This is a genomic window from Bacillus sp. EA-CB0995, from assembly GCF_055814245.1.
Map to the genome: position 1 here is coordinate 2,093,680 of NZ_CP169269.1, position 57,671 is coordinate 2,151,350.

Consider the following 57,671-nt stretch of genomic DNA (forward strand, 5'->3'; position numbering starts at 1 on the left):
TGGCACTTTCTTCTATTATTTTTCAAGCGAATCAAAATATGCAGCATGGTGGTCAATCATTTGCGCTGTTTGATATAGATTTAGCACCGTATGTGAGAAGAACGTTTGAAAGAAATAAAAAACGTTTAGCTACATATCCATTAACAGTTAAGCAAGTAGAAGAGTTTGCGTGGAAAGAAACAGAAAATGATACGTATCAAGCATGTGAAGCATTTATTCATAATTCGAATAGCATGCATAGCAGGGGCGGTGGACAAGTTCCATTTATTTCAATTAATTACGGAACGGATACATCAAAAGAAGGAAGATTATTAATTAAGCAATTGTTACGAGCGACGCAAGCTGGATTAGGAAAAGGAGAAACACCCATTTTTCCTATCCAAATATTTAAATTAAAAAAAGGTGTGAATTTTGAAGAAAAAGATCCGAACTATGATTTATTTGAACTAGCATTAGAAACGACAGCAAAACGACTGTTTCCCAACTTTTCATTTTTAGATGCCCCATTTAATGCTATGCATTATGATGGTCGTCCCGAAAGTGAAGTGTGTTATATGGGATGCCGTACTCGTGTTATGTCCAATATTCATGGGGAAGAAACAGCGATTGGAAGAGGGAATTTATCGTTTACATCTATTAACTTAGTGAAATTAGCGTGTATGAGTGGATCAAAAGAAGCATTTTTTGAAGCTTTAAATTACTATGTTGACCTTGGCATTCGTCAATTATTGGAAAGATTCTCTTATCAATCGACGAAAAAGGCAAGAAATTTCCAATTCTTATATTCACAAGGAGTATGGCGTGGTGGTGAAAAACTTCAGCCTGAGGATTCTGTTGCTGAAATTTTAAAGCAAGGTACATTAAGTATTGGTTTTATTGGCCTTGCAGAATGTTTAGTTGCTTTAACGGGAAAACATCATGGGGAAGACGAAAAATCATGGAAGCTCGGATATGAAATTATTGAATGTATGAGAAAGAAGATGGATCAAGCAACGGAAGAACATCAGTTGAATTTTTCATTAATTGCAACTCCTGCAGAAGGATTATCAGGGAAATTTATTAAGAAAGATCGAGCTGAATTTGGAACAATTACAGGTGTAACAGATCATAACTATTATACAAATTCATTTCATATTCCTGTTTATTATCCTATTCAAGCCATTGATAAAATTCGTTTAGAAGGACCGTTTCACGCGCTTTGTAATGGTGGTCATATTACGTATATTGAATTGGACGGAGCGGTTGTTCATAATCAAAAAGCATTACAGCAAATTGTGAAGGCGATGGCGCAGTATGGCGTAGGATATGGATCTATTAATCACCCAGTCGATCGCTGTAAATGTTGCGGTTATCACGGGATAATTGGGAATGAATGTCCAAGCTGTGGGAATGAAAATGAACGTGATTTGGAAAGGATTCGCCGTATTACAGGATACCTTGTAGGGGATATGTCAAAGTGGAACAGTGCGAAGCGTAGTGAAGAAGCGGATCGGGTGAAACATAAATGAGAGTAATGAATATCATTCATGATAGTGTTGTAGATGGGGAAGGATTGCGGACAGTCGTATTTTTTGCGGGCTGTCCGCATCGTTGTTTTGGCTGCCATAATCCACAGTCTTGGAATATTAATAATGGAACTGAGGTTACAAAAGAGGAAATAATAAAAGAGATTGAAAAAAATCCTCTTACGGATGTAACATTTTCAGGTGGAGATCCATTTTTTCAAGCTGCTGAAGTAAAAGTAATAGCAAAAGCGGTGAAAAAAATGAAAAAAAATTTATGGATTTATACAGGTTATACATTAGAGGAGATACAAAATTCACGAAATAATGATATGATAGAATTGCTGCAGTATGCAGATGTATTAGTAGATGGAAGGTTTGAGCTAGAGAAACGAGATCTTACACTACCGTTTCGCGGAAGTTCAAATCAACGTATTATTCGATTGAAGGAGTAAAAGGACGGGATAGAATTGAATAAAACAGTTTTACTTGTTGAAGATGAAAGAAGATTGCGAGAAATTGTTAGTGATTATTTTCGTAATGAGGGCTTTGAAGTGATTGAAGCTGAAGATGGAAAGCAAGCATTAGAACGTTTTGCTGAGCATACAGTGGATTTAATTATATTAGATATTATGCTACCAGAAATTGACGGCTGGTCTGTATGTAGACGTGTAAGAAAAGAATCAGCAGTACCGATCATTATGTTAACAGCTCGTTCTGATGAGGATGATACTTTACTTGGATTTGAATTAGGAGCAGACGAATATGTAACAAAACCGTTTAGTCCAAAAATTTTAGTTGCACGTGCCAAAACATTATTAAAACGTGCGGACGGTGCGTTAGGTCAAGCTGAAGAGAATATACTTTCCCTTGCTGGTATCGATGTGAATCGTTTGTCGCGTACTGTAATGGTAGACGATGAAGAGATTACGTTAACGCATAAAGAATTTGAGCTGCTTGTTTATTTAATGGAGAATAAAGGGATTGTATTATCTCGTCAACATTTATTAGATCAACTTTGGGGATATGATTACTTCGGAGATGATCGTACAGTAGACACTCATATTAAAAAACTTCGTAATAAATTAGGGGATAAAGCAACACATATTGGTACAGTTATTCGTGTAGGATACAAGTTTGAAGAGTAAATGTTTGTGCCTATTTATACATCTTTATAATTATATGTACAATTTTTCTGTACTTGACAATTATGAAATAAAATAGTATTTTTTTGTTTGGATTTCACGATAAGTTCACAGAAAGAACACAAACCGTGATTATACTAAAAATACGATTTAAGCAGAGAGGGGATAAGTAAATATGGGATACTATGATCAAAAAGAGATGAATGAAGCCTATACAGAAACAGTAAAATCACGCAGCAAAAAAGGATACTTTTTTACAGGAGTTGTCGGTGCTGTTATTGGTGCAGTTACGATTAGTTTTGCAGTACCGTATATGCCTTGGATAAATAACAGCGTGGTTTCACAATCAAAAGTAGAGGGAACAGCAGTTCCTGTTTCTAATAAAGCAAAGGGTGAAACAGACCTTGCAGGTATGGTTGAAGGAGCAAAAGATGTAGTTGTAGGTGTAATTAATTTCCAAAAAAATGTAGATCCATTTTCGCCTCAAGCAGGCGGACAAGAAGCTGAAGCAGGTTCAGGATCAGGTGTTATTTATAAAAAAGTTGGAGATAAAGCACTTATTGTAACGAATAACCACGTTGTAGAGGGTGCAAATAAATTAGAAGTGAAGTTAAGTGATGGAACGAAGGTTGACGCAAGGCTAGTAGGAAAAGATCCATGGTTAGATTTAGCTGTCGTTGAGATTGATGGAAAGAATATTAATAAAGTTGCAACTCTTGGAGATTCAGATAAACTTCGTGCGGGAGAACCTGCGATTGCAATTGGTAATCCGCTTGGCTTCGATGGAAGTGTAACAGAAGGTATTATCAGTAGCAAAAATCGTGAAATCCCAGTTGATATTAACGGGGACAACCGTGCTGATTGGCAAGCACAAGTTATTCAAACGGATGCTGCGATTAACCCAGGGAATAGCGGTGGTGCCCTATTCAATCAAAACGGTGAAGTAATCGGTATTAACTCTAGTAAAATTGCACAGCAAGAAGTAGAAGGAATTGGCTTTGCGATTCCAATTAATGTAGCAAAACCAGTACTTGACTCTCTTGAAAAATATGGTGAGGTAAAACGACCTGTTATGGGTGTTCAAGTAATGAGTCTTGATGAAATCCCAAGTTATGCATTATTACAATTTAAATTACCAAAAGATGTAACAAATGGAGTTCTGTTAAGACAAGTTGATCCAGCATCACCGGCAGAAAAAGCAGGATTGCAGCAATATGATGTTGTTGTTGGCTTGGATGACCAAAAAATAGATAATGCAGTTGAATTCCGTAAATATTTATACGAGAAGAAAAAGTTGGCGATAAAATAGAAGTGACAGCATATCGAAATGGTGAGAAAATCAAGAAAACAGTAACATTAGCTGATAAAAGTGGAACGAATTAATAAAGAAAGTCTCTTTCATGTTGAAAGAGACTTTCTTTATCGGCTATACTAAATTAACAGGAGGGATTACATATGACAATTGAAAATCCAACTCGTGCGGAAATTGGAGAGATTTTAAAGAATAGTAAGACTATTGCAGTTGTCGGATTATCTGATAATCCAGATCGTACTTCTTACATGGTGTCAAAAGCGATGCAAGATGCAGGGTACCGTATTATTCCTGTTAATCCAAAGGTTAGTGAAGTATTAGGAGAAAAAGCGGTAAAATCATTGGCTGAAATAAAAGAGCATGTTGATATCGTCAATGTATTCCGTCGTTCTGAGTTTTTAATGGATGTTGCCAAAGAGTTTGCTGAGATTGAAGCGGATATATTTTGGGCACAATTAGGTATACAAGACGAAGAAACGTATCATTTTTTGAAAGAAAAAGGCTATACTGTCATTATGGATCGTTGCATTAAAGTTGAACATGCAATGACAAGGTAAAGTGAAACTTCCATCATTGGGGGCGGTTCGCTTCCCAATGATGGAAAGCTCTCACCAATCGGGCTTTTACGGGGAGTTATTCCCCGCCTATCTTCCTCGCTTCGGGGGATACTGCTCAAGAATAGCGGGATAGATCGTATTTGTGAAGTTTATTGGGCTCCTATTCATTAGGGAGGAGCAGATGGACGAGGTGTTCATCGTGAAGTTTTTTAAAGGTTGTTTTTGGGGATTGTTGCTTGTCACTCCATTTTGGATTATTATCATTTTGTTGATTATAAAATGGTGGAGTATGTAGTTGTTTTTGGAATACATATCCATGTTTCGTTGACAAACGATTACTTTTCTGAAATAGTAGCGTAGAGGAATCCTTGTGACAAGCAAGGATTTTTCTTATGAAAATAGTATATAAAAGAAATAACGTAACTTGCCAAAAGTGAGTAAAAGGCGTTATTCTATAATAGAAAACATATGTTCTGATTTTTTGGTAGGAAAGGGGCAAGGAGTTTGGCTAAGCGTCAGTTTCAATATGATGAAAATGCAATTCAAGTGCTAGAGGGTCTTGAAGCCGTTCGGAAACGCCCGGGTATGTATATCGGGAGTACGGATAGCCGCGGATTGCATCATTTAGTATATGAGATCGTAGATAACTCCGTTGATGAAGCGTTAGCGGGATTTGGCGATGAAATTAAAGTCGTAATACATAAAGATAACAGTATAAGTGTAGTAGATAAAGGGCGCGGTATGCCGACAGGAATGCATAAGCTTGGAAAACCGACACCAGAAGTCATTTTAACTGTACTTCATGCTGGCGGTAAATTTGGACAAGGCGGTTATAAAACGAGCGGTGGTTTGCACGGTGTTGGTGCCTCAGTTGTAAACGCACTGTCTGAATGGCTTATTGTTACAATTAAACGAGATGGTTACGTATATGAACAACGCTTTGAAAATGGCGGTGTTCCAGTTACAACGCTTGAGAAAATTGGAAAAGCGAAAGATACAGGGACAACAATTCATTTTAAACCAGATCGAACAATTTTTAGTACAACGAACTATAATTATGAAACGTTATGCGAGAGATTACGTGAATCAGCATTTTTATTAAAAGGTATGAAAATTGTACTTCAGGATAAACGTAACGATTTGGAAGATGTTTTTCATTATGAAACGGGGATTGAAGCGTTTGTTTCATATTTAAATGAAGAGAAAGACTCTTTACACCCAGTTGTATATTTTACTGGAGAGCAAAACGGAATTGAAGCAGAATTAGCTTTTCAATTTAATGATGGGTATTCTGAGAACATTCTTTCCTTTGTGAATAATGTACGTACGAAAGATGGCGGTACGCACGAAGCTGGATTTAAAACAGCGATGACACGCGTATTTAACGAATATGCACGTAAAGTTTCTTTGTTAAAAGAGAAAGATAAAAATTTAGAAGGAACGGATATTCGTGAAGGATTAGCTGCAATTGTTTCCATTCGTGTTCCAGAAGAGTTGCTTCAATTTGAAGGGCAAACGAAAGGAAAGCTTGGAACAAGTGAAGGGCGTTCAGCTGTTGATGCTGTTGTGTCAGAGCATTTAGCGTATTTTTTAGAGGAAAATCCGGATGTGGCAACGCTTCTTGTGAAAAAAGCAATTAAAGCAGCGCAAGCTCGCGAGGCAGCGCGAAAGGCGCGTGAAGAAGCGCGCAGCGGCAAAAAGAAAAAACGTTCAGAAGGAACATTGAGCGGAAAGCTGACACCAGCACAATCACGTAATCCACAAAAGAACGAGCTATATTTAGTAGAGGGTGATTCTGCAGGCGGTTCTGCAAAGCAAGGCCGTGATCGTCGCTTCCAGGCTGTTCTTCCACTGCGTGGTAAAGTTATTAATACAGAAAAGGCAAAGCTTGCTGACATTTTTAAAAATGAAGAAATTAACACGATTATTTATGCGATTGGCGGCGGTGTTGGAGCGGAATTCTCGGTTGAAGATATCAATTATGACAAAATTGTTATTATGACGGATGCCGATACAGATGGTGCGCATATTCAAGTACTGCTATTGACATTCTTCTATCGTTATATGAAGCCGCTAATTGAGGCAGGTAAAGTATTTATTGCACTTCCTCCTTTATATAAAGTGAGTAAAGGAAAGGGGAAAAGTGAAGTCATTGAATACGCTTGGTCTGATGAAGAGCTTGATGGTGTCACGAAAAAGGTCGGAAAAGGTTATATTCTACAGCGTTATAAAGGTCTTGGTGAAATGAATGCGGATCAATTATGGGAAACAACGATGAATCCAGAGACGCGCACGTTAATTCGCGTTAAAATTGATGATGCTTCACGAGCAGATCGTCGGGTTGCTACATTGATGGGGGATAAAGTAGAACCGCGCCGTAAATGGATTGAGCGCAATGTTCAATTTGGTATGCAAGAAGAAGGAAATATTTTAGAAAATGAAATGATTATAGCAACGGAGGTGGAATAACATGCAAGCAGAGAAGTTTCATGACCTCCCGCTTGAAGATGTGCTTGGTGACCGCTTTGCACGTTATAGTAAATATATTATTCAAGACCGTGCGCTTCCAGATGCACGCGACGGTTTAAAACCAGTACAACGTCGTATTTTATATTCTATGTATGTAGAAGGAAATATAAATGATAAGCCGTTTCGTAAGTCTGCCAAAACAGTTGGTAACGTAATTGGTAACTATCATCCGCATGGTGATTCGTCCGTGTATGAAGCGATGGTACGTTTAAGTCAAGATTGGAAAGTACGAAATGTATTAGTTGAAATGCATGGGAATAATGGTAGTGTCGATGGTGATCCGGCAGCGGCGATGCGTTATACAGAGGCTCGTTTATCACCAATTGCTTCTGAGTTATTACGTGATATTGATAAAGAAACAGTGGAATTTGTTTCAAACTTTGATGATACAAGTGAAGAGCCAGTTGTATTACCAGCTATGTTTCCAAATCTTTTAGTGAACGGATCTACGGGAATTTCAGCTGGTTATGCAACAGAAATTCCACCACATCATCTTGGAGAAGTTATCGATGCAACAATGCTGCGAATTGATAAACCAAACAGTACTGTAGACGATTTATTAACGCTGATTAAAGGGCCAGACTTCCCGACAGGGGGATTATCCAAGGGCTTGATGGGATTAAGAAGGCGTATGAAACAGGAAAAGGAAAAATTATCATCCGCGGAAAAGCGGAAGTTGAGACGATTCGTGGTGGGAAGCAGCAAATCGTAATTACAGAAATTCCTTACGAAGTAAACAAAGCAAATCTTGTAAAGAAAATGGATGAGCTACGTTTAGATAAGAAGCTAGATGGAATTGCTGAAGTTCGTGATGAAACGGATCGTACAGGTCTTCGTATTGTTGTCGAATTGAAAAAAGATGCAAATGGAGAAGGTATTTTAAATTATTTATATAAAAATACAGATTTGCAAATACCATATAACTTCAATATGGTAGCAATTCATAATCGCCGCCCTACATTAATGACATTACCAAAGATTTTAGATGCATATATTGGGCATCAAAAAGAAGTTGTAACACGTCGTTCGCAATATGAATTACGAAAAGCGGAAAATCGTCAGCATATCGTGGAAGGTTTGATGAAAGCTTTATCAATCTTAGATAAAGTCATTGAAACAATTCGTGCTTCTAAAGATAAACGTGATGCGAAAAATAATTTAAGTGCAAGATTCTCTTTTACAGAAGCACAATCAGAAGCAATTGTATCACTGCAATTGTACCGTTTAACAAATACAGATATTACAGCATTAGAAAAAGAGGCCGAAGAGCTACAAACGAAAATTACAGAATTACAAGCGATTTTACAAAGTGAAAAAAGACTTCTTCAAGTGATTAAATCGGACTTAAAGAGAGTAAAGAAAACGTATAGTGATAATCGTCGTGCTGTAATTGAAGAAGAGATTGAAGAAATTAAAATTGATGTGGAAGTGATGATTCCACATGAAGATGTCATCGTTACTGTAACGAAAGAAGGATATGTAAAGCGAACTGGTTGGCGCTCGCATAATGCATCGAACGGAAAAGACTTCGGTATGAAAGAGGGCGACATCTTACTCGAACGCTTCGATACAAATACAACCGCGACAATTCTTTTATTTACAAGTAAAGGAAACTATATTTATCTTCCGGTATACGAAATGCCAGATATTCGTTGGAAAGATCTAGGTCAGCACGTTGCAAATATTGTTTCGCTTGACCGAGATGAAACGCTCGTCTTTGCAACTGTTGTTCCGAATTTTGACGAAGAGAAGCGATTTATTACGTTTATTACGAAAAATGGAATGATTAAGAAGACAGAACTGAATCAATATAAGGTGCAACGCTATTCACGTGCATTTGTCGCGGTTAATTTAAAGAAAGATGATGAAGTCGTTGATATTTTTGTTACAGATGGAACGCAAGATATTCTTCTTGCAACACACGGTGCATATGCACTTGTTTTCAATGAAGAAGAAGTGAGTCCAGTCGGCGTGCGGGCAGCTGGTGTAAAAGGAATGAATGTGAAGGAAGATGACTATGTTGTATGCGGTCTTCCTATAAACTCTGAGAAAGATCAGCTTGTTCTCATTACGCAACGAGGCGCAGTAAAACGATTAAAAGCAACAGAAATTGAAAAATCGACGAGAGCAAAACGAGGACTCGTTATCTTTAAAGAATTGAAAAAGAATCCATACCGTATCGTCGGTGTAGAAGTTGTTCGAGCAGATGAAGTTGTTTGTATGCGAACAGAAAAGCAGATAATAGAAGAAATTGATCCGAATACACTTCGTAATAAGGATCGTTACAGTAACGGAAGTTTATTAATAGACGTAAGTGATGTCGGTCTTGTTGTAGAAACGTGGCCGCAGAAAAAAGAAAAGTAAGAAAACGCCCGACTCATTATATGAGTCGGGCGTTTTTGTCTAAATTTGTCTGAAGAATAGTAGTTGTACAAATAAAACACTTCCATTATTATTTAACTAAATATTTAAAATATTTAGAAAAAATCAGAATGGGGGTACATGGGTGATAAAAAAGAAAAATTTTGCTTTTGTTCTTTCTGCAGTGTGTGTGTTTGGCTTATTAGCAGGATGCAGTGATAAAACAAATGGTAATGCTGATACAGCAAGTACGGGAGGTGGAGGTGGAAAGGTCATAAAAATTGCGACTCAATCACCGCTCTCTGGTGGTTCTGCAACGCAAGGGAAGCAATTAAACTTGGTGCACAACTGAAAATAGAAGAACAAAAAGAAGAGTTTAAAAAATTAGGATATGAACTAAAATTTGTGCCATATGATGATCAAGCTGATCCGAAAAAGGTGTTGCGAACGCACAGATTATTGGTGCGGATAAAGAAATACTTGGTGTCGTTGGACATATGAATTCAGGAGTTGCAATTCCATCTTCTGAAGTGTATGAGAAAAACAATGTTGTTATGGTATCACCTACAAATACTGCTATTGAAGTAACGGATCGTAATTTGAAAGTAGTAAATCGTATATGTACAAGAGATGATTTTCAAGGCCCTGCCGGGGCAGAGTTTGCGTTGAAAACACTGAAGGCAAAAAACGTTTTTATTATTGATGATAAAACAGCTTATGGAACAGGTTTAGCTAAAGCATTTAAAACAGAAGTTGAAAAATTAGGTGGAACAATTGCAGGTTATGAATCTATTACGGTCGGAGAAAAAGATTTTAACGGTGTGTTAAATAAAGTACTCGCGAAAAAACCTGATTTAATTTACTTTGGTGGTCTATATGCAGAAGGTGGACTGTTAGTGAAGCAAGCACGTGAAAAAGGCCTTACAATCCCGTTTATGGGCGGTGATGGTATGGATTCAGCAACGATGGTAGAAATTGCAGGTAACTCTATTGAGAACACGTATTACACTTCTATCGCTGCTGACCCGAAAACAACGGAAAAAGGAAAGAAATTTGCGGATGATTATAAGAGCAAATTTAATAAAGAGGTAGAAGGATATTCGGCTTATGGGTATGATGTTGCGGGTGTACTCCTGCAAGGAGTGAAAGATGCGATTAAAGCAAATAACAACAAAATGCCAACTCGAGAACAAGTACGCGATACTGTTCGGAAAACAAATAATTTTGAAGGAGCGGTAACAAACATAGGGTTTGATAGCAAGGGTGATAATAAATTTGCAAAAGTATATATTTACAAATTTGCAGAGCAAAAATATCCAGGAAGACAAGAAGGAGAAGTAGAGAAAAAGTAAGGTGATATGGGTACGGGTGCTTATGTTCCGTACCTTTTTTAGAGAAAAATAAAAGGGGAGGAATTTCTATGTTTGGAGAAATAATGCATACACTTCCTCAAGTGCTAATTGACGGATTAACACTTGGTGCAGTGTACGCAGTTATTGCGTTAGGATATACGATGGTATATGGGATATTAGAACTTATCAATTTTGCTCATGGAGAAATTTTTATGACAGGTGCTTTTATTGGCACAACAATTTTTCTTGTTTTTATGGGATTTGGTTGGATGACGGTTATGCCAGCTCTGCTAGCATTGTTACTTGTTTTAGTTGCAACATCTCTTATAACAGGTTTTCTTGGGATGGGGATTGAGAGGGTTGCGTATCGACCACTTCGAAAAGCACCGAAACTTATTACGTTAATCACAGCAATTGGTGTTTCTTTTCTGCTGCAAGATATCGTTCGTTTTATTGCTGAATTAAAAAAGGAAATTACATCATAACAGGTCCTACCTTATTCAATGATCAAATTACAGTACAGACTTCGGCAATTATGTCTTCTTTTAATAACGCTCAACTTAAAACATCTTCACTTATTTTACTCGTTCTTGCGGTTATTATGATGCTCTCTTTAGACTTTTTCGTCAATAAAACAAAGTGGGGAATGGCGATGCGTGCTGTTGCGCAAGATCGTGATACTGCTTCATTAATGTCAGTAAATGTGAATAAAGTGATTTCCTTACGTTTTTTATTGGTTCCGCACTTGGCGGAGCAACAGGTGTACTGTTTGCTGTGCAATATGGAACAATAGATCCGTACATTGGCTTTATTTTAGGGTTAAAAGCTTTTACAGCAGCTGTTTTAGGTGGAATTGGTAATATTCGAGGTGCAATGGTTGGCGGTATATTGCTTGGACTTCTAGAAATGTTCGCGGCTACAAATTTATCCATTTTATCTTCTGGAATATTGGGAGCTGAATATAAGGATGTATTTGCCTTTGGAATTTTAATTCTCGTTTTAATTTTTAAACCAGAAGGCATTTTCGGCAAAGCAGTTGCCGAGAAAGTGTAGGTGATCATAATGACAAAATGGTTAGAAATGATAAGGAAAAATACGAAGCTGCAACTTATATTATTAGTCCTTTATATTGGTATAACGGCTGCAAGTTTATATTTTGCACAAAAGTCAGTAACGGCATTTTTACTATTATTATTGTCTCTTTTATTATTGTATTACACAAATTTGAACGGTAAATGGAAATGGTTGATAGGGTTATTTGTATTAGTCATATTGCTTCCATTCACAGCAAGCGGCGGGCCAGCCTATCAGTCTTATATGGAAGTGGCGACATTAGTTGGGATTTATATAGCAATGGCGCTAGGATTAAATATTGTTGTCGGCTTTGCGGGATTGCTAGATTTAGGATTTGTCGCTTTTTTTGCAATAGGAGCTTACACATACGGTATTTTTGCAACAGCTCAAGCAAATAACTTTATGCCATTTGGTCAATATCCATTGTCAGGAGAAAGCTTTTGGATTTTTATTTTACTAGGCGGTTTTATTGCAGCAGTATTTGGAGTTTTACTTGGTATCCCGGTTTTACGTGTGAAAGGCGATTATTTAGCGATCGTGACACTTGGATTTGGAGAGATTATTCGTATTATTTTTAATAATTTAGATAAACCAATCAATATTACAAACGGTGCAATGGGTTTATCTTCTGTAAAGCCACCTTCTTTATTTGGGTTTACATTTTTGCAATCGAGTCAAGTGTATTATATTGTGCTCGGTATTTTACTACTCGTGATTTTTATTGTAAAACGACTAGAGTTTTCGAAAATAGGCCGTTCTTGGAAGGCAGTTCGTGAAAATGAAATTGCCGCTCAAGCGATGGGAATTCCGCTTGTGAAAACAAAGCTGCTAGCGTTTGCAATTGGTGCGTCATTTTCTGGAATGATGGGTGTTGTCTTTGCAGCAAAACAAACTTTCGTCGATCCAACAAGTTTTACGTTACTAGAGTCGATTACGATTCTTGTTATGGTATTACTTGGTGGTATGGGGAGTGTACCAGGAGTTATTTTAGGCGCAGCAGTTATGACGATTTTAAATTTACAAGTACTTACTGAAGTAACAAACTGGCTAAATCAATTGAACTTAAGTGGAACGATTGCGATCCCAGATGCACTTTCTCCAGCAAAGATGCAGCGCTTCATCTTTGGGGGATTTTAATCTTATTTGCTTTGTATCGCCCGCAAGGACTCATACCTGCAAAAAATCGAAAATTTAATGAAGAGCAGCTGAAAAAAGGTAGGATAGAACAAATCGAATCGCAAACACAAAAAGAGAACGTATTTGGAGCCTAGGGGTGAGAATATGACGATTTTAACAGTTCGAAATATTACAAAACGGTTTGACGGGCTTGTTGCAGTGAAAAGTGTTGATATGAAAGTAAAAAAGGATCGATTACAGCTGTAATTGGACCGAATGGAGCAGGGAAAACGACGTTCTTTAATATGGTAACAGGCGTGTATAAGCCCGATGAAGGGGACATTCTACTTGGTGAAAAAAGATAACTGGTTTGAAGCCGCATGATATTTCAAAGCATGGTATTGCTCGTACGTTTCAAAATATTCGTCTTTTTAACAATATGACGGTACTTGAAAATGTGATGGTAGGACTTCACAATCATTTGAAAAGTAATCTTTTGGGAATTTTGTTGCATTTTCCAGGAGTAAAGAGAGAAGAAGAACAAGCGCAGCAAAAAGCGTATGAGCTTTTAGAATATGTTGGGTTAGCTCATTTGTTAAATGAAGAAGCGCAAAATTTATCGTACGGGGCACAGAGGCGCCTTGAAATTGCTAGGGCGCTCGCGGCAAAACCGCAAGTCTTATTATTGGATGAGCCAGCAGCTGGGATGAATCCAAAGGAAACGAAGGAGTTAACAGCACTTATTTATCGTATGCGTGAAGAGCTGGACGTAACAATTGTATTAATTGAACACGATATGAAACTTGTCATGGAGATATCTGAGCATATCATTGTGCTAGATCATGGTGAAAAAATTGCAGAAGGAAGACCGGAAGATATTCGTAACAATCCAAAAGTTATTGAAGCGTATTTAGGGAAAAGCGCAGTGTTAGAGAAGTAATGCGGGATAAAGTGAAACTTTCATCAGTGGGGGCCTTACTGCCCGTTAATGCGGGACAAAGCCAAAATCGCTTGAAAAAATAAAAAGGAGGGAAGTATTTTGCTAGAGCTTACAAATATTAATGCGTATTATGGTGGCATTCACGCGTTAAAAGGAATTAATATTTCTGTAGGAAAAGGCGAAATTGTAACGCTTATTGGATGCAACGGAGCTGGAAAATCAACGACATTAAAGACGATTAGTGGTCTTGTTATACCGAAGTCAGGAGAAATTTCATTTGAGGGGAAACAAATTACGAAACAATCCCCGCACGTAACAGCTTTATCTGGAATCGCTCATGTACCAGAGGGGAGACGTATTTTTTCACGTCTAACAGTAAAAGAGAACCTAGAGATGGGAGCATTTTCAGTAAAGGATAAAAGAATAGTGAAGGAACGGATGGAGCGTACCTTTCACTATTTTCCAAAGTTAAAAGAACGGCTAGAACAAAAGGGCGGTACGATGAGTGGTGGTGAACAGCAAATGCTTGCAATTGGACGTGCGCTCATGAGCCAGCCTCACATACTTATGTTAGATGAACCTTCAATGGGACTAGCGCCAATTATTGTTGAGCAAATCTTTGAAATTATTTCAGAGCTTAATAAAGAAGGAATGACGATTCTACTTGTTGAACAAAATGCGTATCAAGCGTTGCAAATTGCACATCGTGGATATGTGATTCAGACAGGGGAAATTAAAATGGTAGGAGAAGGAAAATCATTGATGCATAATGAATTTGTGAAAGAAGCGTATTTAGCATAATATGAGGGCTACCCTAAGTAGGGTGGCTCTTTGTCATGTTAATCTATGTTACCGTTATTACTAAAGCGTAATTTATAAAAAAGCAAAATATTATGTAGAAAAAAGATAAGTTGATATAATAAAAGTTCATCATATTCCATACATAATTGGGAGGGGTTTTATGAACAAAATAGGTGTTGGTATTGTAGGTTACGGCTTTTCTAGTACAACCTTCCATATTCCATTGCTACAAACAATTGAAGACTACGAAATTCGTGCGGTTGTTTCTTCACAAGAAGAGAAAGTAAAAGCATCATTTCCACATGTAGAAGTTGTGACAACAATCGATGAGCTTGTTATGCAAGAGAGCATAGATCTTATCATTATTACATCTCCTAATACAACGCACTTTGAATATGTAAAAAAGGCAATTCTTCACGGTAAACATGTTGTTGTTGAAAAGCCTTTTGTTGTTACTGTTGAAGAAGGGGAAGAGTTAATAGCGCTAGCGAAGCAGTATGGTGTTGTGTTAAGTGTATATCATAACCGCCGCTTGGATAACGATTTCAGAACGATTCAAAAACTATTACAAGATGATAAAATTGGTAAAGTTTATACGTATGAAGCTCATTTTGATAGATTTCGTCCGCATGTTCGTGATCGTTGGCGTGAACATAAATTACCAGGATCAGGGATGTTATTTGATTTAGGCTCACATCTTATTGATCAAGCGTTACATTTATTTGGTATGCCGGAAGCAGTTTATGCAGATGTTATCAATCAGCGCCCAGGGTCGCAAATAGATGATTATTTTCATATTATTCTTCATTATGAAGAAATGCGTGTTATTCTTCATAGCAGTAGTCACGTTAAATATGCAGGTCCTCATTTTAGCATTCACGGTAAAAAAGGCTCGATTGTTAAATATGGAATGGATTCCCAAGAGGAGCAATTAAAGACTGGTAAGAAACCTGGTGATGTAGGCTATGGAGAAGATGCTATGCATATGTATGCTATTCTTTCCACAGAGGAACAAGAAATTCGTGTTCCAACAGAAATAGGGTGTTATGAGAACTATTATAAAGGTGTCCGAGATGCGATAATGAAACAAGGAATGCCACCTGTTACTGCTGAGGAAGCCCTAAATGTGATTCGTGTTATTACAGCTTGTTTACAAAGTAGTCAGCAAGGAATGATAGTGAAATGGTAGAGTCAGTGCATGCGCTGACTCTTTTTGTATGTTAGCAAATCATGTCGGAATTTTACGAGAAAACGCTAACGATTTTTATTGTACAACCTTTATGTATAGATTAATATTTTAAATATTAGAAATATTATAAATTTAGGGGGAGTACTGTGAAGAAAAAGATATCGCTTTTGTTATCAGGTGTTTTATTAGCGGGAATGATGGCGGGATGTAATGCGAATTCAGCTTCTACTAAAACTGAAACAAAGGAAAGTAAAGTAATTAAAATTGCTTCTGAATCCCCTCTTTCTGGTGGATCAGCTGCTTTTGGAGAAGCCATTAAGCTTGGAACGCAGCTTGCAGTAGATAAACAAAAAGAAGAGTTTAAAAAACTAGGTTTTGAATTGCAATTTGTTCCGCAAGATGATCAAGGTGACCCGAAAAAGGGGTTGCTAATGCTCAGTCTGTCGCAGCTGATAAAGAAGTATTGGGCGTTGTAGGACATTTAATGTCAGGTGTATCTATTGCCGCTTCTGAAACATATGAGAAAGCAAATCTTGTTATGGTATCGCCATCGAGTACGGCAGTTGAATTAACAGAACGTGGATTAAAGACTGTTGCACGCCTTGTTGCAAGAGATGATTTCCAAGGTCCGGCGGCAGCGAAATATGCTCTTGAAACAGTAAAGGCAAAAAATATTTTTGTAATTCAAGATAAAACAGCTTACGGTACAGGGTTAGCTGATGCATTTAAAAAGAAGCAGAAAAGCTAGGAGCAAAAATTGTCGGTTATGAAGGGATTACAGTTGGTGAGAAAGATTTTAGTGGTGTGTTAAACCAAGTTGTCGCGAAAAAGCCAGATCTTGTTTATTTTGGTGGTATGTATTCAGAAGGCTCCGTTTTAGTAAAACAAGCACGTGAAAAAGGGGTTACAGCACCAATTATGGGTGGTGACGGTATCGACTCTCCAACAATGGCAGAGGTTGCAAAAGATGGATTAAAAGATACGTATTATACAACAGTAGCGACAGCACCAACAGTAACAGAGAAAGGGAAAGCATTTGTGACAGAATATAAAGAGAAGTTCAAAAAAGATGTGGAGGCATACTCTGCATATGGATATGATTCAGCTGGTGTTATTTTACAAGGAATTAAAGATGCCATTAAGAAAAATGACGGTAAGTATCCAACGCGTGAACAAGTACGCGATGCAGTTCGTGCTATAAAAGAATATGATGGCGTTGTTACGAAAGTAGCTTTCGATGATAAAGGTGATAACAAATTTGCTAAAGTTTATATTTATAAGTATGAGGGTGCGAAATATCCAGGAAGACAAGACGGAGAAGTAAGTAAATAATGAAAAAACCCGGCAGAGGCCGGGTTTTTTTAGTTTGGATTAGAAAGTCCATAGAAAAACATTGTGAGGATTTCTTTTGTTTGTTGTTCACGATGTTCACCAACTAAGTGTGCAACGAATTGATCACTCATTTTAGAAAACGTATTGATATATAACAAAATCATATCTTTTGAAAGATTGGGGTTAATTTCTTTTTTCTGTTGTGCTTCTTCTATAAAGTGAAGAAAAAGGGGAAGCGCTTTATCTTTTTGATATGTAAATAGAAAATTACGCAATTCTTCATCTGTTTGCATTGCTTGTTCAATCATTTCAGGATGTAAACGGTTCACACTTTGTAATTTTCGAGTCATAATACGATGTATTTTTTCTTGAAAAGATAAGTCGCTCGTTAACAGTTCTTCATAATAATGAACCTCTTGAATGGTAAACTCTTGAATGAGTTCGCGAAATAAAGCATCTTTACTTCCGAAATGATTATATATTGTAACTTGTGAAACGCTTGCTTGTTTTGCAATATCTTCTATTTTTACATCTTTAAATCCGAATTTAGAAAACAGTTCTAGTGCAGCGGCTTTAATAGCCTGCTTTTTCTTCTCTTTCACCTTTTCAAAACCGTTCATATGAATCACCTCCACTTAAATATACAAGATGATAAGAAAGGAAACAATATTTTTGAAATATAGGCTTTATAAAATTTCAAAAAATGTTGATTCTCTTATAACAGAGGAGTATAATAATTTTGAAATATGGTATATAAAATATTTCAAAAAGAGGTGATCTTATGTTAATTGTTCAAAACGTCACGAAACAATTTTCAAACGGAAAAGGCTTATTCGATGTTTCATTTCAAGTAAAAGAAGGGGAAGTATTTGGTTATTTAGGACCAAACGGAGCAGGAAAATCAACAACAATTCGTAATTTAATGGGATTTATACAACCTACTTCTGGAACAGCGACGATGTTTGGATTGGATTGCTGGAAGGATGCGGCTGATATTCAAAAAAGGGTTGGATATTTACCAGGAGAGATTTCTTTTATAGAAGGAATGAATGGATTGGGATTTTTGCAACTTATGCAAGGAATGCGTGGTATGAAAAGTAATGGCCGACGTGATGAATTAATTGAGCGCTTTCAGTTTGATGTGAAAACACCCATTCGAAAAATGTCTAAAGGAATGAAGCAAAAAGTAGGGATTGTAGCAGCCTTTATGCACGATCCAGAAGTGCTCATTTTAGATGAACCAACTTCAGGTTTAGATCCGCTTATGCAGCAGTTATTTGTTGATCTTATATTAGAAGAAAAACAAAGAGGAAAAACAATTTTTATGTCGTCTCATATTTTTACGGAAATTGAACGGACATGCGATCGTGTAGGGATTATTAAAGACGGAAAGTTACTTACAGTAGAAAATATTCATGACTTGAGAGCAAAACAACGGCAAGTTCTTGATGTGACAGTATCTTCACAAGAACAATTGCAAGCATTAAAGAAAACAGCACTACAAATTGATAGTGTGCAAGGGAATACAGCTTCGATTATTGTACAGGGAAACTATAATGAACTTCTTCAAACTTTAGCACAACATGATGTAATTGGTTTTCAGATGAGAACAATGGATTTAGAAAATATCTTTATGCATTACTATGATGAGGAAGGAGAAAATCGGTTATGAGTAAAGCGTTATTTGTTGCTAGTTTAAAAGCAAATGCCAAAATGATTTTGAACTATGCTATTGGCTCCGTTCTTTATTTATGGCTACTAATTTGGATCTTTCCATCGATCTCATCTGCAAAGGGATTAGATGAAATACTGAAAGCTATGCCTCAAGGGGTATTAAAAGCAGTAGGATTTGAAAAAGGGATTGAACAATTGAATGATTTTTTAGCTGGAGAATATTATGGTTTGATCTTTGTTTTATTATTGATGGTATATAGTATTTTAGCATCGACACAACTAGTTGCCCATCTAGTTGATAGAGGATCAATGGCCTATTTATTATCTACATCTGTTTCGCGTACTAAGGTAATTTTGACACAAGCATCTGTCTTAATCATAGGGTTATTTACGATCGTTATAGCTACTTATCTTGGCGGTTTAGTCGGGGCAGAATGGTTAATTGAAAAAGTATCTCTTGATAAAGTATTATTTTTTAAACTCAATTTTCTCGGTGGGCTTGTATTTCTTGTTATTTGTGCATATTCATTTTTCTTTTCTTGTTTGTTTGATGATGAAAAGAAAGCGTTAAGTGTTTCTACAAGTATAACGGTCATTTTTTATGGATTAGATATGGTAGGGAAATTGAGCGAGAAATTGGAGTGGATGAGAAATCTATCTATATTTAGCTTGTATCGCCCGCAGGAAATTGTTGATGGAACCTATAATATATGGCCGACAAGTATTGGTTTACTTATAGCAGCTATTATTATTTTTATAATTTCTGTTATTGTTTTTAAGAGAAGAGATTTGCCTTTATGAAAACCCCCGCCACTTATCTCCTTCGGATTTTGAAGTGGGGGTTTCTCGTGTATCACCTTCAAGAGATGCTTAACACGAGTGGAGTTGACACAGCTGCCTGATGGCACAACCCCTCTATTCCATCGGCAAACTAGAAAGTTATAGGATAGAAATGATTTCTCTTTTGTCGGTAATGTAAACAAGTTACATTTCATTTCTTTTTGTTCTTTAACAGGTTTTTCTTTCTGCTTTTGCACACGTTTTTGGTATGCATGAAGTTGATTTTCATTCATGATTTCAATATGTGCTTGTAATGTATGGAGGCCTTCTTGTTGAAGAGGATGTAACGATTGATCAGTACGTAAGGCCGTATACACTTGGCGAATATAGAAGTTTGTTGTATTGTAGAGATTTTTGGCGTTTTGACACATTTCCATGAAGTAGGCGTGCAATTTGTGACCTTTCTTGATCCAAATTTGATAGGTTGCATATTCTTTTTCTTTCGTCATGATTTTCACCTCCTTCTTTCTTTTATGATACTACAAAACAGTCGAAAAGAACATACATTCGCCATGCTACGAAAATATCTTTACAAATGCGATGGCAATTCATCTCCACCTTAAACTGGGCTATGCCCCGCGCGTTTTGAAGATGGGGTTTTCTTGCCAATTTTCCGATAAAGATCTAATAAAGTGAAACCCCCACTGATGGAAGCTTCACTTTATTATTAATTTGGTATAAAAAGAAGTAGACGGATTCATCGGTTTTTTCATATATGAAAAACAAAAAATACTGCATCGTCTAGTTCCGCAAAATATCTTTTGGATACGCTGGGCGTGATGAATCCGAGGGAAATTTACTCTCTATTTTATCAAAAATAAAAAAGGCTGCTTAAAACAACCTCACATATGTTGGTGCCATGCTTTTTACTTTCTGTTTTCAATAAATGAAGCAACACACGTATTCTCTCTAATCACTAGTTCCTAACACATCTGTGTTTGGAGGTTCATACCCCATCTGGCGTATCATAGCTGAAATCTGTCCCTTGTGATGGAATTCGTGAGTGATTGCATGCGTTATCAATTTACCAGGTGTAATTGATAACGTTTCTCCTTCTTCTCTCCAAGGGATTTCCCTCTGAATCGGCTCATCCATGTGATGGGCAAGTACTTCAAATACTTCATTTACAAGAGAATCTATATGTTCAAAGCGTACTTTTATTTCGTTCAAACTGAGTTGTTGCAGGTCTTCCTTTGAAGTGAGCGGTTTCTTCGTTTTTAATAAAACAAATGAGCCAAGCCAAGCGTTATAACAGTCTGCTATGTGTACCATTGTATCTCGCACGCTTTGCCAACCGAACCCCATTTGGCGAGTAAAGTCATTTGGTTCTAGTTCTTTACAAAAGTCAAGAAGTACGGATCGAGTCTGTTTGACCCATTCATATTCGTTTGTATGCATTACATACGCTCCTTTATTTGGTGTTTAAAAAACTTATTCCATACTTAATGTCCTAATCCTTCTTCTAACTATCCTGCTTCGTTTGTTCAATAAGAAAAATCAATAATGTTCTTTAACAAAGCCAAAATTTTAATAAAGAAAATGAAAGGATGCAGTAACAGTTAATGGCGATGGATTTTCCACACTGGAAGTTATTTTGTAAAAAGGATTAGCGTTTTTGTTTAGTATCGATCGCTTTATCCCATAAAAGCCCGATTGGTTCAACTAACCATCAGTGGGGGATGAAGAAAACCTCCACTGATGGAAGTTTCACTTTATGTTAGAAGTCCGTAATTATATAGTGTGAGAAATAAAAAGAGTGTTGTTATTGTTACGAAGAGTAAAAATAAAATTGTCAGACAAAACATGAGAAAGTTTTGCTGGAAATACAAGAGAATAAAATGAAAGAATCATAAAGAGGATATGTATAAGAATGCAATATATTGTAAATGATTGTTTTATATGTTTTTTAAAAAAATAGTAATAAATAGTAATAAATAAAAGGGTTTAAGCATCCACATAGTAAGAGGATGCCTTTTTTCTTGAGTTATTTTACAGAATGATTATAAATATTACTGTAATAAAATAATTTTTTTAATTTTTTTAATAATACCACTTTACAAAATCGAAAAAATTAGTAGAATATTAATTAATAGAAATTTTCTGATAACTATATAGAAACATAAAGTTATCAAAAAAGTTTCTCACAAGTAGTATCGTACATAAAATTAGGGAGGGTACAAAATGAAAAAGATTAAAAAAATCTCAGCTGTAGTAGCGCCAGTGTTAGCAATGAGCGTGGCTTTAACAGCATGTTCAGGGTCAGGGGACAAAAAAGCAAGCACAGAGCCAAAAAATGAAGAGAAAAAACAGAAGGTAAGTTAGCATCAAAACAAGTGTTAAACTTACTAGAAACGCAAGAAATTCCGTCTATGGACTCTTCTAAAGCAACAGATGCAGTGTCTTTCCTTGCTTTAAATAACGTAATGGAAGGATTATATCGCCTGGATAAAGACCAAAAACCAACTCCAGGTATGGCGGAATCGTATAAAAAGAGCGATGATGGAAAAACATATACGTTTAAGCTTCGCAAAGATGCGAAATGGTCAAATGGTGATCCTGTAACAGCGAAAGATTTCGTATTTGCATGGCAACGTTTATTAGATCCAAAAACAGCTGCTGAATACGCATTTATTATGTATGATGTGAAAAATGCACAGGCAATCAACGAAGGCAAAGCACCAGTTGATTCTTTAGGTGTAAAAGCTGTTGATGACAATACATTAGAAGTGCAATTAGACAACCCAGTTCCATATTTTATTGAATTAACAACATTCGGTTCTTTCTATCCGTTAAATGAAAAGGTTGTAAAAGAAAAAGGCGATAAATACGGTTTAGAAGCAGAGAACTTAGTATACAACGGTCCATTTGCTATGACAGAGTGGAAACACGAGCAAGGTTGGAAGCTGAAGAAAAATGATCAATATTGGGACAAGAACACAGTTAAGTTAGACGAAATCAACTTTAACGTTGTAAAAGAATTATCTACTCGTGTTAACTTATATGAAAGCGGCCAAGCTGATCGCGTTGCTTTAAGTGCTGAATATGTTGATAAATATAAATCGAAGAAAGATGAATTTGGAAGCTATTTAGAGCCATCTACATTCTTCTTACGATTAAACGAAAAACGCCTGAAACAACAAGACACACCGCTTAAAAATGAGAAACTTCGTCAAGCAATCGCAAAATCATACGATAAGAAAGCGTTGGCGAACGTAATCTTAAATGATGGTTCTAAACCAGCTGACTATCTTGTACCAGCTGACTTCGTAAAAGGTCCAGATGATAAAGATTTCCGTACAATTAATGGAAATGTAAAATCTGTATCATATGATCCGAAAGAAGCGAAAAAACTTTGGGATGAAGCGAAGAAAGAGTTAGGTAAAGACGAAGTAACACTTGAATTATTAAACTACGATACTGATAATGCGAAGAAAATTGGTGAGTACTTAAAAGAGCAATTAGAGAAAAACTTACCAGGCTTAAAAATTAACTTGAAAAACCAACCATTTAAGCAAAAACTAAAACTAGAAACAGATCAAGACTTTGATATCTCTTACGCTGGTTGGGGTCCTGACTATGCAGATCCAATGACATACATCGATATGTTTGAAACAACAAACTCTCATAACCAAATGAGTTACTCAAATAAAGAGTACGATGACATTGTTAAAAAAGGTAAAACAGATTTATTAACACAAGAGAAAACTCGTTGGGAACAACTTGCGAAAGCTGAGAAGATGTTACTTGATGATGCTGCAATTGCACCGCTGTACCAACGTGGAACTTCTTACTTACAACGTCCAACTGTACACAACATTGTTAAGCATAATGTTGGTGGTGATTTCAGCTACAAGTGGACATATATCACTGAAAAAGAAGATAAATAATTATTTAAAAAGAGGATGCGGTAACGTATCCTCTTTCTCTATGTGCACATTTTGAAGTGTGATGAATACACATGCAGTACTACAATAAATGGGAACATTCATTAATTGATATTTTTGTTTATTGTATTAAATCCCATTCATATGGTCTTTACGGGCAGGAATCTTCTATCTGTATCTCTTTTTTCAATATGCCCGTTAAATATGAGATAGAGGAGATGTATATGAAACAATATTCTTATTTAGATTTCCTTGCAGCGTTTGGTATTGGCAGTGCACATCCAGGAGGTTTTACGCTAACAAAGCAATTATTAACACAGCTTTCATTAGACCAGCATACAAAATTATTAGAGATTGGTTGTGGAACGGGCAAGACAGCTTCCTATATTGTAAAACAATATGGCTCAAGTGTAAGTGCAGTTGAAATGAACGAAACGATGATTGAAAAAGCAAAGAAAAGATGGTACAAGGATGGAGTGAATATTGAACTCATTGCAGGAAACGCAGAAGAACTGCCATTTCGTGATGAAGTGTTTCATATTGTATTAGGAGAATCCGTTCTTGCGTTTACAAATAAAAGAAAAGCGATAGATGAATGTTATCGTGTATTACAATATGGCGGGACGCTGCTTGTTATTGAATTGGTAATCGAGCAACACTTACCAATGCATGAGGAAAAAATATATTAACTTTATATGGAATGGAGCAGCTGTTAACAGCGCAAGAATGGATTGTACTCTTTGAACAAGCAAATTTTACAACAGTACGTGTATTTGGAGGCGGAACCATTGCAACAACGATTTCTGCACATGTAGAAGAACCAGAGTGGGATATATCGGATTTTATTTCGCAAGATTTGTATCATGCATGGATTGCGCATGAACATATTTTACATCAATACAAGCATATATTAGGGCACCGAATTTTTATTTGTCAAAAATAAAGTGGAATTTTGATTAATGGTGAACTTCATTCTCCGTAAAAGTCCGATTGGGCGAGCTTTCCATCAGCGGTGGATGAAGAACCCCACTGATGGAGGTTTCACTTTATTAAAAAAGCCAACAATATGTTGGCTTTTCTTTAAATGAAAAATAAAGCAGCTAATGAAATACCGAAAATAAATCCAAGACCAAGTTCAACGGCTCCAAATCCTCCACCAAATCCTCCACCAAATCCTCCACCAAATCCTCCACCAAATCCACATCTACATTCATCAAATCCACATCTATCACATCTACGAGATCTACGAGATCTACCAGATCTACATTCATCAAATCCAAATCCACAATGGTTACATTCACCTAAACCACCGCAGAAATCACAGCCGAAGCTACCACCAAATCCAAACCCGTGGTCAAATCGCTTGCGATGAACGGGTTCAATCCATACTGATTCATCCGTTACATCAACAATTCTTCCAATATGGATATTGCCTTTATAATCTTCAATACGTACGACTCGCCCATAATAACGCCGACATGTCTGAAAATGTTTATGAGAACTCATATAATTTCGCCCCTTTCTCTTTCCAATATTACGATATGATAAAGGGACAAGAGCGGCTTGTACGTTTGTCTATTCCATCATAATTGCAGTGAAAAACGGGAATGATAAGGAAGGACTGTTTTCTAGTAATGAAAAATGTTACTCCCTGTTAGAGTGAGATAAAAAGGAGAGAAAAAATGAATCATTCAGATACATTTCAAACGTATGAAGTGTCATGGAATGCATTAACGGATGCACTTCGAAAAGAGATGACACGTCAAGTAGGAGCTGATATTATTGATACCATTGTCTGTGATTTACAAGATGGATTTGAAGTGTATACATATATACAAGGAGATCTTGCGTTTGAATATAAGGAAGCACTTGAACGAAAATATGGCACAGATAGCAAATTTCCTAACATATTAACAGTATTACTATTGGCGGATATCTACAATGTAAAAGAAAGTAACATTCGTCTTCATGCTGATCACAAAGAAAATCCAGTTGTAGAAGTATACGTAAAACAATGAGAGTGCTTGTAGATTGCACTCTCATTTTTGTTATAATAAAAGATAGAAAATTAAGAAAAAGGTGAAAGTATGAAGCGAGTGCGGTTACGTGAACTAGGAGTCAAAATTGGAAAATATGATGTGGGAAAATGGAATGCCATTACTGATGTAGAAGGTGTCTTAGTGGGTCATGTTACTTTGAAGGAAGAAATGCATATTCGTACTGGTGTCACGGCGATTTTACCGCATGATGGAAATATATTTCGTGAAAAAGTATTCGCTAGTTCTTATGTTATTAATGGCTTTGGAAAAACGATTGGAACGATTCAAATACAAGAACTAGGTGTACTTGAAAGTCCGATTATGCTGTCCAATACATTTGCAGTTGCTCCGGTATTAGAAGGGACATTACGATATATGCTAGAGCAGAATGAAGAAATTGGTGATACAACTGGAACTGTAAATATTGTTGTTGGAGAGTGTAATGATGGACATTTACATGACATTCGAACGCTTTATGTAAGACCCAAGCACGCAATTGAGGCCATTACAAACGCAAAGAATGGCCCAGTGGAAGAAGGGTGTGTGGGAGCTGGTACAGGAATGGCTTGTTTTGGATATAAAGGCGGAATTGGTACAAGTTCACGCATAATAACTTTTACAAAAGATACGTATACGGTGGGTGTTTTAGTTGTTACGAATTTTGGGAGAAAAGAAGATTTATATATTCAAAAAGAGAACGAAGAAACTTTGCCAGATGGCTCTATCATGATTGTTATCGCAACCGATGCGCCGTTAAGTGATAGACAATTACATCGCATAGCAAAGCGAGCAACTTTTGGACTTGCAAAGGCGGGTTCTTACGGAGCGCATGGGAGCGGGGATATTGTTATTGCCTTTTCAACAGCACATCGTATTTCTCATACGCCGACTACAGAATCATTGCAGTATCAATTTTTGCGTGAAGATGGGAAAGAAATTTCTCATTTATTTGCAATGACAATTGAAGCTGTAGAAGAGGCAATTTGGAATGCTTTATGTATGGCAGAAACGATAGAAGGTAGAGGAAATAGAAAATTAGAGGCGATATCTTATGAAAATCTAAAAAATATACTAAGGTTAAAATAATTTAATTATGTAAACTAATATAAATTATAGAGCGGAGCTTTGGTTATTACTATTACATACAAACTCTAAAGTATAAATGTCAGTTTTTCATTACTCTATAGAAACCGATATAATTAAAACCGGATATATATGGCATAGGAAGTTGAAATGTACTTTAATGAGAAGTGGCAAAAATATTGGGTGAGAAAGCAAATTATGATGAAAATTAGAAGAAAATAAAAAACTGCAATGAGCAATTTTTTATTAAATAATAGTTTACATAATAATATTATATTCTCGTTCGTTTTTCGAAATACAAGTCATATCTTGTATTTCTTCTCATAAGTTTAAACATAGGAATTTGTCTACAAAGGTGGCGAAGCTTCAACATGCATATTCGAATCATAGCCACATCTATTTTGTTTTTACTACTTATATGTATTTGTCCTTTTTCTAGTTTAGCGAAAGGAGAAGAAGCGAGGCAGCGTGTTGTTTCACTTGTGTATGATGATTCTGGTAGTATGCGTAATAATGATCGCTGGAAGTATGCAAATTATGCATTGCAAAGTTTGATTGCATTGTTAGATGAAAAAGATACGTTTTCTTATGTACCAATGAGTCATCCATCGCAAGAAATAACCGTTTCTCTAGCGAATAACAAACGGCAAGAGGAAATTGAAAAGATTCAAACATGGAATGAACATGTTAACACACCTTTTCAATCAGTGGAAACAGCTATGCAATCTATTAAGAGGCAAGCTCAGGAAAATGCCAATCGTGAATTTTGGCTTATTATTCTAACAGATGGAGCGTTTAATGAGCTAGAAAAACAAGATGATAGTGGAAAAAAAGGATTTCAGAAACGCTCAGTACTTTTAAAAAAGAAATGGAAGCCAAAAACATTTCTTTACATGCAGTATTAATTACAATGGAAGAAAATTTAGGGGCGCAAGAACAAGCACAAATGAACGTCTTTAAAGATATTTGGAAACACCAGATAAATGGAATCGTATTCCCCACAAGTGGAGAAGATGGTGTTATCCACAGCGTCAACCAAGCCGCTGCTTTAATAGCGAATCGTGATCCATTTTCATCAGTAGAAGAAGCGGTAAAAACAAATATAGTAGGAAACAAGATTGAAGTTAAAACACCATTTCCGTTAAAACGAATTACGCTTGTTGGTCAATCTTCTCAAAACATACCGTATCGTGTCCAAAATATACAAGGATCACTCAATTTACAATCAAGATTTTCGATTCAAGCACCGGCGGGAATGGGATTATATGGTGGAATTACTCATATTATGCCTAAAAACAATGCTGTAATGGAACCAGGAACATATATGGTAGAAATTGATCAAGCAGTGACAAAGGAAAATATGAAAGTACTAGTAGAACCAGCGTTAGATTATACCGTTTCCATATATGAAAAAGGAAAGGACCCGAAAAAAGAAACAGAACAAATCTATGAAAATCAAACAGCAATTATAGAAGCAAAACCAACAAATGTACCGGTAGATGCTTCATATTTTAATGCTCAAATAGAAATAAATGGTCAAATGTATTCGATGCAATGGGATGGGAAACGAAAAGTCTTCTACTATGAAACGAAGATAGGGAGAGACGCTGTGCATGGAAATGTGCACATGAATATAAAAGGGTTTTATCGCCAAACGAAAGAATTTCGCATTCAATCCGTTCCAAAACCAAAACTATCATTAAAAGTTGTTACAACGAATTATAAAGAAAAAGTAACAAATTTAGAGCATAGCGCACCATTTATTATACAACCACTATTAAATGAAGAATCAATGTCAGAGGCAGAAGTAAGGGAATTGTTGAAAACAGTAACTATTACATTTCATAAATCTATCAACTATGAGTTAAAGCAAAATAGAAATCAAATATATGTATATCCTCGTCCTTATTACTCCAACACATTTAATTTTACAGACACCGGCATCATAGAAGCTACCATCACATTACGAGATTCACAATCGCAAAAAGTTAGTAAACAAATTTCGTTGTCTATTATTGACGTTCCTTTTTTAGAGCGTTATGCGACCATTTTTCAGTTCGTTTTACCATTTAGTATAATCTTATTCATTATTACAATTCTTATTGTTGGATGGATAGTTCGCCCGCGTTTTCATAGGAAAGCTCTTATGTATTATGAATGGGACCAATCTATTGCGGAAGATTGGTTATATAAATCTGAACCAGAGCCACTGCGAACGAAATGGTGGAATCATTATTTTGGTATTCCATTTCGAGCGGAGCGGAAAACAGTGCAATCTGTTACGTTTATTGCAAAAAAAGGCTCAAAATCTATATTTGTTACGAAAGATTCTCAAGTACCAGGCATGGTGATTGATGGTATGGTCCTAACAGATGAAGAAGCGGGACGCGAGTATAAAACGTTATATCCGAACGAAATGGTTGTTATTGATCGCGGTTATGGAAAAGAAGTATATAGATATGAATGTGAATAAATAGGAAGGTGGTTCACATGGATTTTCAAGTGCCAACAATTTTAATTGGACTCGGGGGAATTGGAAGTACAGTTACGCATGATATTTACCGAAAGCTCCCGAAAGAACGGCGTAAAAAAGTAGCGATGCACGTATTTGATACAGATATTAATACGTTAAGTCACTTTCAGCATATTCGTAAATTTGTGACACAAACGAGCTCTAGTAAAACACCGCGCGAATATATGGCGGAAGATCCAACGATTCCAGATTGGTTTCCGATTGACCCGACTGTACTAGATAAACCATTAACAGAAGGTGCTGGTCAACTTCGGGTTATTTCTCGCCTAGCACTTCGCGCAGCGATGAAGGAAGATAAATTAACAGCTTTTTGGCAAGAAATTGAGAAGATTTTTCCGGTAACAAGTGATACAACAGAATACGGTGTGCGCGTTATTATTGTTACGTCATTAGCAGGTGGCACAGGTTCCGGTATGTTTTTGCAAATCGCTCTATATTTACGAGAAATGCTTCGGAAAAAGTTGCAACATCACAACATTTTAATTCGCGGTGCTTTTTTACTTCCTGATGTTCTCGTCAAAACACGCACAATAAGCGGAAAAGAATTTGAAACGGTGCAGGCAAACGGATATGCATCATTAAAAGAATTACACGCAATTACTTTAGGATCTACAGGAGAATTATCACGTCGCGGGGGCGTTACAATTGAGTTAGAATATCGTCCGGATCAAGTAGATGAAGACGGACGCACAAATCACACCATTATGCAGCATCATTTACCATACAATTATTGCTTCTTATATGATTATGAAAATTTACATGGTCACCATTTGCATAGTTTGTCTGATTATATGGAACAAATGACAAATACAATTTATTTACAATTATTTAGTCCGATGTCAACGAGTCATTTTGCGCAAGAAGATAATCAAATTCAACAACTTGCTGATTCAAATGGTAAAGCTCGTTATTGCGGAGCAGGAGCTGCAAAACTTATTTATCCATACGAAAATGTTCTTCGTTACTGCGCTTTAAAATGGGCAGTGCAAGGGCTAGATGAATCGTGGCTTCATTTAGATCGACTTTTTCAAGATAAGAAAAGCCGGTATGAGCAAGATGTTCGCCGCGGTATGCAGCGTGAAAAACCCGAGCGAGGAAAAAGTTTCTTAGAAGATTTAGAACATTTGGCGACTCGTCCAGAACAGGCGCATGTGTTTTATAAGCAAATGTATTATGAAACGCGCGAAGGAGCAGAAGGCGGAAAAATTGGTATATCAAAATCAAAATTATTTTTAGAAGCGGTGGAAAATTATGTGCAGCGTACGGTACAAAAAGATGAAGAGCTAAATCGCTTGCAGCGAGAGTGTAAAATTTCAGCTGCAAAGCTGAAAATTGCTGAACAAATGAAAGGTGAAGTAGCACGGGTGGACCACGCTGTACGCTTATATGCGTATGCGATACCAAGCCGTGTACATGAGCATGTAACAACATTGATATATGATATGGTTGAAACTGATCGATTTACACCAAGTGGTTCAGAAGGCCAGTCATATCAGTTGAATACATGGTTTTTAAAGAAAACAGATCCTGTTCATCCTGTCGCTGCACGTTACATGTTATATGAAATTCGTAAATTGTTAACCGAAAAAATGAATCGTCTGCATGAAAATAATGAACAGAAACGAAGTCTTATCCAAAATTATGATAAAAAATTTAATGTGAGCAATATTGAAGGAACGGTAACAGCTGTTAGACGTGTTGAACTGACACAGCAACAAGGTTGGTTTGGAAAAATGTTTCACAACGAACAGCGTGTATTTCGAAAAGAATTTCAAGATATTGCAACTCAATATGTACACAAATTAAATGAATATCGAAAAGAAATGTTATTAGAGCTTGTTTATCAATCTTTATATCAGGCTGTAGATAAAATGATTCAATATTGGGAGCGTTTCTTTGATAATTTACAAGAAACTCGTGAAAATTTATTATTAGACATTCAAAAACGTAGTAAAGAATTTGAGGGAAAAACAAATCCAACAAATGTATACGTATTAGCAGATGAGCGAATGCAGGAAGAAATGTGGAACGATATTCATCACCATGTAAACAATGGTGTGCTGCCAAAAGAGATATCTGCTGAAATTTATATGAGTTTATATCGTGAATATTGCAGAGGAGCGCAGGCAGAGGAAGGACAATCACAAAAAGTAGAAGATTTTTATCGGAAACATATTTTAACGTATTGTGAGCAGGAATTGCAAGATCGCTACCGAGATAAATTAGAATTAAATATTATTGAAGCACTGCGAAAAGAAGCGGCTATTCAAAAGCGTGATATGACAGAGTATGTAAGTGAGAAAATTGAAGATTTGCTGCATCTTGCAAGTCCATTTATACCGAAAGTTGCGCATCATCGTGAATTGCAATATTGGGGTATTCATCCGCTTGTTCATCAAGAGTTAAATGAAGAGACGCTACAAGAGATGTTCCAGGAAAAAGAAACAGTTGATGAAGCTTTTTCACCGTATGAAATTGTATGTTACCGTGCGCATTACGGATTGTCGCTGCAAGATTTCCCAAAATTATCGTCTGGGCATATTGCAAACGGTTATGTGAACGAGAAGGGAGATTACTTTCAGTCTTATTATCGCCGCGTAAATAAATTAAACGTTCGTAAATCGAATTTAACACCGCATCTTGATAAGTATTGGCACTTACCTGCTTTTATGCCAGACTTAAATGTAACACAAACGAAGCTGGATTATGATAAGTGTAATCGTGCTTTATTGTATGCATATATATATCGTTGGATTAGTCTTGCTGCTGTGGATGGTCAGTTCGTTTACCAATATAACGGAGTGGGCCGAAGTTCTCTTATTCAATCGATGGGGAAAAATGTAACAAATGAAGGATATAAATTGCACCGTGCATTGCTTCATAATCCATTTATATATGAAAATATTATTTCTCGTTTTGAAGAAGAACAGGGAAAAGCATTGCAGCACGGAGGACATTTATATACACATTCATTTGTATTAGGTGCGCAAGATATAAGATGGCTTCGAAAAGAACATGTTCATAATATCTTAGATGTTATCTTGATGTACGATAAGGAAGCGAAATATGATCCGACGTTAGAAGAAACATCTGATGAACTGTTACGATTACTTGTTGATGAAATTGAACAATATTTTAAAGCTTATTACGGGACTGGAGCGGAAGTAGCAGCAAAAAAAGAAGCGACTTTATTTGTAAAGCAACTATGGAATCGCTCATATGCAAAAGAATTTGTAGATCCAAACAGTGCCCCGTATAAGAAATGGTTACATCTTCTTAACGTTCAAATAGAAGAGGAAGATACAAATGCGAATGTTTAAGAAAAGATAGGGAATCCTTAACTTTGGAATTTATTATTTGGAAAAGAGGGATTCTTATGCCATTTCTTGGAAGTGTGTATCAAGTGTTTGGTCTATATTCAGAAATTTATCATGCGATGATTTGTATGGAGGAGAAAGAGAGTCAATCAATTCATGAATGTATCAGTGGAGATGAAAGAGAAACTGGAGAAGAATAATAAAGAACATGCAGCAAACTGTTGCATGTTCTTTTCGTTTTCATATAGTTTTACAACATTCTTAGGTTTTGACCTCTGTTAACTTGTTTGAATGCAATTTACTGTAACATTACTATCATTTGGTACTTCGTACATTCAAATCCTTTTTCACTATTAAACCATTTTACTGTCTTGATTGTTTTCATATAAAAAACTTTTAAAATATTACTAAAGATGTGTTTCCTATTTATATGAACCGAGCAAATATAAGCATATATTTAAATCTGTTATCATTTTTACGTTAAAATGGAAGATAAGAACAGTAAATGTTCATTATCGTTTTTGAAACCTCAAAACAACGAAAGCCCTACCTCTCTTTCGTCCTTACGGCTCCGATGACCGTGCCAGTATGAATCGGGATATCCAAAAACAATGCTTGGATAAATGAACCTCATCGTATACTTAGAAGTATGAGAATAAAAAGTGGTGAGAATAATTCATTTAGAGGAAAAAGAATTTTTTCTTAGAGGGTAATGTTCCTATAATCAAATCGTATTTGTAATCATATCATATTGAGGTACATAAAGCAAAAAAAAACAAAATAGATGTAGGCTATTTTGTCGTTTTAGGTATCTTATATAATTTTAAATCAAGTTCAAAACGGTTTTAAAAGGATTTCTTTACCTAGCCGACTTTCGTATTTAACAAATCAATTGCCTGATTTTCAGTAATTCCTTTAATTAAACTTAATTCACTAATTAAAATTTTTTGTGCGTTGTCTAACATTTGTTTTTCACTTGTATTAAGCGCCCTTACTTTATTCCTACGTATTAAGTCGCGAACTACTTCAGCACCTTCTTGTATTTCACCCGTCTTCATTTTCTCCATGTTTTGGGTATATCTTTGCTTCCATGAAAGTGAATCATCTGATTCGCCGTACTGAAAAATAAGTAATACATTTTCTAATGTAAGCTTATCGGCAATTAATCGTATACGTAATTGTATCATTTTTTTCATCGGAATCATTACTTCCATATTACTAATTGGTATTTTTATTACATAATATTTTTGTTTTTCTCCTAGGATTTCTTTTTCTTCTATGGCTTCAATCACACCTGCTCCGTGCATTGGATAAACAATTTTATCGCCAATTTGAAACAAATAATCCACCTCCATATGGTAACCTTTCTAAGTTTATCATATATAAGATAATAAGTAAAATTATTTATAATATCACAAAATAATTATCATAGTCAATATTTTTTGTTTGATTAGATAAAATCATTGTTACATATTTATAAAACTAAAAAATAAAATGAGTGTATAATAAATTGAACCTCCTATCAGTGGAGGCTTACTGCCCGTTAGTACGGGATAAATAATTGATTGGAAAAATGTATGAAAGAGGTTTAATAATATGCTGAAATGGGGTTATTTTGTAATTATTAATGTTCTCGCTTTTATGATGATGGGACTAGATAAAAGAAAAGCAAAGAAGAAGCAGTGGCGTACGCCGGAGAGTACGTTGTTTTTAGTTGCAGCAGCAGGGGGAGGAATTGGAGCTTGGATTGGGATGTATATGTTTCATCATAAGACACATAAAAATAAGTTTGTGTTTGGTATTCCATTCCTTGCGGCTGCGGGAGCATATATCTTTTGGATATTATAGTAAGGTCCGTGTGAAAAAGTTATGTAGCGGAAAATTGTAAAAAGGTAGATGGACATTTTATAATGAAGAAAAAGAAAAGAGGAGAGTCAAATGGAAGCGCAAAAAAGGGGATCATATATGCGGCAAGTGCATATATGATGTGGGGAGTTCTGCCGCTTTATTGGAAACTGATAGATGAAGTTCCTGCAGAAGAAATTTTAGCTCATCGCATCGTTTGGGCATTCGCTTTTATGTTACTTGTTTTATTGATTTGCAGACGTTTTGGTCAATTTATGAATGAGCTTGTACAACTTTTTAAACGTCCTAAATTATTCATGTCATTAACTGCTGCTTCTATATTAATTAGCGGGAACTGGTTTGTGTACATATGGGCTGTTAATCATAATCATGTAATTGAAGCAAGTCTAGGTTATTATATTAATCCGCTTGTTAGTATTTTACTTGGCACGCTCGTTTTAAAAGAAAAACTCAATTTTTGGCAATATGTTGCCGTAGGGTTAGCGGCATTTGGGGTTGTAATTTTAACAGTTCACTTTGGATCCATTCCGTGGATTGCGATTTCGTTAGCATGTACATTTGGTTTATATGGTTTATCAAAGAAATTATTAGATTATGATTCAATGATTGGGCTTACGATGGAAACGATGCTTGTAATGCCGATTGCTCTTGTATATTTAGGAATGTTAGGTGTTCAAGGAATTGGTTCGTTTGGATCAGTTTCGATTACGTCGACGTTACTTTTAGCTGGTGCTGGTATTATTACTGCATTACCGCTTTTATATTTTGCAAAAGGTACAAAGCTTATTCCGTTATCAATGGTCGGATTTTTGCAATATATTGCACCGACAATCAGTCTTGTATTAGGAATTTTTGTCTTTCATGAACATTTTACAGGGACTCATATGATAGCATTTTTCTTTATTTGGATTGCGTTATTTACATTTTCGATAGCGAAAACGAAATTTATGTTAAATAAGCAGCCGAAATTTATAAAAAATAAATCTGCAAAAGTTTCGTAAAACGGCATAGTATTATGTATGCCGTTTTCTTTATAATGTAAGTAAGGATATTCCATTATAAGCGGTGAGGTGCAAATTATGGAAACAATTTTACATAACAATCCATTAATGTCTGCAGTGATTGCTTGGTTCTTAGCACAACTTACAAAAGTTATAATCACTTTAGTAAAAAAGAGAGAATTTGATTTTGCACAGTTTTTTGCTTCTGGTGGAATGCCGAGTTCTCATTCTTCTACTGTCACAGCATTAGCAATAGCAATTGGGATTGAAGAAGGAATTACGAGCTCCGTATTTGCAATTGCAACGATTTTTGCGATTATTGTCATGTATGACGCATCCGGAGTGAGGCTTGCTGTAAGTAAACAAGCAAAAATTTTAAATGACTTTTTTCATGGAAGACAAACGGATTATAAAAAATTGAATGAGCTTGTCGGTCATACGCCATATCAAGTCATTGTCGGGGCGATTTTAGGAATTGTTGTTGCGATTTGGTATTGTTCGTAAGCAAAGTGAGGAATCAACTTCACTTTGCTTTTTTGTTTTACACATATTTACGTATATTATTGAATATTGTATATGGATTCAATAAAGAGGGGGACATCTATGCTGCTGCATGACAAAGTAAAACAGGAAATGGAGAAACAAATTACAGCGTTACGTACGATGCAGCAAAGAGATGGAACATGGCGTTTTTGCTTTGAGGGATCCCCATTAACTGATTGTCATATGATTCTATTATTACGTACGTTACGAAGAGAAAAAGAAATAGAGCCATTTGTGACAAGACTAATTTCTTTACAAGCAAATGAAGGGACATGGAAATTGTATGAAGATGAGCTGAATGGAAATCTTTCAGCTACAATTCAAGTGTATACTGCATTGTTAGCTTCTAGGAAATTTAAGAAAGAAGACCATATGATGCGCCGTGCAGAACAATTTATTCTTGAACAAGGTGGCATTACAAACGCTCACTTTATGACGAAGTTTATGTTAGCCTTACATGGGCAATACGATTACCCTGCATTGTTTTATTTTCCCATGTCTTTTTTCTTTCTACCAGATCATTCCTCGTTTAGTATGTATGAATTGAGTAATACTGCACGTATTCATTTCGTTCCTACGCTCATTTGTATGAATAAGAAATTTGTAATAGAAGAAAATATTATTCCTAATCTTAGTTACATAGTGGGTGCGAATAAATCAAATTGGTTTCATAATAAACGCTCTTCTGTTTTGCAAACAATTTTATCAGAAGGGAAAAAGCTAATTTCTTATCCATATTCTCTTCATCAAAAAGGATATAAAGCAGCGGAACGTTTTATGCTAGAACGTATAGAAGGAAATGGAACACTTTACACTTATGCGAGCGCTACCTTTTATATGATTTACGCTCTCCTTGCTCTCGGTCATTCTATACATTCTCCTATTATTGAGAAAGCTGTATCAGGGATACAGTCGTACATATGGAATACAAAAAATGGTGCCCATTTGCAAAACACACCTTCAACAGTGTGGGATACTGCTCTTTTAAGTTATGCTTTGCAAGAAGCAAATGTTTCAGAAGATGATGCGATGATTGAACGAGCAAATCGCTATTTATTAAAGAAACAGCATACTTCTTATGGGGATTGGCATGTTCATGCACCTTCTTTACCTCCTGGCGGATGGGGATTTACCGATTCGAATACCATTGTGCCAGATTGTGATGATACAACAGCGGTGCTACGTTCACTTACTTACATTGCGAAGAAAGATAAGAAAGTAAAACAAGCTTGGAATAAAGGGATACAGTGGATTCTTGGAATGCAGAATAAAGATGGAGGCTGGGGAGCGTTTGAGAAGGATGTTGATAAGCATATGTTTGCGTATGTTCCTCTCGATAGTGCAGAAGATATGATTCTTGATCCGTCTACAGCAGATTTAACAGGGAGAGTGCTTGAGTTTTTTGGAACTTATGCGCCAAATAAAATAAGTGCAAATGATTTACACCGGGCAATGCAATGGCTCCTCCATACTCAAGAACAAAATGGTTCTTGGTATGGAAAATGGGGAGTTTGTTATATATATGGTACATGGGCTGCTGTAACAGGTCTGCGAGCAAATGGTCTGTCAGGGAATCACCCGGCACTGGAAAAAGCAGCACGGTGGTTAGAAATGATTCAACATCATGATGGAGGCTGGGGAGAATCGTGTAGAAGTAGTAAAGAAAAGCGGTTTATTTCAATACCTTTTAGTACACCTTCTCAAACGGCATGGGCTTTAGATGCCCTAATCGCTGTACATGATACGGAAACAGCATGTATTCAAAAGGGAATCAATTATTTGTTAGAGCATTCTTTAGAACATATTGAATATCCGACTGGAGCAGGATTGCCTGGGGAATTTTATATTCGTTATCATAGCTATCATCGCTTATTTCCCTTACTTACCTTTGCGCATTATGTGAAAAAATACAAAAAATAAACCGAGAATATGTCCTCGGTTTATTTTTTGTTTGGTTGGTGTTTTTGACGTGCATCTGCAGCATCTGCACGAGCTTGAGCTTCTAAGTCATCTTGGTCAGCGAGTTCTTGAGAAAACTCAACATCAATGCCATCAGACACTTTGTTTTGCTGTGAATTCTTATTTTTCATCTCACACAATCTCCTTGTGTTTTGCTAAGTTTCAATTATAGTGTGACACAAATAGACTTTTTTATGCAAAAAAGGAGAATGAAATACATAAGACGAAATATATAGAAAATACATAGAAAAAGCGAGGGAGAAGGATGAATTTTTTAGAGGGGAAAACAGCTGTTGTTACAGGTGCAGCACAAGGGATTGGAAAAGAAATTGCACGTGTATTTGGCACTTTAGGAGCGAAAGTATTACTAAGTGATATTAATCAAGAAGCTTTAAACAGTACGACAACACAGTTATTGCAAGAAGGATATGATGTAAGGGCGTATGTTTGTGATGTAAGCAGTCATACAGATGCAAAATCGCTAATTGAGTATGCAATTCAAACATATGGTGCATTGCATATTTTAGTAAATAATGCTGGGATTACACGAGATGCAATGTTGCATAAAATGGAAAAAACAGCATGGGAGCAAGTATTGCAAGTAAATGTAACGGGTGTATTTAACTGTATGCAGCCAGCGCTTTTGCATATGCGTAAACAACAATATGGACGCATTATTAATATTTCTTCCATTAGCTGGCAAGGAAATATCGGTCAAGCAAACTATGCAGCTGCGAAAGCGGGTGTAATTGGGCTTACAAAAACAGCATCAAAAGAAGCAGCTGGATTTGGTATTACATGTAATGCAATTTGTCCTGGATTTATGGATACCGATATGACGCAAGCCATACCGGATAAAGTAAAGGAAAAGATGATCGCAGCCATTCCAGCTGGGCGAATTGGAGCGCCGCAAGATATTGCACATGCAGCTGCCTTTCTAGCATCAGATTTTGCTTCTTACATTACTGGGGAAGTGCTAAATGTAAGTGGGGGGTTACAAGTATAAAGTGAAACTTCCATCAGTGGGGGATAACTGCCCATTAATGCGGGATAAAAAGGAGTAAGGCTGCCAGTTTGTTAGAACAGGGAAAAGGTCTTGCCGATTGGCAAGACCTTTTTTTAGTTTAAGTTAATCCAAACGCTTTTTACTTCTGTATAGTTATTTAACGCGTAAGAGCCCATTTCACGTCCAAGACCTGACTGTTTATAACCTCCAAATGGAGATGCTGCATCAAAGACGTTATAACAGTTTACCCATACTGTTCCAGCTCGTAATTTACTTGCAACATAATGCGCATTCTTCAAGTTTTCTGTCCACAAACCGGCAGCTAATCCATATGCTGATTTGTTAGCGCGTTCAATAACCTCATCAATGTCATCAAATGGCATTGCAGCAACGACAGGACCAAAAATTTCTTCTTTCGCAATCGTCATTTCATCTTGTACAGCTGCGAAAATTGTTGGAGCAACATAATAACCGTGTTCGTAAGGTTTATTTCCGCCAACTAATATTTCTGCTCCTTCATTTTTTCCTTTTTCAATATAGCCCATCACTCGATTTTGTTGTTCTTCTGATACGAGGGGACCAATGTTTGTTTGTGGATCTAATCCAGATCCTTGCGTTAAGCTCTTTGAATATAAGGCAAGATCTGCAACAACATTATCATACATTTTCTTTGGAATGAACAAGCGAGATCCAGCACAACATACTTGTCCTTGGTTAAACATAACACCAGAAAGTGCTGCTGGAATTGCACGAGATAAATCGGCATCAGGTAGAATAATATTTGGTGATTTACCACCAAGCTCTAATGTTACGCGTTTTAATGATTGGGATGCTTCTTTCATAATGTGTTTCCCAACTTCAGTTGAGCCTGTGAAAGCAATTTTATCAACGAGAGGATGACTGACAAGAGCTTGACCAGCCGTTTCACCGTATCCAGGTATAATGTTAATAACACCTTTTGGGAAGCCAGCTTCTTCTATCAGTTCAGCTAAATATAGTGCGGAAAGAGGAGTTTGTTCTGCTGGTTTTAGTACGACGGTACATCCAGTTGCTAGTGCTGCTCCCAGCTTCCACATCGCCATTAAAAGCGGGAAGTTCCATGGGATAATTTGACCAACAACACCAACGGGTTCATGGCGTGTATAATTAAAATAATCTCCTGAAACAGGAATTGTTTGACCAACTAATTTTGTTGCCCATCCAGCATAATAACGCATATGTTCAATTGCAAGAGGAATATCTGCAGTTGTTGTTTCTTGAATTGGTTTTCCGTTGTCTAATGTTTCAAGCTGTGCAAGCTCATCTTTATGTTTTTCCATTAAATCAGCAAGCTTGTACATGAAACGGCTACGTTCAGCACCGCTCATGCGTGACCATGGTCCTTCATCAAACGCTTGACGTGCTGCTACGACAGCTTTATGAATATCTTCACGTCCGCCTTCATATACAACAGCTAACGTATCACCAGTTGCTGGGTTTGGTGTTTTAAATGTTTTTCCGGAAGCGCTTTCAATAAAGGCCCCATTTACATATAGTTTCTTTGTTCCTTGTAAAAATTTCTCTACTTTTTCATGGAGATTCACAGCTAGTTGACTCATTATATAACCCCCTTAAAAATATATAATGTAAACGCAGTAAAATACTGCATTTATTCCAAATAAAAGAGGAGTTGCCGGATAAAGCGAAGCTTCTATCAGTAGAGGTTTTTCTTTATTTCCCACTGATGGAAAGCTCTCACCAATCGGGCACATGCCAGTAGCTATCTCCCATCTATCTTTTTTGTTCTCTCAAAATCTTGAGATGGGAGTTTTACTGCCCGTTAGTGCGGGATAAACTAGGTGAAGGACATCCAATTTCAATCGTAACTTAAAAAATCAGAAATTTCAATCTTATTTATGTTACAATTGTTAAAAATATGTAATTTTGTGATGTAAGTCTAATATTATGCACAAGAGATATTCATTTTGCTTTTTTTATAGGAAAAACGATACAAACAATGGTACAATAATACATCGTGAAAGGAGGGGGAAGAAATGAATCAACATCATGATGATCCGCGTTTTCGCATCGCACATCGTGAAGCGTGGATCGGAATTGGACTTGCTGTTATCAACTTTCTATTATGGTACGGTTTCGCATATGGATTAGGTAGTGGCAATCCAAAAGAATATACATATGTACTAGGGTTTCCAGCCTGGTTCTTTTATAGTTGTATAGTAGGGTTTATTGTAATGGTTTTACTTATTGTATTTGTTGTCCGTTTTGTATTTCAAGATGTTTCGTTTGATGAGGAAGAAAAGAGTGAGGAATGAAAATGAACTGGTATGTAATTATTCCAATGATTTTATGTTTTATTGTTGTGTTTTTAATTGGTATATATGCGTCGAGACGTGTTCAAACGACCGCGCATAACAAATTTTTGCAAGAATATTTTCTGGGCGGACGCGAACTTGGTGGATTGTTATTAGCGATGACGATGATTGCGACGTATGGTAGCGCAAGTAGCTTTATCGGTGGGCCTGGAATTGCATACAACATGGGGCTTGGCTGGGTATTGTTGTCGGCTATTCAAGTTGTAACGGGTTACATTGTACTAACTGTACTTGGAAAGAAATTTGCGATTACTGCAAGAAAAATGGAAGCTATTACGTTAATTGATTACTTGAAAGGAAGATATAACAATAAAGCTGTTGTTATTTTATCGGCATTATGTATTATTATTTTCTTGTTTTCGGCAACTGTTGCGCAGTGGGTTGGCGGTGGAAGATTAATTGAATCGTTAACAGGTCTTTCTTATACAACGTCTTTATTTCTTTTTACGTTTTTTGTACTTGTTTATGTTTTGATTGGCGGATTTCGTGCTGTTGCGCTTTCAGATACAATACTGGGTCTTATTATGCTGCTCGGCACGACAATTATTTTAATTGGTACGATTATTGCAGGTGGTGGTATTTCAAATATTATACAAGAACTTGTACAGATCAATCCGAATTTAATTACGCCATTTGGAGCAGATGGGAGTTTGACAAAGGTATATGTGTCTTCATATTGGATCTTGATTGGCGTTGGAGTGGTAGGTTTACCGCAAATTAGTGTACGTGCCATGTCTTATAAAAATTCAAAAGCGATGCATCAAGCTTTAATTATCGGTACTGTTGTCGTCGGTACAATTATGATTGGTATGCATTTAACCGGTGTATTTGCCCGTGTTGTTTTACCGGGAGTGAGTGTGCCTGATAAAGTAATGCCATTGCTTGCGATGAAAGTATTGCCTCCTTGGCTTGCTGGTGTTTTCTTAGCAGCACCAATGGCAGCTATTATGTCGACAGTTAACGCATTGTTATTGCTTGTGAGTTCTTCCATCATTAAAGATATTTATGTAAATTACATAAACGAAAATGCTGCTGCTCAAACAATAAAAAGAGGAACGCTATGGATTACAGCGATTGTTGGATTACTTGTTTATGCTGCAGCGATTAAACCGCCTGATTTTTTAATTTGGTTAAATTTATTTTCCTTTGGTGGTTTAGAGGCGGCGTTCATTTGGCCGCTTGTGCTCGGGTTGTATTGGAGAAGGGGGAATGCTGCCGGGGCACTTGCTTCTATTGTTGTTGGAGTTGGCTCTTATATGGGATTTCATTTGTTTCTTCCAAATCCTTTTGGTGTTCATACAGTTGTATTTCCAGTATGTTTAGCACTTATTGCCTATATTATAGGAAGCACGTTGTTTTCACGTAAGCTGCAACAAATTTAAAATCTTTACATAAAAAGAGCAAGAGTTGTGTCTTATCAAGACCTAAATAAATAAAAAAACAATAAATAAAGGACAATACATATTTTATATAACTAATATGTATTGTCCTTTTTATTAAATTAAAGCATCCGTTAGTTTCTGTAGTCCTTAAAGAGATGATGTTAGCAAATGGGAAACGTTAGCCTACTGTCTTTAAAGCATACCATGATCATAAAGTAGAAGAAGGAATGATAAAGAAACAGGAAATTGGTCATCTTTGTGTTAGAATTGCAAATTTATTTTATACAATTTTTAAAAGTGGTCAGAAATACGATCCTCAATTACATGCTGCTGCTTGTGGAATAGAGTGGGGTGAAGTATATAAATTAGAAGAAAAACAAGAGCCTGTGTTATTGAACTAACGGAGCAGGTTAGTGGGAGATGAAAATCCACCTATCTTTTAAACCGATGTACATCAATTCTGGGAATTGAAATGGCAAAAGAACCATATAAAGTTATGAAAGGAGGAGAGTCATAAAATGCAGATAATGAATAAAAATTTTCGTGCGAGTATGGTTTATATTATGACCAATAATGAAGTAATGAATCAAATCATTGCCTTTTACAGGGACATGAATGGTATGCTCACCTTTGTGGGTTCCTACCCAACTTATGGCAGAGGTACTGGTACAAAGGAAGTCTCCACTGCAACAGCAAACGATGGCGTCGATCCCCTTGCGTCACAAGGTTCCCTGACTCTGTCCCGTGATGGACGTTTCCTACTTGCAGTTAACGCAGGCGGCAATAGTATTAGTAGTTTCATCATCACCGACAGCGGAGCACCCGTTCTCGTGGATGTGAAGCCATCAGGAGGTGCTCAGCCCAATAGCGTAGCTGTATTTGGTAATCTTCTCTATGTTTCCAATGTAGGTAATGCCGCTAACAATTTTGCATCCAATATCACTGGTTTTCGTATAGATGATAACGGACGCCTTACTCCTATTCCCGGATCAAGCCATTCTCTTAGTACTTTCAATGCTCAGCCGGCGCAGGTTCTCTTCACTCCAGATGGCAGTAAAATTCTTGTCTCCGAGCTTACATCAAACCATCTTAGCATATTCCATGTAAATAAAAATGGTACGATTACAGGACCAATCGTTAATGATTCTTATGGTCAAGGACCATTGGGCGCCTATTTTCTATCGTCTGGAATCCTCTTAGTTACAGAAGCAGTTTCAAATGCGCTGTCCTCTTATTCATTGACTAACGATGGTATTCTTCATGTGATTAGCGGCTCTGTACCAAACGGATATAAGACCGCTTGTTGGGTTGTAACAACGAGGGATGAACGTTTTGCATACACTACCAACACCTTAAGCGGCACCATTTCCACCTACCGAATCGATCCCAATGGAACACTGGCGGTGGTAAGGCATATTACCAGTACACCAGCAGGTACAGCTACAGGTCTGCCGATAGATGCTGGAGTGAGTAAAGATGGCCGCTATTTTTACACACTGAACGGGAATCAGGGTACAGTCTCAGTATTTCATATCCAAGATGATGGTAGTCTTGTTAGATTGCAGGTTGCTGCTTGGACTAACTTTCCTTATTTCGGATCGCAAGGTTTAGCTGTTCTTTGATTCTATTGGATTCACTATATTTGGTGGAATAGAAAATAAAGGATGATTTTTTGGCCGGTAGTTATCAAATAGACGAAGGAGGCAGAAAATAAGACGATATGGAAGAGAGAGACCTAAATCATCAAGTTACTGGTGTATTTTTCACAATTAAAACTCAAAAAAATAAAAAATTAGTGCATAGTTGTAAATCAAAGCTATCAATTGACAGCTTTTTTTGTGCTAATGGGGCAGGTTGGAAAGTAACAAACAAGAATACTATGATTAGGTATTATCCTTTTTTCATTTGGGTACTAATGTAAGAAAGTAAGTTACTTTTACAGCTTTTATATAAAAACAAGAATGTAAATAATTGTACTTAATCAAACGGGGGCTTTTCTTGAATAAGCAACAATAGGTTATTCATTTCCTAAATCCATTAAAATTCCAAAAAACCTGCTTTTTGATCGAAATCAGGGATTATTGGCATTTTAATGATTATAGTTTATTTTGCAAACACTACACTACATTGAATAATAAACTCAGAAATTAACCTTTGATTTCAGCTACAGTAACTCCTTCAATATTTACATCAAAAGTTATAGTAACAGGACCTTCTGGTGGATTATGTGGACCTGTATAAGTGTCGTATTTAACTTTCACTATAAAATCAAATTGAGAAAATCCACCTTTTCTTCGTGTAACCTCTAATATTTCTGCATTCCATAATCCATAACTACGATTTGGGAATTTTTTATTAATCGCTTCTCTGGCATAAGGGTCTAACAATACTAAAAAAGCATCATAAAAATCAGTATGTTTTTCTTCGACACTGATTTTCTCGGTTTCAGTGCTTCCTTGATTCGGTAAGATTAATCCTAAAACTGACAATGTTATCATAAAGGCGATGAAACTGTATTTCATACTATTAGGCTACCTCCTTATTTCATCAGGTAGCCTTTCCACTTGATAAAATAATATGTGTTAGTTGAAGAAATAACACTAAAATAAGATTTGGCACTTTATATTATATGTGCCTATAAACGTCTGCGTAATCCACCTTTAATTGCTCTCGCAACTGCTTGTTTTCGCCTTCTAACATCTTAATGCGACGTTGTAAAGAAGCAATGATGGCAACTTTGTTGTTATCGTCCATTTCACGTTCTTTTTCATGAAATAGTTTTTGGAAAAAATAATCGTCTAGCACAATATGTCCAACGTTGTTATAACCTGCTACTAAAATAAATTTTGTTAAAAAAATCATATTTTGTTTATGCCCTTTTTTGTATGGGATAAAAAATCGTTTATATTTTACTTCTGTGCACTTTTTTTCAGTCATATAGTAATAGCAGTTGATAGGATGGAGTTGAATGCTTTGAAAAAAGTACTGTTTCTTGGAGATCCTGGTATTGATGATTCGTTAGCAATCATGTATGGGTTATTACACCCTGATATTGATATTGTTGGTGTTGTAACAGGATATGGCAACGTTACTCAAGAGCAGGCGACAAATAATGCTGCTTATTTATTGCAAATAGCTGGAAGAGAAGATATTCCAATTATTAATGGGGCAAAAATTCCTTTTTCAGGAGGATTTATAACATATTATCCAGAAATACATGGACCAGAAGGCTTAGGTCCTATTCGTCCACCTGAAACGATTAAAGCGAATGTGAAACCGTTTTGTGAGATATTTGAGATTATTAAAAGATATAAAGGAGAGCTTATTATTGTTGATGCGGGCCGTTCAACAAGCTTAGCAACGGCTTTTATTTTAGAGAAAGAATTGATGAAAAGCGTAAAAGAGTATTACATAATGGGTGGGGCATTTCTTGTTCCAGGAAATGTTACCCCTGTTGCAGAAGCAAATTTTCACGGAGATGCGATTGCTTCAAATTTAGTAATGCAATATGCTGAGAACGTTTCGTTAATTCCGCTGAACGTAACAAATGAAGCAGTCATTACTCCTGATACTGTTACATATATTACAAAGAATACAAAAACAAATTTTAATACATTAATCGAACCAATTTTTAATTATTACTATAAAGCCTATAAAAAATTAAATCCGAACATAGCTGGAAGTCCGATTCATGATGTTGTAACAATGATGGCTGTTGTTAATCCTTCCTTGATAGAATATGTATATCGTCGTGTTCAAGTTGATGTTGATGGTCTTGCAAAAGGTGAAAGTATTGCCGACTTTAGACCACAGCCAAGGGCAGAAGCGATGAAAAAATGGGTGAGGATTGGCTGGAAGTTACATTATAAAAAATTTCTTGAAGATTTTATTCGGGTTATGACGTAGACAGTATGCAAGTTTACAAGTTACAATAGAGGCGATCTTTTCATAGATCGCCTCTATTGTTTTGCGAATGAATTATATATAATAGATTACAAGACAAAGTTTAGGAGAGGAATTCCATTTGAGGAAAATAGGATTATGTATAGCAATACTTTGTTTATTCATATTTATTATCTCAGGTAATTTTTTTGTGAAAAAAGTATGGAGTTCAAACTATGATGATGCACAATATGTTGCGTCATTTGTAGAAGAAAATAAAGATCAAAAAAACAGCGCATTGCTAGTGAAACGAAATGATAAATTGGTATATTCTATAAACCCTAATGTTGTATTACCTGTAGCGAGTACGATGAAGCTCATTGTAGCGTTGGAGTTTACAAAACAAGTAGGGGAAGGGAAAATTGATCCAAATGAGCTTGTGTCGATGGACGATATTAATCGTTATTACGTTCCAAAGACGGATGGCGGTGCTCATGAGAGATGGCAAAATGTTTTAATGAAAAAAGGACTTATTGAAGAAAATGCAGTTACGTTAGAACAAGTAGCAAGAGGAATGATGAAATTTAGTTCAAATGCAAATACAGAGTATTTAATGGAGCGCCTTGGTATAGAGAATATTAATGAAAATATAAATAAATTAGGATTACCATCACACCAGCCATTATTCCCAATTGTTTCATCTTTATATATTCCAGGCTATTTATACAAAGAATTACATGTTCCAAAGCAACAATTAGCGCATACATTAAGAACGATGCCGCAAGAAGAATATTGTCGTTATGCGATGTTAATACATGAGCGTTTAAAACAAAAAGGTCCGCAGCTGCAAAATGAAATTCCGCTTTTCTTGGGAGAAAAGTACGACAAAATTTGGTCAGATAGACTCCCGGCTGCTTCTGCAAATGACTATATGATTTTATTAGAGAAAGCAAACCATCAAAAAGGTTTCACAAAAGAGGAAGAAAAAGAATGGTCACAACTTGTGGAATCAGATATGCAAGGGAAAAAGTATCGTCAATATTTTCGACATGCAGGTCAAAAAAATGGGTATACGCCATGGTCTTTGTCTAAAGCTGTATATGCAACAGACAAACATGGAAACTGCACAGAAATTGTCTTTTTGGCGAATAATGTAAATGAGGAAGACAGTGCTGAATTACGTAAACATTTACTTAATTTGCATTTTCAAATATTGCAAAGTGATAAATATAAAGCAACTGTTATTAAGTAAAACCGATGTGTATGCATCGGTTTTTTTCTTTGGATAAACACATTTTTTGGGTAGCTGGGTATGATGATTAATAATCAATAAGTGAGGGGAGCTATTTAAAATGCGGGAGGGAAGCGAGGAGTTTTTACAGCGAGAAGGTGTAGTCTTTCCAGGGAGAACATATGCTGATTATATATTACAACATATATTCTGTTTTCAGCGGAATTATTTATTGGATGACATGTTTCGTATTCACCATGCACATGTCATTATGTTGCAAGAGGAAGGTTTGCTACAAAAACAAAATGCTAAGCAGATTGTAGCGGCGGTAGAAAAAGTAAAAACTGTCCCATTAGACGATCTAGTATACAGCAAAGAGTATGAAGATCTCTTTTTTTAGTTGAGCATTTGATTCAACAAGAAGCAGACAGTGATATTGTTAGCAATATGCACATTGGGCGAAGCCGAAATGATATGGGGGTGGCGATGTATCGTATGAGCTTACGACGTTATCTCCTACAATACATCGAGCATTTTATGCTACTGCAAGAGAGTATTCTAGAGCGAGCTGAGGAGCACATGGAAACGATTATGCCGGCATATACACATACACAACCAGCACAGCCAACAACATTTGGTCATTATCTGCTTGCTATTTATGATGTGATGCAACGTGATACGGAGCGATTATGGAACGCTTATCATATTGTAAATCAATCTCCTTTAGGAGCAGCGGCGCTTGCTACAACTAGTTTTCCGATTAATCGAAAGCGCGTTGCGGATCTTCTTGGTTTTTCGAAGGTAATTGAAAATTCATACGACGCGATTGCAAGTACAGATTATTTATTAGAAACAAGCAGCGCGCTTATGATAATGATGACAAATATAAGTAGATGGCTTCAAGACTTTTTATTATTAGCTACGAAAGAGTACAACGGTATTACAGTTGCAAATCCCTATGTACAAATTAGTAGTATTATGCCGCAAAAACGCAATCCAGTATCAATTGAACATGCAAGGTCTCTTGCAAGTAGCGCTTGGGGAGAGGCATTTACTGTTTTTCAAATGATTCATAATACACCGTTTGGAGATATTGTCGATACAGAAGATGATTTACAGCCCCATTTATATGAAGGGTTTGAGAAAGCACTTCGAGTTATTTGTGTAATGAATGCGGTAGTGCGCACGATGACAATTGAAAAGGAGATATTACAAAGTCGTGCAAAAAAGCATGCAATTACAATAACTGAATTAGCGGATACACTAACTCGGCAGTATGATGTTCCATTTCGCCGTGCTCATTATACAGCAAGCTATATAGCTAAACTTTCAGAAGAACAGAAAAAAGATTTACACGAACTAAATATTGTTGATATTAATATGTATTTACAAAAGGAATTACAGGTTGTATTAACAAAAGAGGAGTGGAGTGAAATAATTTCACCGCATTCGTTTGTTGCAAAGCGAAATGTATACGGTGGACCGAGCCTACTGCAAATGCAGCGAATGATTAAAGAGAGAAAAGAAAATGTTTCAAAGCAGGAAGAGCGGCTAGAGAATGTGAAGGAACAACTTGCTAAAGCTGAAAAACAAGTCAATAAACTTATTGCAACTATCATTCATTCATGAAATAAAGAAGGATTTAACTTGTAAATCGCTAATATATCACTATATATTTCGAAAGAAAGAAGAGATTATAGTGATACAACTAAATGTATATACGAATTTTGTACAATTTAAAAATGATATTCTGCCTTTTTTGGAAACGTATGAGCAAGAGAATAATTTAATATTAGGTGTGTTACGGTCCTCGCAGCTTCCCTTATTTATGGCAACGGCTACAAAAGAGAGAGAGCTTGTATTCGTTATGCTTCAAACGCATCATCAGCAAGCCATTGTAGCAAAGTCTGTGCCTTTAGAAAAGGATGATATAAGAGAAATTGCACAACAACTAGCGATTGCATATCCTGATGTGCCCGGATTAATTGGAGAAAAACAGATGGTAGAGTGTTTAGCAGAACAACTTGCGGATTTTCAAAATAAATCGATTCAAATCAAAATGAAGCAAGGGGTATATGGGTTAAAGTATGTAAAGAAGAGAGCCGGAAATAATGGGGTTTTCCGTCGAATAGAATTAAAAGAACAAGGTTTGATTGAAGATTGGGTATATTGCTTTTGTGAAGAAGTAAATTTAGCAATTACAAGGGAAGAAGCGGTGCATACTGCTGCTGAATTAATTGAAAGTCAGCGCTTGTTCGGATGGGAGATGAAAGGACAGTTAGTTTCGATGGCAGCTATTACAAGACCAACGAAACGTAATGTCACAATTAATTTTGTATATACTCCGAAGATAGAACGGAAAAAAGGTTATGCTTTAAACTGTGTATCAGCACTCAGTCAATATATGTTAGACAATGGGTATGCGACGACCTCATTATATACTGATCTAGCTAATCCTACATCTAACAAAATATATCAAGAAATTGGTTATGAACTAATTATGGAGTCAGTTCTATTATTTTTAAAATCTAAACAATAGAAAAACTCGCTACTAGCGAGTTTTTTAATTTTCATCAATGCGTACAATGCCGCCTTGCTGAAAGTTATCTGTTTCTAATAAATCAATAACGGCTTTTGCTACATAATTTGGTGAAAGTAAATGGTCATCTTCTTTCAAGGCTAAGAAACGGTCTACATTAATAAAGTCTTCTTTTGATGTTTGTCTAATTTCTGTTTGCATCTCTGTATCTACAACACCTGGCGCAAAAGAAATAATTTTTACAGGATAGCCTTTATCAGTTTCTTCTGCTGCAATACATTTTGTGAACATATTAATACCAGCTTTGGCGGTGCAGTATGCTCCCCAGCCAAAGTATGGTTTTTGTCCAGCACCAGAAGAGATGTTAATGATACGTTTGTCTATATTCCAGTCTTTCGTATGTTGCATAAAGGCTGAAGAAAGTAACATGGGAGCTACTAAATTTACATGGACATTTGCAATTAATTGCTCACTTTCTGACCGCTCAATTGGTTTCATTGGTGCTAACATACCGGCGTTATTAATAAGGTGAATAGAAGAAACAGTTTTTACATCAATGTTCGAAAAGATATTTTCCATCAATGATTCAATTTGATGAATCTCTTGTAGATCAAACGAATAAAAATCAAACGGAATATTAAGATGTTGTGCTTGTTCAATAAGTTGTTCGTTTTGTTTACGTGATATAGAGATGAGTTTCGTTTCTTGTTCTAATAATTGTGTAGCAATTGCTTCACCTAATCCTCGGGAAGTTCCTGTTAATATTACATAACGCATATATCTAAATCTCCTTTCATTATATATGTAATAGTATAAGACATTCTTTTTTAATACGCGAAAATAAAGTGAAACTTCCATCAGTGGGGGGTTCATCCCCACTGATGGTTAGTTGAACCAATCGGGCGCATGCCAGCAGTTATCCCCCACCTATCTTCTTTGCCTCTCTCTCAATCTTGAGGTGGGGGTCTTACTGCCCGTTAATGCGGGATAAACTAAACTGAACGGAATTAATGCGTCTACATACAATAGAGTAATGTATTATTTCGAGGAGGAGTAGGTATGTACTATGTAACCCCTAACTCATATAATCATCTATATCGGGTATATGAGGGAACGTATAACCAAGTGTCACAAGCTATTTTAGAAGCTATTAAAGGCGAAGCTGCTGCGATTGATTTTTATAGTCGGCTTGTAAAGGAAGCACCAAATGCAAGACATAAAAAAGATATTTTACATGCATTAGAAGACGAAAAAGTACATTTACAACAATTTATACAATTGTTTACAACACTAACTGGACAGCAGCCAACGTATCAAGTGGTGCAAACTCAATATTCTTCTTATAAAGAAGGATTAGAACGTGCATATGAAGATGAACTAGAAGCGTATGAAGATTATCGAAATGCTTATTTATTAACGCAAAACTTAGCCGTTCGAGATGTTTTCTTTCGGGCGATGACAGATGAAATAGAGCATGCAATGCGCTTTGGTTTTTTATTATCTTCTTTATCATAATTTAAGGATACTAGACAATTTTGTCTAGTTTTTTTTGCCATCGCACTCGTAAAAATACATCTATGAAAATTCATAATTTATGTGTATCAATAAAAAGATTGACAGTGCCTTCTGATTTCAGTATTGTATTCAAGTATGTGTTTAAATCAGGAGGGTTTTATGGAAAAGCAAACTACACATCATGTGAAAATGACAACAGCAGATCCGTCTGCACTTGGCTTATTTGGGCTTGCAATGGTTACACTTGTTGCGTCCTCACAAAAACTTGGCTTAACAAGTGGCATCTCATTTGTAGTGCCATGGGCAATCTTTTTAGGAGGTTTTGCTCAATTATTTGCATGCATTAACGATGCAAAGCATAACAATACATTCGGAACAACTGCGTTTGGTGGATTTGCATTGTTTTGGTTTGGCGTTGGGACTTCATGGTTAATTCAACTTGGAGTATTTGGTGAAAAATTAGCAGCAACTGTGGATCCAAAGCAACTTGGAGTAGCATTTGTTGGTTACTTAATTTTTAGCTTATTTATGACAATTGGCGCAATGGAAACACATAAAGTATTATTTATGATTTTTGTACTTATTGATTTCTTATTTATTGGTCTTTCATTTAGTACTTTAGGTGTTATGCCACATGCGATGCATAAATTAGCAGCAATTTCTGAAATGCTTATTTCACTGCTTTCATTCTATGGATCAGCAGCTGCAGTATTAAATACGCACTTCGGAAAAGTTGTATTACCTGTTGGTAAGCCATTTGGTATCTTCAAAAATAAAACATAGCAGCATGAATGAAACAGAAAAAAGCAGTTAAGTATCTATAAGATACTTAACTGCTTTTTGCTTCGTTAGAAGCAACAGCGGATGTTCCTGTAACTTCCGCAATCTTTGAAGCTTCAGCTACGTGACCATCAATTGTTACATCCACTTTTTGATTGTTATTGGCAGTTACAACCCAGCAGTTCGGAAGATAACGAGACTTATGAGATAAAGTGGAAGGGATGTTTAATATATCTCCTAAGGCATACATAGTTGCAGAAGAACCACCATCCATAGCCATCGCGTTTTCAGCGCCCTCGTCATATAAAAGATCCTGACAATCTTTTAAAGAAGCGCCAATGCTGTGAGGTTGTCTACCATCTACGATAAGAAACATAATTGAGCCATCTTTTTTTGAGCCATAATGCTTCGTGGACCATATCCCCAGCCTCCATCATTCGTAAGCATTTTTTCGCCATTTACGATAAGTTGGGGCATAAAACCAGCTGCAGAAACAACATTTTTATTCAGCAATTGCTGTGCAGAGTAATCACCTGTTACCATTTGTCCATATTTTGTTAAGCCGGTAATAATAGTCGGTGAATTTATATCTTTTGGTGTATGGATAACTTGTCCGTTCTCGATAACAATGCCTAGCCCCTCTTTACCGCCCCCATGTCCCGTTTCATCTGAAAATCCACTTGCATTTACTGCAGTAATTGCGTGATTTCGCTTCGCCATCACGTAAATTTTTTCACCAACATCGCTACCTTGTGTACCTTGCTGTGTTACAAGTTTTACATTAAGAGGATTGCTAATTGTCATGAGCTTACCTTCAAAATAATGATCCGCATATTTTTTTTGAATGGTTTCGATTTTTATATGAAGCGGTATATGTTTTTTCGCTTCTAATTGCTGTTTTGAAAGTTTCTGAAAACCAAGAGATTGGCTGTTTTTCCACTTTGGATTATTAATGGAATTTGAAATATCATCCAGTTCTTGTTGTGATAAAAAGGTAAATTTTGCTAAATTGCGGTGTTGCGAAGTTAGAATACTTTCCGCAGCAATTACACGCAATTTATGTCCATACGGAGTACCAAACAAAATACCAGCACCAATTAAAATGAAAATAAGTAATAACATGGAAGATACCTTTATCACTTTTGTTAGATGTTTTTTCATTCTGAAAACTCCTCTTATATAATTCATTCCTTAGTTTTTTGTATGAGAAATTCGTTTTTTTATTTGATTTGTTTATTTACAATAGAATGATATGAATAATTTGACAAGAGGTAAATATGAATGTATATCGTTAAATTACAATGAAAACGGTCAGATTAATAGCGACTGAATGAAAAAATAGTGAACGGCTGGAACGTTAATAACAAGAATGAGCATTATGTGGTGGGAGGGCAGGAACAAAGACATGTAAGATAATTCAATAGAAAAAATAAAGAAGTGAAAGGTATTAAACCAGCCAATTGATGAGGTTACGAAAAAACATGAAATAAACATTTGCTTTTATTCTAATAAAGGTGTATAGTGATGTTAAACCATTTTACTTTTAATACCATAGAGATTTAAATAAGCTGTAACTTAAGAGGGGATAGCAATGTTAAATCTTCTCTGGGTTGCAGTTTTTTAATGTCTAATTATTATTTGTAAAGTGGTTGAAAATGGACATGTACGTAAAGGTACATATTTTAGGAGGATTTTTTCATGCAAAACGGTAAAGTAAAATGGTTTAACGCTGACAAAGGTTTCGGTTTCATCGAAGTTGAAGGTGGAGAAGACGTATTCGTTCACTTCTCAGCTATCCAAGGCGACGGCTTCAAGACTTTAGAAGAAGGTCAAGAAGTTACTTTCGAAGTTGAACAAGGTAACCGTGGACCACAAGCTACTAACGTAACTAAAAAGTAATTGAAATGAAAGAGAAGGGAATCCCCTTCTCTTTTTTTAGTACCCTAAAATAGAGAATATTTGCGATATTGTATTGTTAATACATATTAGAGATTGGGGATATAATGTTAAGAAGAGATAAGGAAGAGGTATGTAGTATGTATGAACCAAAATATTATATTGTATTTGATATTGAGCGGAATTTTAGACCTTACCAATCAGATGCTCCAACGGAAATTGTTGATATTGGAGCTATTAAGATTGAAGCAAGTACAATGAGCATTATCGAGTTTTTCTCTTCGTTAGTGAAACCATCGGCATCTATATCTCGTCATACAACAAAATTAACAGGAATTACAAAGCAAGATGTAAAAGGTGTAGAAAAATTTCCTAAGGTAATCGAGAGATTTCGTGAGTTTGTTGGAGAAGATTATATGTTTGTAACGTGGGGGAAAGAAGATTACGGATTTCTAACGGAAGATTGTGTACGATACAATGTGGAGTGCCTTGATCTTGGGAAGGAAAGAAGATTTGATTTACAGAGATTTGTATTTCATGCCTATAAAGAATTATTCCTAAATCCACCAAGTTTGAAACTTGCAGTGGCACAATTGGCTTTAGAATGGGAAGGAAAACAGCACCGTGCCTTCTCGGATGCCAAGAACACCGCGAATATATTTCTCACAGCGGCTAAGCAAAAGGATATTCATAAACGATACAAGAGAAATGTGGAACTCATACTCGTAAAAAATGGCTCTTTAACTGATAAGGGTAAAAAGAAAATGAAAAGATGGGTATTTAAAGAGGTAAAGAAAAACGGAAATTCTCACTTGACATGGGATACATTCATAAATAGTAAGACATGGGAGAATGTATCTGATCAATATCATTTCAATCGTACGACCTTACTACTGTTACAAAATTACTTCAATACTGCTTTGAAGAAAGCTAAACAGCAACTTCAAGTATTGGCTGCAATGAATAATAATAATCAAGGGAATAAAACATAATAGAATTTATAAGAAGAGCGGGAATTCTGGGATAGTATTCCCGTGAAGGCGACGGTAAAAGAAATGGCATTATGATTTGCTATAGAAGGAATTTTTCCCCCCGTTAATGCGAGATAAACATGCACATTAAGACCAAAGGACAAGAAAAACCTAATACATCCCCACCATACAGATTTTTCATATCGATACAAAAGGATAGAAATGTAAATTTGTGAAGATAACAACTCCTATTGTTATCTTCGATAATGAAAAGTTGCTCCTTCTTGGATCTAAGAATAACCCACAAATGATAAGCTGTAAAATACTCATCCATACTATGAACTGTAGAAAATCTCCATTCAATGAACGCAGCAATTGAATAAATAACGAAAATGGCCCAGTAAATAAATGAATGGAGTGAAAGCGAAGAAATCTTCCTATTTATTTAAAATGAATGACCTTTTTAATTTTTGCTATATTATTTTTTCATGTATTTTAAAATAATATCTACTAAAAGAATATATGAATGGAATCAATTTATAAAAATAATATATTGGTCTAGGTTACATATGTAAGTGATGAATCATAGAATGTGAGATGATATATAAATTTACGAAATCTTAATGAAGGGACAATAAAATGAAAGCATACTTTAACAAAAGAAGAGTAAGTAGACGGGATGTGGAAAAATATAAGCTCATTGGGGATGGGAAGGATGGGGAAGTATATCAATTAACCAATGATAAATGCGTGAAAATATTTTTTCTGGAAGAAACTCAAAAAAAAGAGTTGAAAGCTTTGGAAATTGGACAATCATCACCTATTATTCCACGACTTTATGAATATGGAGAAAATTATATTGTTATGGAGTATATACATGGAATTTCACTTGCACGTCACTTGAAAAAAGAAAAAAATCACAGAAGAATTAGCCAGAAAAATATTAATAATGTTAAATGAATTAAAAAACCTAGGATTTACTAGATGGGACACGGAAGTGAGACATGTTTTAATAAATGAAGAAGGTCAGTTAAAGGTCATTGACCATAAGAGAGCTTTTACTTCAAATAGTAAGGCTCCTACTAAGTTATTAGAGGGGTTTAAAAAAATTGGACTAGCACAGGATTTTTTAAAGCATGTGAGGAATATACGACCATCGATTTATAATAAATGGATGGATTATCAGTAAAACGAAGTGTCTTGGATGATATATTATTGTTTTTGAATATTAAAACCACCGCTATGTTTTCGTTTTTCAGAATTTTCAGTTGGTAAGAATGCCATTAAAGGATAGGTACGGGGAATAATTACTAATATGTGCTTGGTTGGCAAGAGTTTTCCATCAGCGAGGATTAAAGGAACCTTCAGTGATGGGAAATTTTCTTTATCATATAAGGCAGAAGCATATAAATCTCAATAGATTATAAGGCTTGAATATTGCTTGTTAGTAATAAATAAAAGCGGGTTTTCCGCTAATGACGGTTTCTTTTTGCGGTATTAATCATAAATTAAGAAGTACAAGGAGTGAGAATACTAATGAAAGAGTGTATTTTAGTCATTGGCGCACATCCTGACGATGAGTTATTAGGATCTGGCGGAACTTTAAAAAGATTAGTAGATGAAGGACATCGGGTAATTTCAATTATTACTGCTCTAGGAAGAAAAGAGGAAGCTCATCACATACAGCACCTAGGTCGGTGTGCAAATAAGGCGATAGGTATTGAAGAAGTGATATTCCTCCAGAATGCTAATTTAGAATTGGAATTAATTCCACTGCATCAATTAACGAAAGAAATAGAACACTTAATACAGATTTATAAACCGAACAAAATCTTCACACATCATTATGGAGATCTCAATATTGACCATTATATTACTTTTCAAGCGGTTTTAACTGCGACTCGACCTCTACCAAACCAACAACCGATAGAATTAATTACATTTGAAACCGTTTCCTCTAGTGAGTGGAATATCCACACGAATGATAAATCTTTCAAACCTAATTATTTTGTCAACATTACAAATCAAATGGATTCAAAGATTGCGGCACTCAAGCATTACGATGTAGAAATGAGAGATTTTCCTCATCCTCGTTCATACGAAGGAATTCAATATTTAGGAAGAGTTAGGGGAATGACGATTGGTGTA

41 protein-coding genes and 13 pseudogenes (2 of these 54 only partly in view) are annotated in these 57,671 nt (G+C 36.1%); 42 read left to right on the forward strand and 12 right to left on the reverse strand.

Annotation, left to right across the window (positions count from 1 at the left end):
* From ACEWFJ_RS10935 to ACEWFJ_RS11000, 14 genes and pseudogenes are all read left to right on the forward strand, one after another.
* Positions 1–1,508: the 3' portion of an anaerobic ribonucleoside triphosphate reductase gene (locus ACEWFJ_RS10935; protein WP_473692444.1), read on the forward strand. 349 nt of this gene lie to the left of the window's left edge; the window shows 1,508 of its 1,857 coding nt (coding positions 350–1,857); the start codon falls outside the window, past its left edge; its stop codon occupies positions 1,506–1,508.
* Complete coding sequence (nrdG, locus tag ACEWFJ_RS10940; protein WP_473692136.1) at positions 1,505–1,957, forward strand: anaerobic ribonucleoside-triphosphate reductase activating protein; 453 nt, start codon at positions 1,505–1,507, stop codon at positions 1,955–1,957. Before ACEWFJ_RS10935 ends, nrdG begins: the two co-directional genes overlap by 4 nt.
* 15 nt (positions 1,958–1,972) lie before the next feature.
* Positions 1,973–2,650 carry a response regulator transcription factor gene (locus tag ACEWFJ_RS10945; RefSeq protein ID WP_429710077.1) on the forward strand — a complete coding sequence of 226 codons (678 nt, stop codon included), beginning with the start codon at positions 1,973–1,975 and terminating at the stop codon, positions 2,648–2,650.
* A gap of 172 nt (positions 2,651–2,822) precedes the next feature.
* Positions 2,823–4,030: pseudogene (locus ACEWFJ_RS10950) on the forward strand (S1C family serine protease).
* A 72-nt stretch (positions 4,031–4,102) separates the two neighbouring features.
* Positions 4,103–4,516 (forward strand): CoA-binding protein, encoded by a 414-nt coding sequence (locus ACEWFJ_RS10955; protein WP_154711121.1) that lies wholly within the window; start codon positions 4,103–4,105, stop codon positions 4,514–4,516.
* A 504-nt stretch (positions 4,517–5,020) separates the two neighbouring features.
* Entirely contained in the window at positions 5,021–6,985 is a 1,965-nt protein-coding gene (gene parE, locus ACEWFJ_RS10960; RefSeq protein WP_473692138.1) for a DNA topoisomerase IV subunit B, read from the forward strand.
* Position 6,986: 1 nt separating this feature from the next.
* Positions 6,987–9,409, forward strand: a pseudogene (gene parC, locus ACEWFJ_RS10965) (DNA topoisomerase IV subunit A).
* 142 nt (positions 9,410–9,551) lie between these two features.
* Positions 9,552–10,758: pseudogene (locus ACEWFJ_RS10970) on the forward strand (branched-chain amino acid ABC transporter substrate-binding protein).
* Positions 10,759–10,826: 68 nt separating this feature from the next.
* Positions 10,827–11,811 (forward strand): annotated as a pseudogene (locus ACEWFJ_RS10975) (branched-chain amino acid ABC transporter permease).
* 9 nt (positions 11,812–11,820) lie between these two features.
* Positions 11,821–13,103, forward strand: a pseudogene (locus ACEWFJ_RS10980) (branched-chain amino acid ABC transporter permease).
* Positions 13,104–13,113: 10 nt separating this feature from the next.
* Positions 13,114–13,888, forward strand: a pseudogene (locus ACEWFJ_RS10985) (ABC transporter ATP-binding protein).
* A gap of 99 nt (positions 13,889–13,987) precedes the next feature.
* Positions 13,988–14,689 carry an ABC transporter ATP-binding protein gene (locus ACEWFJ_RS10990; RefSeq protein WP_253629955.1) on the forward strand — a complete coding sequence of 234 codons (702 nt, stop codon included), beginning with the start codon at positions 13,988–13,990 and terminating at the stop codon, positions 14,687–14,689.
* Positions 14,690–14,849: 160 nt separating this feature from the next.
* On the forward strand, positions 14,850–15,878 hold the full coding sequence (locus ACEWFJ_RS10995; protein ID WP_473692140.1) for an oxidoreductase: 1,029 nt from the start codon (positions 14,850–14,852) through the stop codon (positions 15,876–15,878).
* A gap of 194 nt (positions 15,879–16,072) precedes the next feature.
* Positions 16,073–17,210: pseudogene (locus ACEWFJ_RS11000) on the forward strand (branched-chain amino acid ABC transporter substrate-binding protein).
* A 29-nt stretch (positions 17,211–17,239) separates the two neighbouring features.
* On the opposite strand, the gene ACEWFJ_RS11005 reads toward ACEWFJ_RS11000, so the two are convergent.
* Positions 17,240–17,830 (reverse strand): TetR/AcrR family transcriptional regulator, encoded by a 591-nt coding sequence (locus tag ACEWFJ_RS11005; RefSeq protein ID WP_253629952.1) that lies wholly within the window; start codon positions 17,828–17,830, stop codon positions 17,240–17,242.
* 161 nt (positions 17,831–17,991) lie between these two features.
* Between ACEWFJ_RS11005 and ACEWFJ_RS11010 the strand changes: the two genes are divergently transcribed.
* A complete protein-coding gene (locus tag ACEWFJ_RS11010; RefSeq protein WP_473692142.1) occupies positions 17,992–18,882 on the forward strand; it encodes an ABC transporter ATP-binding protein in 891 nt (296 codons plus the stop codon).
* Positions 18,879–19,685, forward strand: a complete 807-nt coding sequence (locus ACEWFJ_RS11015) for an ABC transporter permease subunit (protein WP_473692144.1) — start codon at positions 18,879–18,881, stop codon at positions 19,683–19,685. The genes ACEWFJ_RS11010 and ACEWFJ_RS11015 overlap by 4 nt, the downstream gene beginning before the upstream one ends.
* Here ACEWFJ_RS11015 and ACEWFJ_RS11020 read toward each other — a convergent pair.
* Both ACEWFJ_RS11020 and ACEWFJ_RS11025 read right to left on the reverse strand, forming a co-directional pair.
* Positions 19,586–20,173 carry a hypothetical protein gene (locus ACEWFJ_RS11020; RefSeq protein ID WP_473692146.1) on the reverse strand — a complete coding sequence of 196 codons (588 nt, stop codon included), beginning with the start codon at positions 20,171–20,173 and terminating at the stop codon, positions 19,586–19,588. The genes ACEWFJ_RS11015 and ACEWFJ_RS11020 overlap by 100 nt on opposite strands.
* Before the next feature lie 460 nt (positions 20,174–20,633).
* Positions 20,634–21,122 carry a DinB family protein gene (locus tag ACEWFJ_RS11025; protein WP_473692148.1) on the reverse strand — a complete coding sequence of 163 codons (489 nt, stop codon included), beginning with the start codon at positions 21,120–21,122 and terminating at the stop codon, positions 20,634–20,636.
* Positions 21,123–21,905: 783 nt separating this feature from the next.
* Here ACEWFJ_RS11025 and ACEWFJ_RS11030 point away from each other — a divergent pair.
* Positions 21,906–23,611 (forward strand): annotated as a pseudogene (locus ACEWFJ_RS11030) (peptide ABC transporter substrate-binding protein).
* A gap of 221 nt (positions 23,612–23,832) precedes the next feature.
* Positions 23,833–24,551: pseudogene (locus ACEWFJ_RS11035) on the forward strand (class I SAM-dependent methyltransferase).
* Positions 24,552–24,688: 137 nt separating this feature from the next.
* Here ACEWFJ_RS11035 and ACEWFJ_RS11040 read toward each other — a convergent pair.
* A complete protein-coding gene (locus tag ACEWFJ_RS11040) occupies positions 24,689–25,114 on the reverse strand; it encodes a hypothetical protein (protein ID WP_473692150.1) in 426 nt (141 codons plus the stop codon).
* 176 nt (positions 25,115–25,290) lie between these two features.
* Between ACEWFJ_RS11040 and ACEWFJ_RS11045 the strand changes: the two genes are divergently transcribed.
* From ACEWFJ_RS11045 to ACEWFJ_RS11065, 5 genes and pseudogenes are all read left to right on the forward strand, one after another.
* Positions 25,291–25,626: a hypothetical protein gene (locus ACEWFJ_RS11045; RefSeq protein ID WP_336481070.1), complete on the forward strand. Its 336-nt coding sequence runs from the start codon at positions 25,291–25,293 to the stop codon at positions 25,624–25,626.
* Positions 25,627–25,695: 69 nt separating this feature from the next.
* Entirely contained in the window at positions 25,696–26,733 is a 1,038-nt protein-coding gene (locus tag ACEWFJ_RS11050) for a DmpA family aminopeptidase (RefSeq protein ID WP_473692152.1), read from the forward strand.
* Between the two features lie 368 nt (positions 26,734–27,101).
* Positions 27,102–29,203 (forward strand): annotated as a pseudogene (locus ACEWFJ_RS11055) (vWA domain-containing protein).
* Positions 29,204–29,220: 17 nt separating this feature from the next.
* The gene (locus tag ACEWFJ_RS11060; protein WP_473692154.1) at positions 29,221–32,583 is read left to right on the forward strand and encodes a tubulin-like doman-containing protein; all 3,363 of its coding nucleotides are present in this window, start codon (positions 29,221–29,223) and stop codon (positions 32,581–32,583) included.
* Between the two features lie 56 nt (positions 32,584–32,639).
* On the forward strand, positions 32,640–32,780 hold the full coding sequence (locus ACEWFJ_RS11065; protein ID WP_473692156.1) for a phosphonate ABC transporter permease: 141 nt from the start codon (positions 32,640–32,642) through the stop codon (positions 32,778–32,780).
* A gap of 663 nt (positions 32,781–33,443) precedes the next feature.
* Here the strand turns inward: ACEWFJ_RS11065 and ACEWFJ_RS11070 are convergent.
* Complete coding sequence (locus ACEWFJ_RS11070) at positions 33,444–33,935, reverse strand: CarD family transcriptional regulator (protein ID WP_473692158.1); 492 nt, start codon at positions 33,933–33,935, stop codon at positions 33,444–33,446.
* A gap of 244 nt (positions 33,936–34,179) precedes the next feature.
* Between ACEWFJ_RS11070 and ACEWFJ_RS11075 the strand changes: the two genes are divergently transcribed.
* The 4 genes from ACEWFJ_RS11075 (at position 34,180) to shc (ending at position 37,910) form a co-directional block, all read left to right on the forward strand.
* Complete coding sequence (locus tag ACEWFJ_RS11075) at positions 34,180–34,428, forward strand: DUF1294 domain-containing protein (RefSeq protein ID WP_098309931.1); 249 nt, start codon at positions 34,180–34,182, stop codon at positions 34,426–34,428.
* A gap of 62 nt (positions 34,429–34,490) precedes the next feature.
* Positions 34,491–35,447 (forward strand): EamA family transporter RarD, encoded by a 957-nt coding sequence (gene rarD / locus ACEWFJ_RS11080; protein WP_473692160.1) that lies wholly within the window; start codon positions 34,491–34,493, stop codon positions 35,445–35,447.
* 78 nt (positions 35,448–35,525) lie between these two features.
* The gene (locus tag ACEWFJ_RS11085; protein ID WP_473692162.1) at positions 35,526–35,951 is read left to right on the forward strand and encodes a divergent PAP2 family protein; all 426 of its coding nucleotides are present in this window, start codon (positions 35,526–35,528) and stop codon (positions 35,949–35,951) included.
* A 99-nt stretch (positions 35,952–36,050) separates the two neighbouring features.
* Positions 36,051–37,910 (forward strand): squalene--hopene cyclase, encoded by a 1,860-nt coding sequence (gene shc, locus ACEWFJ_RS11090; RefSeq protein ID WP_473692164.1) that lies wholly within the window; start codon positions 36,051–36,053, stop codon positions 37,908–37,910.
* Positions 37,911–37,930: 20 nt separating this feature from the next.
* Here shc and ACEWFJ_RS11095 read toward each other — a convergent pair whose 3' ends face one another.
* Positions 37,931–38,080 carry a YfhD family protein gene (locus ACEWFJ_RS11095; RefSeq protein ID WP_429758633.1) on the reverse strand — a complete coding sequence of 50 codons (150 nt, stop codon included), beginning with the start codon at positions 38,078–38,080 and terminating at the stop codon, positions 37,931–37,933.
* 134 nt (positions 38,081–38,214) lie between these two features.
* On the opposite strand from ACEWFJ_RS11095, the gene fabG reads away from it, so the two are divergent.
* Positions 38,215–38,955, forward strand: a complete 741-nt coding sequence (gene fabG / locus ACEWFJ_RS11100; protein WP_473692166.1) for a 3-oxoacyl-ACP reductase FabG — start codon at positions 38,215–38,217, stop codon at positions 38,953–38,955.
* 113 nt (positions 38,956–39,068) lie between these two features.
* On the opposite strand, the gene ACEWFJ_RS11105 is transcribed toward fabG, so the two are convergent.
* Entirely contained in the window at positions 39,069–40,553 is a 1,485-nt protein-coding gene (locus ACEWFJ_RS11105) for an aldehyde dehydrogenase family protein (protein ID WP_098309884.1), read from the reverse strand.
* 435 nt (positions 40,554–40,988) lie between these two features.
* Between ACEWFJ_RS11105 and ACEWFJ_RS11110 the strand changes: the two genes are divergently transcribed.
* The 4 genes from ACEWFJ_RS11110 (at position 40,989) to ACEWFJ_RS11125 (ending at position 44,331) form a co-directional block, all read left to right on the forward strand.
* Complete coding sequence (locus ACEWFJ_RS11110) at positions 40,989–41,267, forward strand: YhdT family protein (RefSeq protein ID WP_098309883.1); 279 nt, start codon at positions 40,989–40,991, stop codon at positions 41,265–41,267.
* A gap of 2 nt (positions 41,268–41,269) precedes the next feature.
* Positions 41,270–42,709 (forward strand): sodium/pantothenate symporter, encoded by a 1,440-nt coding sequence (gene panF / locus ACEWFJ_RS11115; protein WP_473692168.1) that lies wholly within the window; start codon positions 41,270–41,272, stop codon positions 42,707–42,709.
* 227 nt (positions 42,710–42,936) lie between these two features.
* Positions 42,937–43,110 carry a hypothetical protein gene (locus tag ACEWFJ_RS11120; protein ID WP_473692170.1) on the forward strand — a complete coding sequence of 58 codons (174 nt, stop codon included), beginning with the start codon at positions 42,937–42,939 and terminating at the stop codon, positions 43,108–43,110.
* 117 nt (positions 43,111–43,227) lie between these two features.
* Positions 43,228–44,331 carry a lactonase family protein gene (locus ACEWFJ_RS11125; RefSeq protein ID WP_473692172.1) on the forward strand — a complete coding sequence of 368 codons (1,104 nt, stop codon included), beginning with the start codon at positions 43,228–43,230 and terminating at the stop codon, positions 44,329–44,331.
* A 525-nt stretch (positions 44,332–44,856) separates the two neighbouring features.
* Here ACEWFJ_RS11125 and ACEWFJ_RS11130 read toward each other — a convergent pair.
* Together ACEWFJ_RS11130 and ACEWFJ_RS11135 are read right to left on the reverse strand one after the other, a co-directional pair.
* Entirely contained in the window at positions 44,857–45,231 is a 375-nt protein-coding gene (locus ACEWFJ_RS11130) for a DUF3888 domain-containing protein (protein ID WP_473692174.1), read from the reverse strand.
* Between the two features lie 103 nt (positions 45,232–45,334).
* Positions 45,335–45,646, reverse strand: coding sequence for a hypothetical protein (locus ACEWFJ_RS11135; protein WP_473692176.1), 312 nt, complete (start codon positions 45,644–45,646; stop codon positions 45,335–45,337).
* 21 nt (positions 45,647–45,667) lie between these two features.
* Here ACEWFJ_RS11135 and ACEWFJ_RS11140 point away from each other — a divergent pair, with 21 nt between their 5' ends.
* From ACEWFJ_RS11140 to ACEWFJ_RS11155, 4 genes and pseudogenes are all read left to right on the forward strand, one after another.
* Positions 45,668–46,615, forward strand: coding sequence for a nucleoside hydrolase (locus ACEWFJ_RS11140; RefSeq protein WP_473692178.1), 948 nt, complete (start codon positions 45,668–45,670; stop codon positions 46,613–46,615).
* 127 nt (positions 46,616–46,742) lie between these two features.
* Positions 46,743–47,843, forward strand: a complete 1,101-nt coding sequence (locus tag ACEWFJ_RS11145) for a serine hydrolase (RefSeq protein WP_473692446.1) — start codon at positions 46,743–46,745, stop codon at positions 47,841–47,843.
* Positions 47,844–47,943: 100 nt separating this feature from the next.
* Positions 47,944–49,451: pseudogene (argH, locus tag ACEWFJ_RS11150) on the forward strand (argininosuccinate lyase).
* A 70-nt stretch (positions 49,452–49,521) separates the two neighbouring features.
* A complete protein-coding gene (locus ACEWFJ_RS11155) occupies positions 49,522–50,361 on the forward strand; it encodes a GNAT family N-acetyltransferase (protein ID WP_473692180.1) in 840 nt (279 codons plus the stop codon).
* 24 nt (positions 50,362–50,385) lie between these two features.
* On the opposite strand, the gene ACEWFJ_RS11160 is transcribed toward ACEWFJ_RS11155, so the two are convergent.
* Positions 50,386–51,138 (reverse strand): (S)-benzoin forming benzil reductase, encoded by a 753-nt coding sequence (locus tag ACEWFJ_RS11160; RefSeq protein WP_473692182.1) that lies wholly within the window; start codon positions 51,136–51,138, stop codon positions 50,386–50,388.
* 282 nt (positions 51,139–51,420) lie between these two features.
* On the opposite strand from ACEWFJ_RS11160, the gene ACEWFJ_RS11165 reads away from it, so the two are divergent.
* Positions 51,421–51,876 (forward strand): ferritin family protein, encoded by a 456-nt coding sequence (locus ACEWFJ_RS11165; protein ID WP_473692184.1) that lies wholly within the window; start codon positions 51,421–51,423, stop codon positions 51,874–51,876.
* A 159-nt stretch (positions 51,877–52,035) separates the two neighbouring features.
* On the forward strand, positions 52,036–52,659 hold the full coding sequence (locus tag ACEWFJ_RS11170) for an acetate uptake transporter (protein ID WP_473692186.1): 624 nt from the start codon (positions 52,036–52,038) through the stop codon (positions 52,657–52,659).
* Positions 52,660–52,705: 46 nt separating this feature from the next.
* Here ACEWFJ_RS11170 and ACEWFJ_RS11175 read toward each other — a convergent pair.
* Positions 52,706–53,844 (reverse strand): annotated as a pseudogene (locus ACEWFJ_RS11175) (phosphodiester glycosidase family protein).
* 510 nt (positions 53,845–54,354) lie between these two features.
* Here ACEWFJ_RS11175 and cspD point away from each other — a divergent pair.
* The gene (cspD, locus tag ACEWFJ_RS11180) at positions 54,355–54,555 is read left to right on the forward strand and encodes a cold-shock protein CspD (RefSeq protein WP_035430809.1); all 201 of its coding nucleotides are present in this window, start codon (positions 54,355–54,357) and stop codon (positions 54,553–54,555) included.
* Between the two features lie 137 nt (positions 54,556–54,692).
* Positions 54,693–55,544 carry an exonuclease gene (locus ACEWFJ_RS11185; RefSeq protein ID WP_440603894.1) on the forward strand — a complete coding sequence of 284 codons (852 nt, stop codon included), beginning with the start codon at positions 54,693–54,695 and terminating at the stop codon, positions 55,542–55,544.
* Between the two features lie 177 nt (positions 55,545–55,721).
* Here the strand turns inward: ACEWFJ_RS11185 and ACEWFJ_RS11190 are convergent, their stop codons facing one another.
* The gene (locus tag ACEWFJ_RS11190; protein WP_473692448.1) at positions 55,722–55,964 is read right to left on the reverse strand and encodes a DUF1361 domain-containing protein; all 243 of its coding nucleotides are present in this window, start codon (positions 55,962–55,964) and stop codon (positions 55,722–55,724) included.
* Positions 55,965–56,162: 198 nt separating this feature from the next.
* Between ACEWFJ_RS11190 and ACEWFJ_RS11195 the strand changes: the two are divergent.
* Both ACEWFJ_RS11195 and ACEWFJ_RS11200 read left to right on the forward strand, forming a co-directional pair.
* Positions 56,163–56,712 (forward strand): annotated as a pseudogene (locus ACEWFJ_RS11195) (AarF/UbiB family protein).
* Positions 56,713–57,059: 347 nt separating this feature from the next.
* Positions 57,060–57,671 carry the 5' portion of a PIG-L deacetylase family protein gene (locus ACEWFJ_RS11200; RefSeq protein ID WP_473692188.1) on the forward strand. It continues 45 nt past the right edge of the window, so the window shows 612 of its 657 coding nt (coding positions 1–612); its start codon is at positions 57,060–57,062; its stop codon lies off the right edge, out of view.

Bases quoted from the DNA above. Each gene is read 5' to 3' on its own strand.
- ACEWFJ_RS11125 (WP_473692172.1), top strand. From the start codon at position 43,228: ATGCAGATAATGAATAAAAATTTTCGTGCGAGTATGGTTTATATTATG.
- ACEWFJ_RS11105 (WP_098309884.1), bottom strand. From the start codon at position 40,553: ATGAGTCAACTAGCTGTGAATCTCCATGAAAAAGTAGAGAAATTTTTA.
- ACEWFJ_RS11025 (WP_473692148.1), bottom strand. From the start codon at position 21,122: ATGCATACAAACGAATATGAATGGGTCAAACAGACTCGATCCGTACTT.
- fabG (WP_473692166.1), top strand. From the start codon at position 38,215: ATGAATTTTTTAGAGGGGAAAACAGCTGTTGTTACAGGTGCAGCACAA.
- nrdG (WP_473692136.1), top strand. From the start codon at position 1,505: ATGAGAGTAATGAATATCATTCATGATAGTGTTGTAGATGGGGAAGGA.
- ACEWFJ_RS11170 (WP_473692186.1), top strand. From the start codon at position 52,036: ATGGAAAAGCAAACTACACATCATGTGAAAATGACAACAGCAGATCCG.
- ACEWFJ_RS10995 (WP_473692140.1), top strand. From the start codon at position 14,850: ATGAACAAAATAGGTGTTGGTATTGTAGGTTACGGCTTTTCTAGTACA.
- ACEWFJ_RS11160 (WP_473692182.1), bottom strand. From the start codon at position 51,138: ATGCGTTATGTAATATTAACAGGAACTTCCCGAGGATTAGGTGAAGCA.
- ACEWFJ_RS11120 (WP_473692170.1), top strand. From the start codon at position 42,937: ATGATAAAGAAACAGGAAATTGGTCATCTTTGTGTTAGAATTGCAAAT.
- cspD (WP_035430809.1), top strand. From the start codon at position 54,355: ATGCAAAACGGTAAAGTAAAATGGTTTAACGCTGACAAAGGTTTCGGT.
- ACEWFJ_RS11140 (WP_473692178.1), top strand. From the start codon at position 45,668: ATGGAGTTGAATGCTTTGAAAAAAGTACTGTTTCTTGGAGATCCTGGT.
- ACEWFJ_RS11045 (WP_336481070.1), top strand. From the start codon at position 25,291: ATGAATCATTCAGATACATTTCAAACGTATGAAGTGTCATGGAATGCA.
- ACEWFJ_RS11165 (WP_473692184.1), top strand. From the start codon at position 51,421: ATGTACTATGTAACCCCTAACTCATATAATCATCTATATCGGGTATAT.
- ACEWFJ_RS11110 (WP_098309883.1), top strand. From the start codon at position 40,989: ATGAATCAACATCATGATGATCCGCGTTTTCGCATCGCACATCGTGAA.
- ACEWFJ_RS11135 (WP_473692176.1), bottom strand. From the start codon at position 45,646: ATGACTGAAAAAAAGTGCACAGAAGTAAAATATAAACGATTTTTTATC.
- ACEWFJ_RS11005 (WP_253629952.1), bottom strand. From the start codon at position 17,830: ATGAACGGTTTTGAAAAGGTGAAAGAGAAGAAAAAGCAGGCTATTAAA.
- ACEWFJ_RS11070 (WP_473692158.1), bottom strand. From the start codon at position 33,935: ATGGAGGTGGATTATTTGTTTCAAATTGGCGATAAAATTGTTTATCCA.
- ACEWFJ_RS11095 (WP_429758633.1), bottom strand. From the start codon at position 38,080: ATGAAAAATAAGAATTCACAGCAAAACAAAGTGTCTGATGGCATTGAT.
- shc (WP_473692164.1), top strand. From the start codon at position 36,051: ATGCTGCTGCATGACAAAGTAAAACAGGAAATGGAGAAACAAATTACA.
- ACEWFJ_RS11065 (WP_473692156.1), top strand. From the start codon at position 32,640: ATGCCATTTCTTGGAAGTGTGTATCAAGTGTTTGGTCTATATTCAGAA.
- ACEWFJ_RS11130 (WP_473692174.1), bottom strand. From the start codon at position 45,231: ATGAAATACAGTTTCATCGCCTTTATGATAACATTGTCAGTTTTAGGA.
- ACEWFJ_RS11085 (WP_473692162.1), top strand. From the start codon at position 35,526: ATGGAAACAATTTTACATAACAATCCATTAATGTCTGCAGTGATTGCT.
- ACEWFJ_RS11060 (WP_473692154.1), top strand. From the start codon at position 29,221: ATGGATTTTCAAGTGCCAACAATTTTAATTGGACTCGGGGGAATTGGA.
- panF (WP_473692168.1), top strand. From the start codon at position 41,270: ATGAACTGGTATGTAATTATTCCAATGATTTTATGTTTTATTGTTGTG.
- ACEWFJ_RS11010 (WP_473692142.1), top strand. From the start codon at position 17,992: ATGTTAATTGTTCAAAACGTCACGAAACAATTTTCAAACGGAAAAGGC.
- ACEWFJ_RS11185 (WP_440603894.1), top strand. From the start codon at position 54,693: ATGTATGAACCAAAATATTATATTGTATTTGATATTGAGCGGAATTTT.
- ACEWFJ_RS10955 (WP_154711121.1), top strand. From the start codon at position 4,103: ATGACAATTGAAAATCCAACTCGTGCGGAAATTGGAGAGATTTTAAAG.
- rarD (WP_473692160.1), top strand. From the start codon at position 34,491: ATGAAGAAAAAGAAAAGAGGAGAGTCAAATGGAAGCGCAAAAAAGGGG.
- ACEWFJ_RS11050 (WP_473692152.1), top strand. From the start codon at position 25,696: ATGAAGCGAGTGCGGTTACGTGAACTAGGAGTCAAAATTGGAAAATAT.
- ACEWFJ_RS11040 (WP_473692150.1), bottom strand. From the start codon at position 25,114: ATGAGTTCTCATAAACATTTTCAGACATGTCGGCGTTATTATGGGCGA.
- ACEWFJ_RS11020 (WP_473692146.1), bottom strand. From the start codon at position 20,173: ATGACGAAAGAAAAAGAATATGCAACCTATCAAATTTGGATCAAGAAA.
- ACEWFJ_RS11015 (WP_473692144.1), top strand. From the start codon at position 18,879: ATGAGTAAAGCGTTATTTGTTGCTAGTTTAAAAGCAAATGCCAAAATG.